The sequence below is a fragment of the Geomonas paludis genome, from assembly GCF_014193585.1.
Lineage (GTDB): Bacteria > Desulfobacterota > Desulfuromonadia > Geobacterales > Geobacteraceae > Geomonas > Geomonas paludis.
The window spans coordinates 115,343-172,174 of sequence record NZ_BLXY01000005.1 but is presented as its reverse complement, the minus strand read 5'-3'; the positions used below and the strand labels follow the sequence as shown (position 1 = coordinate 172,174).

General features: G+C 60.1%; 53 protein-coding genes and 1 riboswitch (1 of these 54 running past the window's edge). Of the genes, 38 read left to right on the top strand and 15 right to left on the bottom strand.

The features are described from left to right. Positions 1 to 113: 113 nt before the first annotated feature. The 8 genes from H7687_RS13965 to H7687_RS13930 form a co-directional block, all read right to left on the bottom strand. Positions 114 to 1,616, bottom strand: a complete 1,503-nt coding sequence (locus tag H7687_RS13965) for a hypothetical protein (RefSeq protein WP_183348404.1) — start codon at positions 1,614 to 1,616, stop codon at positions 114 to 116. A gap of 264 nt (positions 1,617 to 1,880) precedes the next feature. Beyond that, positions 1,881 to 2,792: a type II secretion system F family protein gene (locus H7687_RS13960; protein WP_183348402.1), complete on the bottom strand. Its 912-nt coding sequence runs from the start codon at positions 2,790 to 2,792 to the stop codon at positions 1,881 to 1,883. Between the two features lie 8 nt (positions 2,793 to 2,800). After that, positions 2,801 to 3,763: a type II secretion system F family protein gene (locus tag H7687_RS13955; protein WP_183348400.1), complete on the bottom strand. Its 963-nt coding sequence runs from the start codon at positions 3,761 to 3,763 to the stop codon at positions 2,801 to 2,803. Between the two features lie 9 nt (positions 3,764 to 3,772). Continuing rightward, positions 3,773 to 5,077: a TadA family conjugal transfer-associated ATPase gene (locus H7687_RS13950; protein ID WP_183348392.1), complete on the bottom strand. Its 1,305-nt coding sequence runs from the start codon at positions 5,075 to 5,077 to the stop codon at positions 3,773 to 3,775. Positions 5,078 to 5,133: 56 nt separating this feature from the next. Further along, positions 5,134 to 6,258 carry a CpaE/TadZ family protein gene (locus H7687_RS13945; protein WP_183348391.1) on the bottom strand — a complete coding sequence of 375 codons (1,125 nt, stop codon included), beginning with the start codon at positions 6,256 to 6,258 and terminating at the stop codon, positions 5,134 to 5,136. 66 nt (positions 6,259 to 6,324) lie between these two features. Next, entirely contained in the window at positions 6,325 to 7,674 is a 1,350-nt protein-coding gene (locus H7687_RS13940) for a type II and III secretion system protein family protein (protein ID WP_183348389.1), read from the bottom strand. Positions 7,675 to 7,714: 40 nt separating this feature from the next. After that, positions 7,715 to 8,581 (bottom strand): Flp pilus assembly protein CpaB, encoded by an 867-nt coding sequence (gene cpaB / locus H7687_RS13935; RefSeq protein ID WP_183348387.1) that lies wholly within the window; start codon positions 8,579 to 8,581, stop codon positions 7,715 to 7,717. A 284-nt stretch (positions 8,582 to 8,865) separates the two neighbouring features. Continuing rightward, positions 8,866 to 9,057 (bottom strand): Flp family type IVb pilin, encoded by a 192-nt coding sequence (locus H7687_RS13930; protein ID WP_198424637.1) that lies wholly within the window; start codon positions 9,055 to 9,057, stop codon positions 8,866 to 8,868. Between the two features lie 516 nt (positions 9,058 to 9,573). Between H7687_RS13930 and H7687_RS13925 the strand changes: the two genes are divergently transcribed. The 20 genes from H7687_RS13925 (at position 9,574) to H7687_RS13830 (ending at position 30,300) form a co-directional block, all read left to right on the top strand. Next, on the top strand, positions 9,574 to 10,065 hold the full coding sequence (locus H7687_RS13925; protein WP_183348385.1) for a TadE/TadG family type IV pilus assembly protein: 492 nt from the start codon (positions 9,574 to 9,576) through the stop codon (positions 10,063 to 10,065). Beyond that, complete coding sequence (locus tag H7687_RS13920) at positions 10,062 to 10,586, top strand: TadE/TadG family type IV pilus assembly protein (protein WP_183348383.1); 525 nt, start codon at positions 10,062 to 10,064, stop codon at positions 10,584 to 10,586. Before H7687_RS13925 ends, H7687_RS13920 begins: the two co-directional genes overlap by 4 nt. A gap of 22 nt (positions 10,587 to 10,608) precedes the next feature. Next, entirely contained in the window at positions 10,609 to 11,928 is a 1,320-nt protein-coding gene (locus H7687_RS13915) for a vWA domain-containing protein (protein ID WP_183348381.1), read from the top strand. 107 nt (positions 11,929 to 12,035) lie between these two features. Further along, positions 12,036 to 12,749 carry a Crp/Fnr family transcriptional regulator gene (locus H7687_RS13910; protein WP_246404884.1) on the top strand — a complete coding sequence of 238 codons (714 nt, stop codon included), beginning with the start codon at positions 12,036 to 12,038 and terminating at the stop codon, positions 12,747 to 12,749. Between the two features lie 139 nt (positions 12,750 to 12,888). Next, entirely contained in the window at positions 12,889 to 14,022 is a 1,134-nt protein-coding gene (locus H7687_RS13905) for a sugar transferase (protein ID WP_183348379.1), read from the top strand. Positions 14,023 to 14,048: 26 nt separating this feature from the next. Then, positions 14,049 to 15,074 carry a Gfo/Idh/MocA family protein gene (locus H7687_RS13900; RefSeq protein WP_183348377.1) on the top strand — a complete coding sequence of 342 codons (1,026 nt, stop codon included), beginning with the start codon at positions 14,049 to 14,051 and terminating at the stop codon, positions 15,072 to 15,074. A 47-nt stretch (positions 15,075 to 15,121) separates the two neighbouring features. Continuing rightward, positions 15,122 to 15,649: an acyltransferase gene (locus H7687_RS13895; RefSeq protein ID WP_183348376.1), complete on the top strand. Its 528-nt coding sequence runs from the start codon at positions 15,122 to 15,124 to the stop codon at positions 15,647 to 15,649. After that, positions 15,612 to 16,730 (top strand): DegT/DnrJ/EryC1/StrS family aminotransferase, encoded by a 1,119-nt coding sequence (locus tag H7687_RS13890; protein WP_183348374.1) that lies wholly within the window; start codon positions 15,612 to 15,614, stop codon positions 16,728 to 16,730. Before H7687_RS13895 ends, H7687_RS13890 begins: the two co-directional genes overlap by 38 nt. Positions 16,731 to 16,830: 100 nt before the next feature. Continuing rightward, on the top strand, positions 16,831 to 17,760 hold the full coding sequence (locus tag H7687_RS13885) for a lipid II:glycine glycyltransferase FemX (RefSeq protein WP_246404882.1): 930 nt from the start codon (positions 16,831 to 16,833) through the stop codon (positions 17,758 to 17,760). A gap of 22 nt (positions 17,761 to 17,782) precedes the next feature. Further along, positions 17,783 to 18,469 carry a polysaccharide biosynthesis/export family protein gene (locus H7687_RS13880; protein ID WP_246404880.1) on the top strand — a complete coding sequence of 229 codons (687 nt, stop codon included), beginning with the start codon at positions 17,783 to 17,785 and terminating at the stop codon, positions 18,467 to 18,469. Between the two features lie 41 nt (positions 18,470 to 18,510). Then, positions 18,511 to 19,968, top strand: coding sequence for a GumC family protein (locus tag H7687_RS13875; RefSeq protein ID WP_183348370.1), 1,458 nt, complete (start codon positions 18,511 to 18,513; stop codon positions 19,966 to 19,968). Between the two features lie 9 nt (positions 19,969 to 19,977). Beyond that, positions 19,978 to 21,135, top strand: a complete 1,158-nt coding sequence (locus tag H7687_RS13870; RefSeq protein WP_183348368.1) for an AAA family ATPase — start codon at positions 19,978 to 19,980, stop codon at positions 21,133 to 21,135. Positions 21,136 to 21,168: 33 nt separating this feature from the next. Then, positions 21,169 to 21,897, top strand: a complete 729-nt coding sequence (locus H7687_RS13865; protein WP_183348367.1) for a P-loop NTPase family protein — start codon at positions 21,169 to 21,171, stop codon at positions 21,895 to 21,897. A 33-nt stretch (positions 21,898 to 21,930) separates the two neighbouring features. Beyond that, positions 21,931 to 22,980, top strand: a complete 1,050-nt coding sequence (locus H7687_RS13860; protein WP_183348365.1) for a DUF354 domain-containing protein — start codon at positions 21,931 to 21,933, stop codon at positions 22,978 to 22,980. A gap of 125 nt (positions 22,981 to 23,105) precedes the next feature. Beyond that, positions 23,106 to 24,458 (top strand): oligosaccharide flippase family protein, encoded by a 1,353-nt coding sequence (locus H7687_RS13855; protein WP_183348362.1) that lies wholly within the window; start codon positions 23,106 to 23,108, stop codon positions 24,456 to 24,458. A 9-nt stretch (positions 24,459 to 24,467) separates the two neighbouring features. Further along, positions 24,468 to 25,748 (top strand): hypothetical protein, encoded by a 1,281-nt coding sequence (locus H7687_RS13850; RefSeq protein ID WP_183348361.1) that lies wholly within the window; start codon positions 24,468 to 24,470, stop codon positions 25,746 to 25,748. Between the two features lie 33 nt (positions 25,749 to 25,781). Further along, on the top strand, positions 25,782 to 26,921 hold the full coding sequence (locus H7687_RS13845; RefSeq protein WP_183348359.1) for a CapA family protein: 1,140 nt from the start codon (positions 25,782 to 25,784) through the stop codon (positions 26,919 to 26,921). 3 nt (positions 26,922 to 26,924) lie between these two features. Continuing rightward, on the top strand, positions 26,925 to 28,067 hold the full coding sequence (locus H7687_RS13840) for an ATP-grasp domain-containing protein (protein ID WP_183348357.1): 1,143 nt from the start codon (positions 26,925 to 26,927) through the stop codon (positions 28,065 to 28,067). Beyond that, a complete protein-coding gene (locus H7687_RS13835; RefSeq protein ID WP_183348355.1) occupies positions 28,064 to 29,155 on the top strand; it encodes a glycosyltransferase family 4 protein in 1,092 nt (363 codons plus the stop codon). Before H7687_RS13840 ends, H7687_RS13835 begins: the two co-directional genes overlap by 4 nt. Beyond that, positions 29,152 to 30,300 carry a hypothetical protein gene (locus H7687_RS13830; RefSeq protein WP_183348353.1) on the top strand — a complete coding sequence of 383 codons (1,149 nt, stop codon included), beginning with the start codon at positions 29,152 to 29,154 and terminating at the stop codon, positions 30,298 to 30,300. The genes H7687_RS13835 and H7687_RS13830 overlap by 4 nt, the downstream gene beginning before the upstream one ends. 86 nt (positions 30,301 to 30,386) lie before the next feature. Here H7687_RS13830 and H7687_RS13825 read toward each other — a convergent pair whose 3' ends face one another. Both H7687_RS13825 and H7687_RS13820 read right to left on the bottom strand, forming a co-directional pair. Further along, positions 30,387 to 31,994, bottom strand: coding sequence for a right-handed parallel beta-helix repeat-containing protein (locus tag H7687_RS13825; RefSeq protein WP_183348351.1), 1,608 nt, complete (start codon positions 31,992 to 31,994; stop codon positions 30,387 to 30,389). Positions 31,995 to 32,014: 20 nt separating this feature from the next. Beyond that, on the bottom strand, positions 32,015 to 33,796 hold the full coding sequence (locus tag H7687_RS13820; protein ID WP_183348349.1) for a malectin: 1,782 nt from the start codon (positions 33,794 to 33,796) through the stop codon (positions 32,015 to 32,017). 210 nt (positions 33,797 to 34,006) lie between these two features. After that, positions 34,007 to 34,082: riboswitch (cyclic di-GMP riboswitch) on the bottom strand. Between the two features lie 220 nt (positions 34,083 to 34,302). Between H7687_RS13820 and asnB the strand changes: the two genes are divergently transcribed. The 5 genes from asnB to H7687_RS13795 all read left to right on the top strand — a co-directional run bounded on the left by asnB (position 34,303) and on the right by H7687_RS13795 (position 39,750). Next, entirely contained in the window at positions 34,303 to 36,360 is a 2,058-nt protein-coding gene (asnB, locus tag H7687_RS13815) for an asparagine synthase (glutamine-hydrolyzing) (RefSeq protein WP_183348346.1), read from the top strand. After that, on the top strand, positions 36,338 to 37,882 hold the full coding sequence (locus H7687_RS13810; protein ID WP_183348344.1) for a class I adenylate-forming enzyme family protein: 1,545 nt from the start codon (positions 36,338 to 36,340) through the stop codon (positions 37,880 to 37,882). The genes asnB and H7687_RS13810 overlap by 23 nt, the downstream gene beginning before the upstream one ends. Positions 37,883 to 37,968: 86 nt before the next feature. After that, the gene (nadE, locus tag H7687_RS13805; RefSeq protein ID WP_183348342.1) at positions 37,969 to 38,958 is read left to right on the top strand and encodes an NAD(+) synthase; all 990 of its coding nucleotides are present in this window, start codon (positions 37,969 to 37,971) and stop codon (positions 38,956 to 38,958) included. Positions 38,959 to 38,982: 24 nt separating this feature from the next. Then, the gene (locus tag H7687_RS13800; protein WP_183348340.1) at positions 38,983 to 39,252 is read left to right on the top strand and encodes an acyl carrier protein; all 270 of its coding nucleotides are present in this window, start codon (positions 38,983 to 38,985) and stop codon (positions 39,250 to 39,252) included. Between the two features lie 9 nt (positions 39,253 to 39,261). Further along, entirely contained in the window at positions 39,262 to 39,750 is a 489-nt protein-coding gene (locus H7687_RS13795) for an acyltransferase (protein ID WP_183348338.1), read from the top strand. Here H7687_RS13795 and H7687_RS13790 read toward each other — a convergent pair. From H7687_RS13790 to H7687_RS13780, 3 genes are read right to left on the bottom strand one after another with little or no spacing between them, the layout of a single operon-like run. Then, positions 39,747 to 40,547: a cytochrome c3 family protein gene (locus H7687_RS13790; protein ID WP_183348336.1), complete on the bottom strand. Its 801-nt coding sequence runs from the start codon at positions 40,545 to 40,547 to the stop codon at positions 39,747 to 39,749. The genes H7687_RS13795 and H7687_RS13790 overlap by 4 nt on opposite strands. After that, positions 40,544 to 41,641, bottom strand: a complete 1,098-nt coding sequence (locus tag H7687_RS13785; protein ID WP_183348333.1) for a cytochrome b — start codon at positions 41,639 to 41,641, stop codon at positions 40,544 to 40,546. Before H7687_RS13785 ends, H7687_RS13790 begins: the two co-directional genes overlap by 4 nt. 22 nt (positions 41,642 to 41,663) lie before the next feature. Continuing rightward, positions 41,664 to 42,083, bottom strand: a complete 420-nt coding sequence (locus H7687_RS13780; RefSeq protein ID WP_183348331.1) for a QcrA and Rieske domain-containing protein — start codon at positions 42,081 to 42,083, stop codon at positions 41,664 to 41,666. Between the two features lie 262 nt (positions 42,084 to 42,345). Here H7687_RS13780 and H7687_RS13775 point away from each other — a divergent pair, with 262 nt between their 5' ends. Beyond that, positions 42,346 to 42,678, top strand: a complete 333-nt coding sequence (locus H7687_RS13775; protein WP_183348329.1) for an arsenosugar biosynthesis-associated peroxidase-like protein — start codon at positions 42,346 to 42,348, stop codon at positions 42,676 to 42,678. 8 nt (positions 42,679 to 42,686) lie between these two features. Continuing rightward, on the top strand, positions 42,687 to 43,643 hold the full coding sequence (arsS, locus tag H7687_RS13770; RefSeq protein WP_183348327.1) for an arsenosugar biosynthesis radical SAM (seleno)protein ArsS: 957 nt from the start codon (positions 42,687 to 42,689) through the stop codon (positions 43,641 to 43,643). Positions 43,644 to 43,660: 17 nt separating this feature from the next. On the opposite strand, the gene H7687_RS13765 is transcribed toward arsS, so the two are convergent. Both H7687_RS13765 and H7687_RS13760 read right to left on the bottom strand, forming a co-directional pair. Continuing rightward, positions 43,661 to 44,161 carry a hypothetical protein gene (locus H7687_RS13765; RefSeq protein ID WP_183348325.1) on the bottom strand — a complete coding sequence of 167 codons (501 nt, stop codon included), beginning with the start codon at positions 44,159 to 44,161 and terminating at the stop codon, positions 43,661 to 43,663. Further along, the gene (locus H7687_RS13760; RefSeq protein WP_198424636.1) at positions 44,158 to 45,054 is read right to left on the bottom strand and encodes an SDR family oxidoreductase; all 897 of its coding nucleotides are present in this window, start codon (positions 45,052 to 45,054) and stop codon (positions 44,158 to 44,160) included. Before H7687_RS13760 ends, H7687_RS13765 begins: the two co-directional genes overlap by 4 nt. A 172-nt stretch (positions 45,055 to 45,226) precedes the next feature. Between H7687_RS13760 and H7687_RS13755 the strand changes: the two genes are divergently transcribed. The 11 genes from H7687_RS13755 to H7687_RS13705 form a co-directional block, all read left to right on the top strand. Then, complete coding sequence (locus tag H7687_RS13755; RefSeq protein WP_183348323.1) at positions 45,227 to 45,424, top strand: ferredoxin; 198 nt, start codon at positions 45,227 to 45,229, stop codon at positions 45,422 to 45,424. Continuing rightward, entirely contained in the window at positions 45,425 to 46,534 is a 1,110-nt protein-coding gene (locus H7687_RS13750) for a two-component system sensor histidine kinase NtrB (RefSeq protein WP_281376712.1), read from the top strand. Positions 46,535 to 46,728: 194 nt separating this feature from the next. Further along, positions 46,729 to 47,139, top strand: a complete 411-nt coding sequence (locus tag H7687_RS13745; protein WP_183348321.1) for a heavy-metal-associated domain-containing protein — start codon at positions 46,729 to 46,731, stop codon at positions 47,137 to 47,139. 69 nt (positions 47,140 to 47,208) lie between these two features. Beyond that, a complete protein-coding gene (locus H7687_RS13740; RefSeq protein WP_183348320.1) occupies positions 47,209 to 47,682 on the top strand; it encodes a DUF2318 domain-containing protein in 474 nt (157 codons plus the stop codon). 207 nt (positions 47,683 to 47,889) lie between these two features. After that, on the top strand, positions 47,890 to 48,519 hold the full coding sequence (locus H7687_RS13735; protein ID WP_183348319.1) for a hypothetical protein: 630 nt from the start codon (positions 47,890 to 47,892) through the stop codon (positions 48,517 to 48,519). A gap of 274 nt (positions 48,520 to 48,793) precedes the next feature. Beyond that, a complete protein-coding gene (locus tag H7687_RS13730; RefSeq protein ID WP_183348318.1) occupies positions 48,794 to 50,122 on the top strand; it encodes a cytochrome c3 family protein in 1,329 nt (442 codons plus the stop codon). A 253-nt stretch (positions 50,123 to 50,375) separates the two neighbouring features. Further along, complete coding sequence (locus H7687_RS13725; RefSeq protein WP_183348317.1) at positions 50,376 to 51,398, top strand: NHL repeat-containing protein; 1,023 nt, start codon at positions 50,376 to 50,378, stop codon at positions 51,396 to 51,398. 166 nt (positions 51,399 to 51,564) lie between these two features. Continuing rightward, positions 51,565 to 52,080 (top strand): cytochrome c3 family protein, encoded by a 516-nt coding sequence (locus H7687_RS13720; protein ID WP_246404878.1) that lies wholly within the window; start codon positions 51,565 to 51,567, stop codon positions 52,078 to 52,080. Positions 52,081 to 52,087: 7 nt separating this feature from the next. After that, entirely contained in the window at positions 52,088 to 54,058 is a 1,971-nt protein-coding gene (locus tag H7687_RS13715) for a hypothetical protein (RefSeq protein WP_183348313.1), read from the top strand. Continuing rightward, entirely contained in the window at positions 54,058 to 55,137 is a 1,080-nt protein-coding gene (locus H7687_RS13710) for an SMP-30/gluconolactonase/LRE family protein (RefSeq protein ID WP_183348311.1), read from the top strand. The genes H7687_RS13715 and H7687_RS13710 overlap by 1 nt, the downstream gene beginning before the upstream one ends. Beyond that, a protein-coding gene (locus H7687_RS13705) for a cytochrome c3 family protein (RefSeq protein WP_183348309.1) crosses the window boundary here: on the top strand, positions 55,138 to 56,832 show its 5' portion. 138 nt of this gene lie beyond the right edge of the window; the window shows 1,695 of its 1,833 coding nt (coding positions 1-1,695); its start codon is at positions 55,138 to 55,140; its stop codon lies beyond the right edge, outside the window.

The window sequence follows — 56,832 nt, the reverse complement described above, 5'->3', positions numbered from 1 at the left end:
TATTGACTTGAAACGAGGGGGGACGGGGGGCGGGGCGTGCTGCTGTTGGTACCGGGGACGCGGAGGATGGGATGGAACGGATGAACGGATGGACGGATGGACGGATGAAGCGGTTAACGGGGAACCTGCTTTTTCAGGAAGACCTTGGCCACCTTGTCCCGGTAGACCAGCTGCCATTCACTTCTTTGCTCCAGGAACCTGGCGAAGCGTGAGTCGGCTTCGAAGATGACCCACCTGATGCCGTAGCGTTGCAGCACCTGGTCCCATCCCGGCCGGAATTCGATCACCTCGTTGTATTCCCGCAGCCGTTGCGCGCCGTACATGTCCAGCCGGCCGTCGATGAAGACCCGGCAATCGGGATAGCCGCGGTAGATGAGGTAGTCCCCGAACTCGTCGCTGTTGAACACCTTCCCCTTGATCCCCTGGCGCAGCACGAACTGGTAGGCGTCCACCGGCATCAGGTGCCGGTCGAAGGCGTGGCGCACGAGGCCTGCGGCAGCGGCTGCCGTTACCACCGCTACGGCCACGGCTCCCCATACCGGGGGACGGGCGCGCTGCTCCAGGAGGGCGAGACGGGCCGAAACCTCCCGCAGCCGGCAGCCCCACCTTCCGCTCCCCTGCAGCAGGTCGTCGAGCCGGGCCGCCAGTGCGGGCGCCGTGACCAGGCCGAACAGGGGGATGTAGCGCACCGAGGTGAGGGCCATGTAGCCAAAGCCGAGCACCAGCAGCAGTTCGGTCGGCTCGGCCTTTCTGGGGGAGCGGGCGAAGAGGGTGATCAGGACCAGCAACAGCCAGGTGAAGGGGGGCCAGCCGTGGACGGCGGGGGGAAGAAACTCCGCCACGTGGTCCATGAGGTAGCGGTCCGAGACCAGCCTGAGCGGGAACAGCAAGAGGCGCCAGCCGTACGGGTTGACCACGGTTGCGGCCAGGCAGGCCAGGAGCACGCCCAGAAGCTGCCGGATTCTGCCCCGCACCATGGCGGACTCCCCGGCTGCGGCGCCGATCATCCCGGCGGCCGTGCCGGCCAGGTAGGCGCCCAGCAGCAGGAACCCCGCCGCGAACCCGCCGTGCAGGTTGGCCCACAAAAGCATCAGCGGCGGCAAAAGCCACAGCCGCCCCCCGCCCTTGCTGCGCCAACTCTCGAGCAGGTAGTGAAAAAGGACCAGGAACAGGAAACTGAAGAGGTGCGGGCGCGCCAGCCAGTGCATCTTGGAGCAGATCAGGGTGGTCAGGGTGACCGCCGCCGCCGGGAGGACGCCGTTGCCGTAGCTGAGCAGGGCCTTGAACAGCAGCCGGAAGGTGAGCGCCAACAGCAGCGCGTACAGCGCGACCACCCCGCTCATCCCCGCTGCCTGGTGCACCAGGGCCATGATCACCTCCGCGAGCCATTCGTGCGCCGTCCAGGGCAGGGGCGGGGCGTGCTGCGAGAACAAGTCGTACAGTGGCACGGTGCCGGTCCTGAGGATCACCTCGCCGGCGCGGATGTGGTAGCCGGTGTCGCCGTCTTGCAGCAGCTGCGAAGGGGTGGTGAAGAACAGCGCGCAGAGCAGCGCCGCCTGGAGCAGATCGGCGATGGAGGGGACCAGGTATGGGGTCAGGTGGCGCTTGAGGCTCATGCGGGTCTGGTGGCCGGCGCACCGGGCCGAAGCGGGGTCCGGACCGCGGCCGCGGCAGGCTGAACCGGGGGGACGCGAGTGGGTGGAGACCCTTGCCGGCGCCGGACGGGCCGGCAAGGGGAGGGGGGGCTACTTCTTGGCCTGTCGCACATAGCTCAGGGCCAGTTGTACGGAGATTACCAGCAGGATGAACGTGTTGAAGTCGACTTTCATGGGATCACCTCCTTGGACGTGGATTGCCTCCGTGGTGCTGCCCGAAGCGGATTACTTGAATACCCTTGCGATCTGGACCACCGCCGGGCCCAGGACCACCACCAGCAGGGCGGGGAAGATAGCGAACACCAGCGGGAAGATGAGCTTAACCGTGGTCTTGGCGGCGGCCTCCTCGGCGGCCTGCCTCCTTTTGGTCCTGAGGTCGTCGGAGAAGGAACGCAGGGCCTGGCTCAGGCTGGTGCCGAAGCGCTCGGTCTGGGCGAGCATGGTGGTGAAGGAGCGCATGTCGTCCACCATGGTGCGCTCCGCCATGTCCTTGAGCGCATCGACACGCGGCTTGCCGGCCCTGATTTCCATGGTCACCTGGCGGATCTCCAGGGCCAGCGGGTTCCGGTCCAACTGGGGGACCTCCGAGGCGCGCAGGAGGGCCGCGTCCATGCTGAGCCCCGCCTCGACGCAGAGGGTCACCAGGTCCAGCACGTCGGGCAGGGTGTGGAAGATCACCAGTTGGCGGCTCTTGACCTTGTTGGCGAGCCAGTAACTCGGCAGCAGGTAGCCGACGATGGCGCAGGCGAGCAGGACGGCCAGGTTGACGCTGTCGAAATAGGCATGTTTGGGTGCGACGACGAACAGCAGGTAGGGAAGCGGCAGCGCGACGGCAAGGAGGAGCTTGCTGCCGAGGAAGACATGCACGCTGTCGCGGTGGAACCCCCCCGCCACCAGCGCTTTTGTGTAGCGTGACTGCTCCTGTTTCGGGAGCTTCATCCTCTCGCCGATGCGCCGCAGCTTGTAGGCCCAGGTCCCCGACTCGACTTCCGGCATCAGGTGCACGGCCTTGTCGGTGGGGAAAAAGGCGGCCAGACGCTGCGCCACCGGGTTCCTCCTCGACAGCAGCACCCGGGACAGGGCCACCGACAGCAACAGCACGGAGCAAAATACCGTGAAAGCGATCAGGTAGAGCATGGCGCACCTCAGATCTGGATTCTGATGATCTTCCTGATGATGATCAGGCCGGCAAGCTGCAGCAGTACTGCGCAAGCGAGGATGTACAGCCCGAGGGGCTCCCTGAGCAGTTCCGTCTCGTATTCGGGGCTGAGCAGGGTGAAGGCGCCGAAAGCGACCACCGGCAGCGCACCCAGCACGTAACCGGACAAGCGCCCCTGGGCCGTGTAGACCCGTACCTGGCGGCGGATTTTAAGCCTTTCCTTGATGGTGAGCGCGAGCTTGTCCAAGAGCTCGGAGAGGTTGCCGCCGATGTCGGAGTTGATGGCGATGACCGTGGTGAAGAACCTGAGGTCCATGCTCTCTATCCTCTGGTTCATGGTGGCGACGGCGTCCACCAGTCGCAGACCGAGTTGCTGCTGCTCGTAGGCGATCCTGAACAGCGTCCCGGTCGGCTCCGGTACCTCCTCCCCCACCAGTTGGATGGCCGTGGTCAACGACTGCCCGGCCCTGAGGGAGCGGGCGATCATGCTCAGGGCGTCCGGGAACAGCTCGGTGAACCTGGTGATCCTGCGCGCAGTCTTGACCCTGATCACCGCCTCGGCCGACAGCAGCGGCAGGAGGGCGGCGGGGAGGGCCGCAATCAAGGAGCGGGTCTGTAGCGCGGTAAAGGCGGCAAGCAGGAGCGCCGCGGTCAGGACGACCCCGAGCAGCAGCGCCGGCGGGGTCTCGATGCCGGCCTGCTCCAGCCTTTTCCCCATCTCGCGTGTCTGCGGCAGACGGGTCATGAGCTCGCCCGCCTGGCGCGCCTTCCTGTTCAGCGCCTCGCGCAGTTCGGGTTGGGCCTCGCCGCTCCCCCCGCGCGCCATCTGCTGCAGCCTCCTTCTCAGTTCGGTCCTGGCCGAGGCGCTGCGGTGCAGGATATACAGGCAGATGGCGCTGCTGGCGCACAGGACGGTGAGAAACACCAATGCCACGATAGGAACAAGCATGCTCGGCTCCTAATTCCGGAACATCATCTCCGGGAGCTCGTGCCCGAAGAGTCTGAAACGCTCGGCGAAGAGCGGCCTCACCCCGGTGGCGCGGAACGACCCGATCACCCGCCCTTCGGGGTCGATTCCCCTTTGCTGGAAGACCATGATGTCGTGCATGACGATGGTGCCTCCCTCCATGCCGGTGATCTCGGAGAGCTTGACCACCTTGCGGGTGCCGTCGGAGAACCTCACCAGCTGCAGCACGATGTTGAGCGCCGAGGCCAGCTGCTCCTTGACCGCCCGCTCCGGAAGGTCCACCCCCGCCATGAGCACCATGGTCTCCAGGCGGGACAGGGCGTCGCGGGTGGTGTTGGCGTGGACCGTGGAGAGGGAGCCGTCGTGGCCGGTGTTCATGGCCTGCAAAAGGTCCAGCGCCTCGGCGCCGCGCACCTCGCCGATGATGATGCGGTCCGGCCTCATCCTGAGCGCGTTGCGCAGCAGGTCGCGCGAGGTCACCTCGCCCCTCCCCTCCAGGTTGGGGAGCCTGGTTTCCAGGCGCACCACGTGGTCCTGATTCAGGTGCAGCTCCGCCGAGTCCTCGATGGTCACCAGGCGCTCGTCGGAGGGGATGAAGGCGGAGAGGACGTTCAAAAGGGTGGTCTTGCCGGTGCCGGTCCCGCCGGAGATCAGGATGTTCAGCCTGGTTTGCACCGCCCCCTCCAAAAGCTCCGCCATCCGCTCGTCGAGGGTCTCCAGTTGGATCAGGTCTCTCATGCTGAGCGGGTCGCGGCCGAAGCGCCGGATGGAGAGCACCGGGCCGTCCAGGGCCAGCGGCGGGATGATGGCGTTGACGCGGGAACCGTCGGGAAGCCTGGCGTCGACGTAGGGGGCGGACTCGTCGATGCGGCGCCCGACCTTGGAGACGATCCGTTCGATGATCCGCATCAGGTGCGCGTTGTCGCGGAAGCGGACCTCGGTCTTGACCAGTTTCCCCTGGCGCTCGACGTAGACGTTGTTGCAGTTGTTGACCAGGATGTCCGAGACCTGGTCATCGGAGAGGAGCGGTTCGAGGGGGCCCAGGCCGAAGGTCTCGTGCTGTATTTCCACCACCAGCCGGTCCCGCTCTTTCTGGTTCAGGGGGATCCCCTCCCCCACGATCAGGCTTTCGATCACGCTCCTGATTTCCGAGACCACCTCGCTGTTTCTCATCAGGTCCATCTTGGCCAGGTCGATGGTGTCGATCAGGCGCCGGTGGATGCGCGTCTTCATGTCCCGCAACTGGTCGTCGTCGGCCGTCGGGACCGCTGGTTTCAATCCGTCCTCAAGCAACATGGCTCCCCCCTCGCGGGCACCCCGCGCGACGCTGCGGCCGGGGCGCGGCGCTCCGGTTACCGTTTGACCCGCTCCGCAAGCCCCAGGATGGCCTTGGTCACCGGGGATTTCGGGAGCAGATGCACCACCGGCATCCCCTTGTTGACCGACGACACCACGTCGGCGTAGTTGTTGGGGATGGCCTGGTACACCGGAACCCCCAGCACCTTTTCCGCGTCCTTGAGCTGGATGTCGGACTTGGGCAGGTACCTGTTGATGACCAGTTTCACCCGGTCCCGGTCATGCCCCCGGTTGGCCAGGGCCAGCAGGTAGCGCTTGGTGTTCTTGAGACCGGGGAGGCTGAGCGTGGTGTTGAAAAGGATGAGGTCCGCGCTGTCCAGGATGGTCAGGTTGCAACCGGCCAGCAGCCCGGCGCAGTCCACCACCACGTAGGTGAACATCTTCTTGAGCAGCTCGAGCATGCGCTGGATCTGGTCCGGCGTGATGGAGACCGCCTCGTCCACTTCCAGCGGTTCGGTCAGGATGTAGGGGCCGGAGGCGTGGCGCGTCATCACGCTCATCAGGAAGTCCGCATCGAGCCGGTCGATGTTGGTGGTCACGCTGCTCAGGGTGTAGGCGGGGTTCAGGTTGAGGAAGGTGTTCACGTCCCCCGCCTCGAGGTTCAGGTCCACCAGGGCCACCTTGGCCCCTTCGGCCGCCAGCGCGGCGGCGAGGTTGACGGCGACCGTGGTGGTGCCCATGCCGCCGACCGGGTTGTACACCGCCAGGATCTTCCCGGACGGCGCCGGTTCTTCGGCTGTTGCGGCGAAGATCAGCCGGCTCACCTTCTGCAGGGAAAGGTTGAGCTCCTCCGGCCCGATGGGGCGCAGCAGGTATTCCACGGCACCTGCGCGCATGAGGGCCAGGAATCCCTCGACGTTCTTCTCCGAGGAGCAGGCGATCACCGACGCCCTTGGGAACTGGGCGGTGATGGTCCGGATGTCCTTGATCCCCTGTTCGACGCGGGCGACCCCGAGGAACACCACGTTGGGAGCCCCTTTCTGCAGCGACGAGGGGTGGCTGACATGTTCGATGGACCCGGCCAGGGTGATGGAGTCCGCGTAAGGCTTCAGGGAGGAGAGCAGAGCATCCCTGGAGAGCTTGTCCTCGTCTATGATGGCGATGGAAAACTGGGAAGTCATCTCACGAGCCCCTTTACCGGAGGTTTGCCCGGTGTCACGCTGGACGGCAAACGGCTCCGTCCGCTCTCATCTGGGAAGCTTGGGAATCCAGTCGAACTGTCTCTCCTCGCGGGGGTCTTTCCGATCGGTCGGCAGCGGGGTGGTGGCTCCCGGCGCGGCGGGTTTCACGATCTTCGGGGTGATGAAGAAGACCAGGTCCCTCTCCCGGATCTCCTTGTCCGTGGCCCGGAACAGCGCACCGAGGATCGGGATGTCCCCCAGGATCGGGATCTTGGACATGTTCTTGATCTGCTCTTCCTGCAGCAGGCCGGCCAGGACCAGGCTTTCCCCTTCGCGCAGCTCGACGCTGGTGCTGACGTTGCGGCTGTCTATGATGGGGTAGCCGTTCACCGGAAGGGTGCCCGCGACGCTGCTCACCTCGGCGGGGTCGATCTTGAGGCTGATCATGCCGCTGGGGCGTACCTCGGGGTTGAACTTGAGCTTCACGCCCACCGTCTTGTAGACGATGGTGGTGGTGGCCGCCGCGCCGAGGCTGGTGATCACGCTGTAGGGGATCTCGCTCCCCGCCAGGAAATTCCCTTCCGAGCCGCTTTTCACCAGGAGGTTCGGTTCCGCGAGGATCTTGGCGAGCCCCTTGTTGCTCAGCGCCTGGAGCACCACACCGATGCCGGCCGGGAAGTAGGAGACCCCGGCGGTGAAGCTGTCCAGGGGGTTGAAGCTGCCGAGTCCGGGTATACTGCCGGCGATACCCGTGGCGTGGGTGGAGCTGCTCCTGACACCGTCGGAACTCGTGACCGTCGAACTGCCGTTGGGGGCGCCGATGAGGTTGTAGAAACCTTCGCCGCTACTGCCGGTTACCAGGGCGCTCACGCCCAGTTTCTTGAGCGAGGTCCGGTCCACCTGCGCCACCTTGACCTGCAGCAAGACCTGGAGCGGCTGGTCCACCGTGATGTGGTTCAGCACCTTGGGGGCGTAGGCCTTGGCGATTTCCTCCGCCCTTTTCCCCGTGCTCTCGCAGCCGACCGTCCCCGAGAGGACAAGGGTGTCGTCGGCGTAGTCGACGCTGATGTTGTCGTCGGGGGCGAAGTCGCGCAGTTGCGACTCCACGGTCTCCCGGTCCCCTACCACGCGCACGTCGAAGAAGATGGGCTGGTCGCTGTTCTCCTCCCACACGATCACGTTGGTGGTCCCGATCTTCCTGCCGTTGATCAAGAGCTGGTTGCGCCTGGGCGGGTCGGGGAGGTCGACGATGTTCTTGTCCGTGACGGTCACGTAGCGGGCCGGATGTTTAAGGCTCAACACCACGCCCTTGTTGACGACCACCGTGGTCGGCACGCCTGCCCAGGCGCAATTGGCCCCGAGCATGACCAGCAGCGCAACCAGCATGAAGCCTCTCTTGGAGGGGAGGAGATTCATAGGCCACCTCGTCCTTACTTGATGTATTTAACGGCCATGGTCATTCCGGGTATTGCCTCGACGTTTTCTCGGTTCCCCTGACGATCTCCAGGGTGTGCGAGGGGGGCGCCTTGACCACGGCAACCGGTCTGGGGGCGGGGGGAGGTGTCGCCACGCGGCGCTCCACGGTCTTTACCCGGACCGGCTCGAAGCCCCCCAGCACCTTACCGATGGTCGCCCCCCGGGACTCGACATGAGAGGTGTCCGAGATGTTCCTCAGCAAAAGCTGCAGGGAACCTTTGCTTGCCGACAGCACCAGCTTTTCCGCGTCCTCGGGGACCAGGTCGAGGGTCACTGTCGGTACCACGACCGGCTTGCCTTCCTTCTGGTCGGTGATCTGCCCGGTGGCCAGCACCGGCACGTTCTCCAGCACGATCTTGCTGATGCTCTCCTTCTCGTTGCCGGGAAGAGGGGTGGTCACGATGACGTCGACGCGGTCGCTTGGGGTGAGAAAACCTGCCACCCCCGCCACTTCGTTGACTGCGACCGTCACGGCACGGTGCCCCTGGGGCACGACATAGGTCATGAAACCGCTTCCCGTCGCCCCGGTCTTCGGCTTGAGCTTGGGCTCGGTGATGGCATCCCCCTTGGTGATGGGACGAATGGCCACCCTGCTGACCACGGTCTCGGCATCATTGGCGCTGCCGGGCGGGATGCTGTCCTTGGGCCAGGAGGTGATCTTCACTTGCGATGGCTTGATCGCTGAGCCGATAGGGATGTCCGCTGCGGCAACTACGATTCTCTGCGGCTGGACGGCCTTGACGCTGTCCATCTCCCTCTGCAGGTAACCGTAGGTGAGCCAGCCGGCAGCCACGGCGAATAGCAGTGAGAAGACCGAGACTACTGCGACTGCGTTGGGGCGGGTCATAGTCCGTTCCTCCTCTTTTGCTCGACCGGAACCGGACGGCAGGCCGTAGCAAAGGCCTCGTGCCCGGTGATAAGGGACCAGCCAAAGCGTGAATATCTGAATCCCCGGGGGGGTCCGCCCAGGGATTGCTGTTCGGTGAGGACGTGGCGATTGCTGCGGTAGCAGGTGCTGGGGTAGGCGATTTTTCCACCCGCGGAGGCACCTGCTCCCCTCCTGAATGCGCCAAAGCCACCTGAGGGGAGCGCTGCATCCTCCCCACAGGTGGCAAGATAGCGGTTACTTCGTCAAGGCTTCGTCAGTTCCGTGTTCACGTTCTGGAAAATGTTCCTTGTGGTTGTTCCCAGAGTTCTCACTGCGAGGATTACGACGATCGCGATAAGCACCAGTATCAGCGCGTACTCGACCAACCCTTGCCCCCTGTTGCTTTTCAGGGCGTCCTTCATTTTCCTTCCTGTTTTCTTCAATTTTTCGAACATGATGACACCTCCTTTGTTGGGCTGAGTTGTACGACCTTTGTGAATCGGCAACCACGAGTCTCCTTCTGGATTTGCTGTAACAGCTACTGTTAAAGGCTGAAAAGTTTGATGTTATAGCTGGTGTAACTGTCATATTTGTATCGGTTATGGTAGGTAAAATTTGGAAAATCTTACATGTCGTGATGTAAATATGAAATTTTAGTTCAGTAATTTTTTGCTTTACTTTATAAAAGTGTTAAAAATTAAAAATATTTAAAAATAGTACGACGCCGGAAAAAAACTGCAAGCGATTTTTTTCGGAAAGGGAGTCGGCGAGGTGGTTGCCCGGATGGGGAGGAGCGGGGTCCTCCTGTAAAAGGAGCGTCATACGCAACGGGTTCTGGAAAGGCGCAGCCGGCATCTGAAGCCGGTGCCTTGAAATTGGTGTCTTCTAATTTATACTGGGGTGCGTTTTGGACCGCCCCCCCGCAATTGCCAGGGGCAAAGGGGCCGCCAGGGGTGTTAGAGGGTGGGGACATGGCTATGCGGAACAGGAAGGGTCAGGCGCTGGTGGAGTTCGCGCTACTGCTCGCAGTGGTGGCCTTTCTAGGTTTCGCGGTCTGCGACCTGGCCTGGATGTTCTTTGTCAACCTGACCATGCAGCATGCAGTCCGGGAGGGGACCCGATATGCGATAACTGGCCAGACCCAGCCGGGTATGGGGCGGAGGGAGTCGTTGATCGAAAGGATTCGGGAGCAGTCTGTGGGGCTCTACGACCGCAACCTTCACGTCCCCAAGGAGCCGCGCATTAGCGTAGTGGACCCGACCCAGGTGAACTTTGCCAACTATACCGGAACACCGACGCAGAATGAGCCGGGGGAGAAGAACCAGATCATCGTGGTCAGCCTGACCTACACCTGTCCGCTTTTGACGCCCGTCCTGAAGCCGATCCTTACCGGCGGAGCCTACACCTTCACGGTGAGGTCGGCGATGGCAAACGAAAACTTTCCCGAGAAGGGTGGACCATGAAACTTGCGGGCCGCTCGCATAACGGCAGGGGGCAGGCTCTGGTGGAATTCTCCCTGCTCCTGCTCGTGTTCGCTCTGCTTATGCTCGCGCTCTACGACTTCGCGTGCGCCATCAGGGCCAGCAACACCATCTCCAACATGAGCCGCGAGGGGGCCAACCTTGCGTCGCGCCCGGCGCCGGGGCTGCAGAACAATCCCCAGGCCGTCATGGACGTACTGGCAGCGACCGCACAACCGCTGGACATGACGGAGAGGGGGATGATGTTCATCACGGTTGTGCAGGGGAAACGGATCCAGGCCCAGGACCGCTGGGCGAAGGGCACCCCGCAAAGCGACATAAATAGCAGGATCGGGACCCCCACGTCGGCCGAACCTAATCCTGTCGCCAACGACCTGGCTTCCCTCGACCTGAAACCGGAACAGACGGCGTACGTGGTCGAGGTTTTCTACAACTACCGGAGCCTGTTTTCCAACAGCGCCATAGCCGTCGGGAAGCAGTTTTACTCGAGGACCGTCTTCTAACAGCGCGACGGGGAGGGAAGGTATGAGATGCCGTCCACGTGGAGACAACGGTCAGGTCGTAGTCGGCTTCGCCGCTGCGGCGGTCTTCTTGCTGGCCATGATCGGGCTCGCCATCGACCTGGGCATGGCCTACCTGGTGAAGACCAAGCTGAGCGCCGCGGTCGATGCCGCGGCATTGGCGGCGGGAAGGGCAATCGCTCAGGGGGAGGGGGCCGCGAGTGCTGAGGCGGCCAAGTTCTTCGCCGTCAACTATCCCAACGGGCTTCTGGGGGCAGCGGTTGCCCCTCCTTCCACCTCCTTTAACTACGACCACAACGCGAAGTCGTGGGAGGTCACTGTGAGCACGACCGCCACGGCCCCGGCCTACTTCGCCAAGGTCCTGGGCAGGAACAGCTTCACCGTCGGGGCTACGGGGACAACGACTATCGCCTCCCTCGACCTGATCCTGGTCCTGGACAGTACCAGTTCCCTGAATCCCCCTACCAGTCCCCCCGGAACAGCGGCCCTGCTCAAGTCGGCCGCCAAATACTTCATCAATAAATTCGATGAAAGAAACGACAGGATCGGCTTGATCCATTTCGCCATGGGTGCGGAGGAGGACGCCTCCATAACGGCCAGCAGAGGGTTCAACAAAGGCAAGGTGAGCGACGCCATAGACGCCATAACTGTAGGCGGTTACACCAACGTCGAGGAAGCGCTGCGGCTGGCAAAACGCCAACTGGACACCGTACCGCCCGGTCAGCAGTCCCGGTTGAGGATCATCGTCCTCTTTTCCGATGGAGCGCCCAACGGTGTAGCCGGTGACTTTGTGACGGATGCCGGGACCACTGTGCGCGGCTCCGTGTCATCCGAGTCGACGGACATTGGGCAGCTCTTCGCTATTGATCGCCGCAACCACCTGATCGGGACCTACGGCATGACGTACCTGCCGGGTTGGGATTACACCGGCAGCGTGAGCGCCTATAACCCCGACGGAACGCGCAATTTCGTCCCATCCGACGCCTCGCAGATCCCCTACACCCTATGCAACATAAACCGGGCGGCGCGCAACATGGCGGAAAACATCGCCAACGCCGCTCGTGCCGAGTCAGGCGCCCTCGGGACGCCCATAGTCATCTACACCATAGGCCTTGGCACCCGGTTGACCACCCACGAGGTCGACTGTGGCTACGGCAGCAGTGAACTCGGGGTGAACATAATGAAACGGTTTGCCAACGTGAAAGGGGTGGATACCTACAAGCCGGATCAGCCCGCCGGCATCTTTGCATATGCGGCGAAGGCAACGGAACTGGATGCCGCTTTCGACAGCATTTACCGGGACATATTGCGGCTGTCGAAGTGACGTGGCCGTCAGCGGGATTCGGACAGGCCTTCTTTCTCGTGCCAAGAACTTGTTGCGCCCCTGGAACAGGACGGGCTTATCGAGACGAACGGCTGCGGAGGTGTGCTTTGGTCAAGACCGGAAAAGAGACAGATGCTTCAGGTCACATCCGCGTGTTGCGTAACATACCGCTGTTCTCGCATCTCGACGACGCGGAGTTCAACGAGGTGCTGCGCCGGATTGTAGAGAAGAAATTTCAGAAGAACCAGATCGTTTTGCTTGAGGAGGAGACGGCAAGGTACATGTACATAGTTTTCAGCGGCAAGGTTCGTGTTGTTCACCTTGGCGCTGAGGGGACGGAAAGGATACTGGCGGTGCACAAACGCGGTGACATCTTCGGTGAAATGGCTCTTCTCGATGCCAAGACCGCTCCCGCGACCGTGATTGCCATGGAAGATACCGAAATAGGCCTGCTCTCGAAGGAGACCTTTGACACCTTTTTTTTACAAAACCAGAAGGTTCTCGCACAGTTGGTGGCGATTTTGTGCCAGCGGTTGCGGGAGGCCCAATTGGTGCTCAAGGCAATTACCTTGCCCGATGCAGAGCAACGGTTGCGATCGATCCTCAACCATTTGAGCCTACTGCACGGGGTGAATGATGCTCGTGGTACTGTCATCGCGCTCAGGCTGACCCACAAGGAGCTGGCGGGGTACACCTCTGTATCCCGGGAGACGGTGACTAGGTTGTTGCACCGGCTGGTTCAAGAGGGTGATCTGGAGATGCTGCAAAACAGGACCATTCTGCTGAAGCCTAGGTTCAAACATAAGATGCAGTTCCTGTAGGTCGGCGTTGACCGTGTAGAGCGCAGCCTGCGCCTTGACATGGCCGCCCCCCTCACTATACTTTCGTGGTTGGAAAAATTTAATAATTTGGTCGGCCCTTGTAAAGGCCCGGCCGAGAGTACTGGAGCGGAGTGGGACCATGGGTGATGTGCGTTGGAACAACAAATCGTGGTGGCGCTGCATCACCCAGAGGAAGCAGGACATCGCTGACAGCTTCGCTCATGGGTTCTGCGCTGAGGCGAAATTTCAGCAAAAACTGGTGCAGGAACGGAGACGTGCTGACAGGGCCGGAAAACCGCTTCTGGTCATGGTTATTGCGGCAGGCAGTGTGGCAAAGGATGAAGGCCAGCTTTTTCTCCCTTCCCTGGCGAACATGCTGCGCGGCTGCTTGAGGGAGACGGATATCGCCGGAGCCTTGGGCGAGGAAGGGATAGGGGTCATTTTAACCGAAGTCGCCGCTGAAAAAATCCCTGATGCCAAGCGTGTTGTCGCGACGAAAGTGAGGGAGATGCTGGAGGCAAAGTATGGTGAGGCATTGGCAGGGCGTGTGGCCATTGCGTTTAGGATATACCCGGAAACCGGTGGTGATGACGACGCCTTTGACATGATCTTCTATCCCGATATCACCTCTGACAGCATCGGCAAGTCCACAGGGATGGTGGTCAAACGAGTCATTGACCTTGCCGGTGCCGTGATGTCACTACTGCTGCTGGCCCCCATATTCGTGATTGTTCCTTTGGCTATAAAGTTCACTTCCAAGGGGCCCATCTTCTTCATTCAGGAACGATATGGTTTGAACGGCGTCAAGTTCAGACTGTTCAAGTTCAGAAGCATGTTCGTCAATAACGATGATCTGATACATAGGCAATTCGTGAAGCAGCTGATCGATGGATCCATAGACGAAGGTGAAGATACGGTCTACAAGATCACCAGCGACCCTCGTGTTACCGCAGTAGGGAAGCTGCTCAGGGCCTACAGCCTCGATGAGTTGCCGCAGCTGTTTAATGTGCTCAAAGGGGAGATGTCCCTGGTCGGGCCAAGGCCGCCGATCCATTACGAGGTTGAAAATTACAGCGGCTGGCAGAGAAACAGGCTCATCGGCAAAAGGCCCGGTATCACGGGGGCTTGGCAGGTGAGTGGTAGAAGTTCGACGACCTTTGACGAGATGGTGAGGCTTGACCTGCACTACCTCCGGAGCTGGAGCGTCATGTTGGACGTGAAAATCATCCTCCTCACACCTTTCGTGGTACTGAGGTGCAGGGGGGCCTACTAAGGTTCAGCAAAACTAGGGTGGAGCCTATGATCAACGTCGGAATAGTAGGGTTCGGTTACTGGGGGCCCAACGTTGCCAGGAATTTCAGTATTACCCCCGGAGCTAAAGTAGTTGCCATTAGCGATGCGGATGACAAGTCTTTGCAGAGAGCAGCTGTCAGTTATCCCGGTGCAAGGATGGAAAAAGATTGTGAATCGATCCTGACAGCCAAAGATATCGATGTTGTAGCGATAGTTACGCCTGTTTCATCTCATTTTAGTATCGCAAAAAAAGCACTCGAGAATGGGAAACACATCTTCATAGAAAAACCTTTCACTGCTTCGGTAGCAGAAGCCGAAAAGTTAATTGAGATTGCAGAGACACATAAAGTGAAAATAATGGTTGACCATACGTTCCTTTTTACGGGTGCAGTAAAAAAGATAAAAGAATTGATAGATGACGGAATACTAGGTGACTTGTACTATTTTGACTCAATCAGGGTTAACTTGGGTCTATTCCAAAAAGATGTAAATGTGGTATGGGATCTCGCCCCACACGACTTGTCTATCATGGATCACATTCTCCACATGGATCCAGTTGCTGTTACAGCAACCGGAGTCGCACATTTTAGAAACCAACTCGAGGATGTAGCTTATATAACAATATACTTCCCTGGCAATGTGATAGCTCATCTTAACGTAAATTGGCTTTCTCCGGTCAAAATCAGGACGACTCTTATAGGCGGCCAGAAGAAGATGCTGGTTTGGAACGATCTGGTGAGCGACGAAAAGATACGGGTTTATGACAAAGGCGTCGAGGGATTGGACAGTCTGGAGATGGAGTCGAAGGAAAAGGCCTACGGTCTGCGCCTTAGCTACCGTAGCGGAGACATGTGGGCGCCAAGGGTGACCCAGGTCGAGGCCTTGCAGGGAGAGGCTTCCTACTTCATCGATTGCATCAATAACAACATCACCCCCAAAAACGACGGGTATGCCGGTTTGAGGGTGGTCCGGATGCTGGAAGCAATTAAAAAGTCGTTGAGCGGGGGCGGTGCACTGGTCCGCTTAGACTAACTGACGTGGCTGCAGAGACGAACTGCACCCGGAAAAGGAGAGAACGGATGGCTGAAGACTTCGTAGCAGTTTCACCGGATGTCAAATTAGGCCAGCAAGTGAAGCTTGGAAAGTTCATCAACCTCTACGGATGTACTATTGGAGACAACACTAAAATAGGCGCTTTCGTAGAAATTCAGAAGAATGCAAACGTTGGTAAAAACTGCAAGATATCCAGCCACACCTTTATCTGTGAAGGGGTGGATATTGAGGACAACGTCTTCATAGGCCACAACGTTACTTTCATCAATGACCTATATCCCAAAGCGACCAATGCCTCCGGAGAGTTGCAGGTAGAAGCCGACTGGACATGTATCAGGACGACCATCAAGAAGAACGCGTCCATTGGGTCTAGTGTCACCTTGCTGTGTGGGGTCACCGTTGGCGAAAATGCCATCGTAGGTGCCGGCAGCGTTGTCACAAAGGACGTTGCACCCCACAGCGTAGTAGCCGGTAATCCGGCGAGGGTATTACGGGTTATCCAAAAGGAGACAAGCGATGAAGGTGCCATTTCTCAATCTCAAAGCACAATATGATGTAATTGCAGAAGAGGTGCAACGCTCGATAGCGGAGGTGCTGTCCAAGTGCGCATTTTCTGGCGGGCCCTACGTTGAAGCATTCGAAGAGGAGTTCGCCGTCTTTTGTGGAAGCAAATTTGCCGCAGGCGTGGGCAGTGGTACGGACGCCCTCTGGCTGGCCCTCCTGGGGTTGGGAGTGCAACCTGGCGACGAGGTCATAACGGTCCCCAATAGCTTCATTGCGACCGCGGAGGCTATTTCCCTTTGTGGAGCTCGGCCTGTTTTTGTGGATGTCAAAGAAGACAGCTTTACCATGGACCCTGAGCTGTTACCGCAGGCCATCACCAAGCGGACGAAGGTTATCATACCCGTCCATCTCTATGGCCAAACCGCGGATATGGATCCGATCCTCTCTATAGCTGAACGACACGGGATTGCTGTTCTTGAGGATGCATGCCAGGCGCATGGGGCCGAGTATAAGGGGCGACGAGCAGGGGGGCTTGGCCATGCCGCATGCTTTAGTTTTTACCCTGGCAAGAATTTAGGGGCCTATGGTGAAGCTGGTTGCGTCGTCACCAAAGACGAAGAGTTGGCCAACAAAATAAAGATGCTACGGGACCATGGCCAGTCTCGGAAGTATTATCATGACGTCATCGGGATCAATGGGCGTATGGATGGCATACAAGGCGCCGTTCTGAGTGTGAAACTAAAGTACCTGGACTCTTGGAACAAACAACGTCGCGCCAACGCGATGCTTTACAGAGAGAAACTAGCCGGTGTGGCTGGACTCAAGGTTCCAAAAGAGATGGAATATGCCCGTCACGTCTATCATGTTTTCGCTGTTCGTTCACAACGCCGGGAAATGATGAGAAGCTCTCTCCAACAGAGCGGAATCGACTGCGGCGTACACTACCCAGTACCAATACATCTGCAGGAGGCTTATGCCAGCCGGGAAGAGCAGGCAGGAAAGTTTCCTGTGGCTGAGTTGTGCGCCCGGGAACTGCTTTCGCTCCCGATGTTCCCGGAGTTGACCGGAAAAGAGGTCGATTACATCTGCCAGGAAGTAGAGCGTCACTCAAATGTGCGGGACAAAGCGTAGCTGCTTGGTAGAAATGATAGATCCATGTCACCACCCTGGTTATGCCGAGTGGATTGGCAGATCTCGGGAAAGCACGATCTTCCATTCTGTGCAATGGGCGATGCTTCTGAAGGAATCCTACCGCTATCGCCCTAGATACTTTACCTTGAACCAAGGCGGGCAGATCAGAGGATGTCTGCCGATCATCGAAGTGGATAGCGTCATCACTGGGAAGCGGGGAGTATCCGTCAGTTTTTCAGACCACTGCCACTCAGTGGTTGCTGACGAAAAGGACTTCAATTTGCTGTTTCAGAGCGTGTTGGACTACGGCCGGTCAAGACGATGGCGGTATGTAGAATTCCGGGGCGAGGCCATGCTCAGTCATGAGGTTGCCTACCAGAGGTTCGTACAGCACACTCTGCCGCTCGAAAAAGATGAAGCTACCTTGCACTGTAGGTTGCGAAAAAGTGCAGCACGAAGCATTCAAAAAGCGCTTAAGGAGGGTGTGCGGGTCGAGGTTAGCGATGGTGTGAATGAGGTTCTATCTTTCTACCGATTGCACTGCATTACTAGGAGACGTCAAGGGCAGCCACCCCAAGCAAAGAAGTATTTCATACACCTACACAAACATCTAATTTCCAAAGGATTTGGATTTACAGCCCTAGCACGGCATGGAGAAAACACTGTAGCAGGCCTTATTTGCCTTCATTTTGGAAATAAGGCAATTTATAAGTACGGAGCTTCTGACGAGCAGTTTCAGAGTCTTCGAGCTAACAATCTGTTGTTTTGGGAAATGATAAAGAAGTGCGCAAATGATGGTTTTACTAGCCTGAGTTTCGGTCGTACAGACCGAGATAACGATGGGTTGTTGATTTTTAAAGACGGGTGGGGAGGGGAGAGGTCTGAGCTAAACTACTACCGTTATGACTTTAGCACGGACACTTTCCTCCCTCTGGGCGTCAGGTTTCATGGCTACGAGAAGCTTTTCAAGAAACTGCCTATCACGTTGTTAAGGATTGTGGGGACTCTGGGGTATAGGCATATGGGATGATTGGGAGAGGACGAGGCTCTTTATGAAATTATTAAAGGGTACAATGGTGCTGGTTATGTTTGTTATCTGGGGGTGCACATCGACTGCCGCCAATAGAAGGCAGCCTTTGCCGCCTGCCCCCGCTGGTGCAGAAGTTGAAAGCATCTACAGGATCCAGCCTGGTGATCTGTTAGACGTCAAATTTTTCTACAACCCTGAACTTAATGAGCAAGTAGTGGTACGGTCGGATGGGAAAATATCACTCCAACTTATCACTGAAGTAACAGCAGGCGGACTCACTCCCACAGAACTGACGCAGAGACTCAGCACGGCGTATGCCAAGGAGATATTAGAACCTAAGATTACAGTCATAGTTCGAACGCCCGTGGCTGATAAAGTGTATGTGGATGGAGAGGTTAATAGAGCAGGCATGGTGACTATCAGCGGAACTATCACGGCGGTACAGTCAATTGCACAGGCCGGTGGCATGAAAGAAAGCGCGAATCCTAAGACGGTAGTGGTTATACGACGAGGCTCTGATAATGAGATAAGCACGATACACTTGAATGTAGAAGAAATCAGAAAAAAGGGCGAGGGTGACGTGGTGCTGCAACCTAACGACATCGTTTACGTTCCGAGGTCTTCCATCTCTGATATCAACACCTGGATAGACTTGTACATAAGAAAAAACGTACCGTTGCCAATCGGCTTAGGTTACAGCATCAGGTAGATTTCGCCAAACGGTGGAAGGGGATAAGAGGATGGATAGCCATGGAAACGGATAACGGTCAGGTACTAGTCAATACGAAGGTAGCGGTTCACTATGTAAGCATCATCTTCAAAAATAAGAGGATAATGGCGACCTCTTTTGTGGTTGTTGTCCTGCTTGCAGTGTTTGTGGCACTACTGAGTCAACCACTTTACGAGGCCAAGTCTACCGTTCTCATAAAGATGGGCCGGGAGTATCTTGCAAGGCCAGAAATTGGAGAAAGAATCTCCGCCCCGACAATGGCAATCAACCAAGACGGTTTGATCAGTTCTGAGCTCCAAATTCTTTCAAGCAAAGAGCTTAGAGATAAAGTGGTTAAAGAAATCACAGCTTACAAGCTTTTCCCTGATTTGGTGGCAATGACGGACGTAAATGTTGAAGACCTTGCGGAAACTCGACTTGAAAAGACTCTGAAATTAAACAAGGTAAAAAATTCAAATGTTATCGAGATCGGCTATGAGCACCCGGACCCTGAAATTGCTGCAAGGGTCGTTAACTCATTCGTAGATTACTTCAGAGATAAACATCTGCAGGTTTTCCGTGAGCCTCAATCAACCTTCTTGCAGCAACAGCTTGAGATGTACACGGAGAAACTAAGGGCCTCCGAACGGGAGTTAGAGGTTTTTAAACAGGAGAACGATGTCTACTCGTTAGGAGAACAAAGGACCCTTTTACTTCAACAGAAACAGGAACTCGACGCTGAATTGAAAGCAACTGATAATCAAGTACGAGAGCTGCAAAAAAAAGTGATTGTTCTTAAAGGGCAATTACAAACCGTTTACAAGAGCCGTGATTCATATGTTCCACCTGAAAGAAGTTTCGATATCCAGGACGCAAAAGCGAAGCTGTTGGGTCTGTTGCTTGAAGAGCAGCGTCTGGCAAAGAAATATACCCCATCTAACAAACTGATCATAAATTCCAAAAACGAAATTGAAATTGTTAAAAGATATATCAATGATCTTGAGACAGATGCTAATAATAAGGCTAAAACTGGTAACCAAGTTTACCTTGATTTATATAAGGATTTCTTGACGTCAAGTGCAAGCCTTCAAGCTTTAGTGGCGAAAGTTACGAGTGTTAGAGCCCAACTGCAAGAGATCAAGAACAGCTTAGCAAGCATCAATAGAGGAGAGCAACAACTTGAAAATCTTAAGAGAGAAAAATTGATGAACGAGAAAAACTACCAGAACTATTTGGATCGTGTAGAGGAGTCCCGGATGCTGGAAGAGATGAACCGGCAGAAGCTCGCCAACATCAGCGTCATCCAAACAGCAGCTGTTCCAGTCGTTCCGTCTACAACCAGCAGAGTAAAAATAGTGGCGTTCGGCTTTGTGTCGGGGGTCTTTGTAGCCATCGGCGCAGCGTTCCTGAAGGAGAAGTCGGATCAGACGTTCTCAACGCCTGAGAAGGTTGAGGTAGTCTCGGGATTGCCAGTGTTGGTATCAATACCTTATAAATAGGGGCAAGGTATGTACTTGAAATATTTTCAATTCCATAGGGAACCCTTCAATATAACTCCCGACCCCGATTTTCTTTTCTTGAGCGCTGCTCATAAGGAAGCGCTTGCCTCAATCATCTATGGAGTAGAGCAAAGAAAGGGATTCATTCTTGTTGTTGGCGAAATCGGAGTCGGAAAGACCACCATCGTCCGTTCATATTTGAATCAGGTAGATACATCCAAACTAACCTCTGTGTACATATTGAACCCGATGCTTTCTTTTGGAAATTTGCTGAAGCAAATATGTCGGGAGATTGGCCTGTCCTCGCATTCGAGGAGCAGTTTTGAGATGCTTGACGAACTGCATCGCTACCTAGTCAACGAGTTCAGGGGAGGACGGAATGTCGTTATAATCATTGACGAAGCTCAAAACATGCCTGTTGACACGCTTGAGAACCTGAGGATGCTGTCGAATATAGAGACGTCGAAGGAAAAACTGATACAGATTGTCTTTAGTGCACAACCCGAGTTTGAAAAGACTCTGAATCTTCATGAACTTAAGCAGCTTAAGCAACGGGTTTCTGTTAAGGCGGTTATATCACCATTGGACCCTGCTTCTGGTGTTGCTTATATCCGTTCCCGGCTCACTAAAGCTGCGGTTGTGGATTCGGTGCCATTCACAGCGGCTGCGTTGAAAGATATTGTCCGTATAGCCCAAGGTATTCCAAGAATAATAAACATTTTATGCGACAACTGCCTGATCAATGCCTATGGGTGCGGCGAGAAAGTCGTCAGCGCGGCCATGGTGAGAAGCGTTGCAAGAGAATTTGGCATTAAGGGCTGCCAATCTTTCGGGTTGGCTATAGCTGCTGCCGTAGTAGCGCTGTTTGCTGTTTGCGGGCTTTCTTTCTACCAATTTCCACACTCTATCGAACCTTCTCGTTTTTCAACCGCTCCTGTGACTAAAGTTGTCGTTGCAGAGAAACCGGTTCGGCCGCCTGTACCGCAGGCTTATATCGAAAGAGTGGTTCAGAGGGGAGACACCTTGGCCAAGCTTGTAACACAGGTCTACGGGCGAGCAGATAAGGGGACGATGCTGCTGGTGAAGAAAGCGAACCCGTCAATCACTGATGAGAACGTTATAGTGGAAGGGGGGCGCCTGAGGTTTCCAAAAGTAGTGGGGCCTTAACTCGAATTGGTCTGGCACATCAAGGAGACTCACATGAGCAACATATTCGATGCTCTTGAGCAAGCACGACGTGAGCGGCACAAGGATGATCCACCGTCTCCTGACGTAGTTGGAGGGGGCCGCAACAACAATTCCAATATTGCCGACTCTGTCTCGGCTAGCACAATAGATGCTGAGATAGCAGAGATGTTCGTGCGTTTTGAGGAACAACTAAAGGGGCCTGGGTTGGTCATGCAGTTGATCTCTTCTCACCTAGGGGAGGGGGTTTCTTCCGTTGCACAGAGGTTCGCGTCGGTGTCCTCAACGTTGCTCGACAAAAAGGTGTTGCTTGTCAAACTTCTTGAATGTGTCGTTGCAACAGATAACAACCTTCCTGCACAGTTGAAGTGGCAGGAGGTTCTTTCGGATAATCAAGGTTCTGATTTTTCGGTTCAAAAAAGGGGGGGGGTCACAGAAGTATGTGTCCTCTTCGATCTTTGCTCCAAACAACTGAAGGAGGACCCAAATGTGCTAAGCAAGACTAAAAGTATGTATGACATAATCATATTTGACATGCCGTCTGTTGCTGCTCAGCCTCACGGCGTGGAACTTACTCGCTATGCAGATATAGTAGTCATAATTCTAGAAAGTGAAAAAACAAAATTATTTGCACTGCAATCATTGAAAGAAAAAATAACGCATAATTCAGATGCCTTTGTTGGAGTGGTTTTGAATAAGCGGTGCTTCCATATTCCTGATAGGCTTTATGCAAAACTGCATTAGGTTTAAGACAAACTCTAAGCGCAAGGGACGAGGATGAAAACTCATAAGAAGAAGATCTGGATTGACCTAGACAATTCGCCCCATGTCCCCTTTTTCAAGCCGATAATAGAAGAACTCGAAAAAAGGGGTTACAGCTTTACTATTACTGCTAGGGACTGCTTCCAAGTCTGTGGTCTCGCAGATCTGCTGCGACTGCCCTACAACAGGATTGGTAGACACTATGGGAAGAACAGGGTCATGAAGGTTATCGGCTTGGCAATCAGAGCCCTCCAGCTCGCCCCAACAGTGCTCAGCGAGAAACCCGCGTTGGCCCTGTCCCACGGTTCGCGTTCGCAGTTGATCATCGCCCGTTTGCTTGGCGTCCCCTCCACGTTGATTTTCGACTATGAGCATGCGCAGTGGCTTCCTTTTGCGTATCCTGACACCGTAATTGTGCCAGAGGTGATACCCGATGATGCTATTAAACAAAGGTTCAGTCGTATTGGTAGGTATCCCGGGATAAAAGAGGACGTGTACGTCCCGCGGTTCAAGCCGTTGAACGGGATCTTGTCCGAATTGGGGATTACCACTGAGGAGGTCGTAGTAACTATTCGGCCGCCAGCAACAGAGGCACATTATCATCGGCCCCAAAGCGACGAGCTTTTTTCTGCAGTGATGCAGCGCCTCACGGCGTTGTCCGACACCCGCCTTATCGTGCTGCCGCGAAACGGAGATCAGGAGGCGACAGTGCGAGCCGCATGGAGCAGCTTAATTGACACGGGTAAGATTATCATTCCTCCAAAAGTGATCGATGGCCTAAATCTAATCTGGCACTCCGACCTTGTGATAAGCGGTGGCGGAACAATGAACAGGGAAGCCGCGGCACTGGGAGTTCCAGTTTATAGCATTTTCCGCGGTCAGATGGGTACCGTTGATGAATATCTTGCAAATTGCGGACGTCTGGTGCTGCTACAAAGCATCGAGGACATCGAAAACAAGTTGCATATCTGCAAATGGAACCGCCCCGCACACCCTGGCAGCGATAGCCCCGAGGCCCTCGGAACCATCATTGATGAACTGGTCAGCATCATGGAACACCGCTAACACTCCGGCCTGCTGTCTTTGTCGCCCCGTCTCACGCAAGCTTTGCAGTACTTCGTCCATCGGGGTCATGCTCAGTTGTATCTATTCTTCTACCTCAAAGGCAGCAACTCAGATAGAGGTCGGACATGTGGCAACTACCAGAACGCCTCTCCCAGATTTCCGACAAGTATCTGCCGGCACAGTCGCTGAAAAAGAGGCTGGCCGTCGGCATGTCTTGGGTAACCGCAGGATCTCTTTTCAGGCAAATCAGCAACTTCCTGGCTGTCATCTTTGTGGCACGGGTCATCGGGATGTCGGATTTCGGCAGACTGGCCGTCATTCAAAGCACTGTGTTGATGATTTCGAGTTTTGGGCAGGCCGGGATAGGTCTTTCTACTGCTAAGTATATCGCCAGCAACAGAGTGTCCAATCCGCAACGAACAGGACGTATTATCGGCTTCACACTTTCTTTTGTGGGCGTCGTTTCTGCAGTCATAGGCTTGCTTGTCGTCAGTTGCTCACACCTTCTTGCCGAGAAGTTGCTTCCTGGGCACAACCTTGCACGTGATTTCAGTCTGAGCTCAGTCTGGATGATGTTCGAGATTATAAGTCTGATCCAGTTTCGCATGCTTGCTGGGCTCGAGTGTTTTCGAAGTTGCGCTACGATAACCTCCTGCCAGGGAGCCCTCTTGCCGATTGTTTGGGTAACCTCCCATTACAACGGAGTCACCGGGGCCGTGCTTGGCTATTCTGCTGTAAGCATTATGGGCTGTCTGATCGGTCAGGTCATGCTCCAGAAGGAATGCCGGCGGCTGGGGATCCCGATAACGTACCGCAAGGTGTGGGGTGAGCGGTCGATCCTTAGAATGTCGACCATGGTCTGGCTTAGCGAGATCGCTATGAACGCCACCAACTGGGCTGTGGGCATCCTCCTTGCCCGGCGCCCCGATGGGCTGGCGGAATATGCCATCTTCAATGCCGCCAGCAGATATCAGAACGTACTGGCTTTTCTACCAACACGTATCTTTCATGTATCTCTGCCTGTTTTGGCCAACCTCCAGGCGGAAGGCAACCGGCACGGCTTCACCAAGGCATTGGTCGGCTTGGGCGCGATAAGCGTGCTGGTCACTGCTGCGGGTGCGTCGGTTCTCATGTTGTTTCCCGACATCCTGATGTCCTGGTACGGCAAAGGGTTTGGAACCGGAGGCGATGTGCTGGGGGTCATCGCGGTGCTGTGTGTCGCGACTTCGGTCTGGACGGTAGCAAGTGCAGGGCTATGGGCGGCCGAACAGTCCAGGCAGATGCTTGGCCTTGATCTGTTACGAGGAAGCATCCTCGTACTTTTATGCCTGACAGGGATCGCCACCACTGCACGGGGACTGGCCGTGGCTCACCTGATCAGTTATTCCACCTGCGCAATCCTGCTTGTCTGGGTGTTGTACCGTTATCTGCGGCAACCCAGGTCGGCGGACCAGGCGACTGTCAAGGCTGACCTTTGAGAGGATACCATGCTTGCCAGAGCCGTTGAGCAAGGGCGTCAAAAGAGATCCGGTTCGGCCGGCACCCTCGTCCCGTTGTTAAGCGCCGCCGGGTTGCTGGGGGCGTGGGGTGCTTGGGTCGTGACCGCCCAATCCATCGGAACGACTGCTGGCGAGGGGGTGGTCGGTCCTGGGGAAAAATCTGCACTATATTACCTTGCCCACGGACTCGGACTTCTCTGCGCCCTTGCCGCTGGAACTATTGCTGCCGTTAACGGGCAGTACCGCAGGCTCGATCCCACTACGAGGTACGCCTTCTGGATCTTGCAACTCACAGCCTTGCTCTGGGCGCTGGCATCCTACGGTCTTGCCGACTACACCAGTTTCAAGGCCTTTGGTGCCACAGGACCCTTTGTCTGGTTCTCCACCGTCTTGGTATTTGCCGGTATGGATAGGAGAGTCTGGCCCATTGTCGATAAGGTGGTCTTTGGAGCCTCAATGATCAGTGCCTGCCTGGCAACAGTATCAATAGCCACCACTCACCGTGACATAACTCAGCGCTGGCTTTCTACGCCGGTCTACTACATGGTGCTGTTGATGTGGTACGGTGGCTGGACGCTGTTCAGCTTTACACGACATCAAAAGTTAAACCACTTCTGGCGCTTCATCCCTTACGTCGTATTCATCTGCCTGGCAGTCTTCACCAAGACCAGGTCCTGGTTTCTGATGTCCTTCTTCCTCCTGATGTCCTTCTTTTGGCTGAACAAACCGGCCGCAGGCAAAGCGAGGAGCTTCTTAGCCCACCGTCTGAAGTCCCTGCTCGTTTTGCTCGTCGCCCTCTCCATACTGGGATTTTTCCTCCAGGATCTGCTGCTCGGTGCCTTCACGGATTTTCAGGACCGGGCTCTCCAGGACACCCGGTCCGGGCAGTACGTCGACTTCTTCGCGGACGTGCCGCTCTCGGATCTGGTGCTCGGTAGGGGGCCTAACGGGACCTGGGACTGGAACGGCAAAGATTACCAATACTTTGACAATGCGGTGTTGTGGATGGCCTTTATCGGTGGGGTGCCGACGGCTCTGTCCTACCTCGCACTGATAATTTTGCCGGGGCTGAGGTGTCTTGGATCAGAAGCGCTCGAGATCAATGCCGCGGCGGTCCTGTTGCTCCTGTGGGGGCTTGCCTGTATCGGGTTCAGCACCTATTCCAACCCTTCACTTACTCCTTATTCCTACCTGTTGTGCCTTCTGTCCGGCCGTTGTCTGGGCTTTCTGGCAGAGCGACGCGACAATCCCCATGCCAACACCTCCTAAGAGGCAGCCAGCCGGGGTACGGAGGGCATCGACATGGTCGAGATCGTAATCGGCGGTGATGTCTGCCCCATCAATCGCAATGCTCGTATGTTTCATGGCGGCGATGCCTCCGGCCTTTTCAGCGACCTCCTCACCGAATTCCGGCGCGCCGATCTTGTCGTCGTCAATCTTGAGTGTCCCTTGATCGAGGGGGGGCGGGCGGTGGCCAAGGTCGGCCCGGCGTTACGGGCGGAGCCGGCAGGTATAGTCTCCCTGAGTAGAGCGCATATAGATCTTGTCAATCTCGCCAACAACCACATCCTCGACTACGGTGCCACCGGGTTGCTGAGCACCAGATCAACCTGTGCCAGCGCTGGGATTGCGGTTGTCGGAGCCGGTGCAGATGATAGCGAGGCCAGGCGGCCGATCATTCGCGGGTTCCGAGGTGTCAAAGTCGGGCTGCTGGCCTATGCCGAAAGTGAGGCTGTCGCCGGCGTGGCAAAGGGCGGGGTCAGCGTGTTGAATCTTGCACAGTACGTAAGGTCGTTGCGCCTTTGCCGCGGTTTTTTCGACTACCTGATCGTGTTGCTTCATGCCGGGGTCCAGCATTACCCTTACCCGAGCCCTATGCTGCAGGACACCTGTCACTTCATGGTGGAGGAGGGGGCCGATGTTGTGGTCTGCCAGCACTCCCACTGCCCGGGAGCGGTGGAGAAGTACCAAAACGGGCACATCGTCTACGGTCAGGGCAACCTGCTTTTCGACCGCTACCCGCAACGCACTGACAGTTTCTACCATGGATTTTTGGTGCGGGTGCTGCTTGAACCAGGCCTTCCCGCAAGGGTGGAACTGGTGCCGTACCACCAGTCCGACCATCTGCCCGGGGCGAGGAGGATGGGGGCGTCTCAGGCAGAACGGTTTCTGACCGCGGTACGGGAGAAAAGCGCCCTGGTTGCGGATGCGGAGTTTGTGCGCAAGCAATGGCACCAGTTGTGCCAGAGAAAAAAGTACGACTTGTACAGCACACTGAATGGCCACGGCAGGCTCGCCAGGTTTCTCAACCGCAGGTTGCGTTTCAGCGACTGGTGCTTTGACAAGCACAGGTTGTTGAACCTGCATCATCTGATCTCCTGCGAGTCCCATAGAGAGGCGCTGGAGACTATTCTGGCAATCGACCTCGAGGTCAAGAGGTGAAAGATGAATCGGCTCTGCCTCCGTGCTCTGACTTTCTTGAAACAAAACCGGATGCTCGGGCCCTTGCGCCGTTACATCCAGAAGCATCTGAACCTGGTGGAGTTAAGGACCAGCAACAGAATTCTACTGGTGCAGGAGGAAGAATGCCCCAGCTGTGATTACGAGCCGGCGTACCCGTACACCCTGGGCATCCTCAAGGAGTTCTGGCACGGCCACAGGCACTACGTAAAAGCGTGCCACGATCTGAGGGTGCGCTACCAGGTGCTCGATATTACGGGGCCGGACTGGCAGGAGGAAATGCAGCAGTCAGGTTGCGACGTCTACCTCGTGCTGCCTTCCGTTACCTTCAGCAACTGGAAGCAGATGTACGACGAGCGGGTGCGGGTCATTGCCGAGGACCTGGGCATGCCGATCTTTCCGTCCTATTCCGCCTTGTGGATGTGGGAAAGCAAAAGGCGCACCTTTTACTGGCTCAAGGCCAATGGCATCAGCCACCCCAGGACCTGGGTTTTCTACGACCGCAGCCAGGCATTGCAGTTTGCCGCCCGTACCGACCTACCCGTGGTCTTCAAGAGCAACATGGGCTCGGGAGCCTCCGGGGTCATCATCTTCGAGCGGCGCAGCCAACTCCGCAGGCACATTTCCCGCTGCTTCTGCAAGGGGTACACAAATGAGAGGCGCGGGCCCAACGATCGTGAGGTCGGCAGCGTGCTGTTTCAGGAATATCTCCCGAACCTCAGGGAGTGGCGCGTGGTCCGCATCGGCCCGTCCTATTTCGCTTTCGAAAAGGTCCGCTCGGGCCGTTTTCACAGTGGCTCGCACCTGCGCACCTATGGCATGCCGCCGGCAGGGCTGCTGGATTTTGCCCGCGCCGTGTTCGATGCCGGTGGTTTCACCAGTCTGAGCCTGGATGTCTTCATCACTGAAGACGGCAGATTTCTGGTCAACGAACTGCATACCTACTTCGGAATTTTAAACAACCACGAGATGTGCATGGTCGACGGGATTGCCGGGCGGATGCTTCATGAACCGCCGGACGGCTGGAGGTTCGAGCCCGGCGACTTCTGCGGCAACTATCTATACAACCAGCGTGTTCTGTGCGTCCTGGACTCGCTGCAACAAAAGGATCGGGCAGGTGTGTTATGACCACAACAAGCCGCAAGCCTCAAGTTCTCGTCATGTGTCCGCCGCCGGAGCAAAACGGCGGTGTCGCCAACTACTACTCCCTCGTCAGCAAGCACTTCCGCTCCGAGGCGCTGCAACTGTCTTTCTTCTACACCGGTAGCCGGTCCGCCGCCAGCGGCGGGGGGCGGCCCTTGCAGCCGCTGGTCGACCTCGCCGCCCTGCGGCGAACGTTGCCGCAGCATGACCTCGTGGTGCTGAACCCGTCTCTTGATCCCAAGTCCCTGATCCGCGACGGCGTCTACCATCTGGCGGCGAGGCTCACGGGAAGAAGAACCATCGTCTTCTTCCGGGGGTGGTCGCCCACGTGGGAAGGGGTCATCGACCGGTACGCACGGGGGGTGTTCAGGCGGGTGTTCGCCGCAGACCGGCTGGTGGTCCTCTGCAGCCGTTTCGGGGAGAGGTTGACCCGATGGGGCTTTCCATCTCAGGCCATCGTGCAGGAGACCACAACCTACGAGCATCACGAATGCGTGCCTGCCAACGATCCACGCCGCATCGTCTACCTCTCCAGGTTTGCCCGGGGCAAGGGGTGCCTCACCGCGATCCAGGCGGTGGAAATGCTGCTCCCCCGTTTTCCCGACTTGCAACTTTACATGGTGGGGGACGGCGAGTTGCGCCAGGAACTGGTTGCGTATGTGCAACGTCGGGGACTGATGGCACAGGTGTCATTCACAGGCTGGCTGGCGGGTGAGGAGAAATACCGGTTGCTGGCCCGGTGCGGCATCATGCTCTTTCCCACGGACTACGGGGAGGGAATGCCTAACGCCCTGGTGGAGGGGATGGGGATGGGTATCCCCATTGTGAGCCGGCCCGTGGCGGGTATCGCCGACATCATAGTCGATGGCGAGAACGGCTTCCTGGTCCCTTCACTTGATCCGGCGGATTTTGCCGATCGGGTCGCACGTCTGCTTGAAGACGGGGAGCTTTGGCAGGAGATGTCGCAGCGCAACAGGCGGGTCGGGCGCGAGCGGTTCTCCATAACCAGCGTGGTCGCGAGGCTGGAAGCGCTCTACCTCGACCTGCTGCGCCAGGAAAGGGGGGAGGTATGAAACGCGAGGATGCTGCCGCCATAACTTTCGGTCATGCCTTTGACAGGCTCTACGACTATTGTCGTGCCTGTGGCTACCAGGGGTGGGACAACTTCGACGGGCTCAACTCGGCACTGTTTCGCAACTCCCCGCTCTACCGGTCGCCGTTGCTGCGGCTGGCGTGGACTCAGTTCTTCAAGAGAAGTCCCGTCAACTTTCGGGGGGTGACGGGGGTTCCCAAAGGCTACAACCCCAAGGGGGTGGCCCTTTTCGTGACCGGCCTGGTCGCCAAGGGTAAGCTCGACGAGGCCGGACAACTGGTGCGGCTGCTGCTGGGGATGCATTGCTCCGGTTATTCCGGGATCTCCTGGGGGTACAACTTTGACTGGCAGTCGCGCAATTTTCTTACCCCGGTGGGGACGCCCAACGCGGTGACCACCGTGTTCGTGTCCAACGCCATGCTCGATTTTCATGCTGCCACCGGCGCGGAGAGCGCGCTCGATGCTGCTTTGGGAGGGTGCCGGTTTCTGCTCGACCACTTGGTTCTCTTCGAGGACGGCACCACCATGTGCTTTGGGTACATGCCCGGCAACACCACGCGGGTGCACAACGTTAACATGCTCTCCGCCGCGCTGCTGGCGCGGGTCGCGCGCCTGACCGGGAATCGTGGTTATCTGGAGAAGTCACGCAAGGCGATGCGCTACTCGGTGAAGGCCATGCGCCCCGACTACTCCTGGGCCTACGGAGAAAGTCCCTTTCAGCAGTTCATCGACAGTTTTCACACCGGCTTCAATCTGGTCTCGCTGAAAAGGTGGATGCAGTTTGCCGAAGAACAGACCTGGGAAAAGGAACTGCGCAAGGGCTATCAATACTACCTCGACCACTTCTGGCTGCACGACGGTTGCCCGAAGTATTACCATGACTCCCTTTATCCCATTGACATCCACTGCTCCGCCCAGGGCATCCTCACCTGCCTGGAACTTGCCGGGTACTGCGAAGAGAGCCTACCTCTGGCCGAGCAGATCGCGCGCTGGGCCGTGGAGCACATGCAGGACGAGACGGGTTACTTCTACTACCAGAAGTACCGTGCCTTCACCAACAAGATCCCCTACATCCGCTGGTCGCAGGCCTGGATGTTCTGCGCCCTGTCTCAACTGACCGCCTAGGTCGGGGTGCACGCGACGAAATAAGGGGGCAGCGGTGTCGACCGCTGCCCCCTTTGCTGTGGCGGTTTCGGCTGGAGCCGTTGCCGCTAGTTGGTGAACTGCAGGTTGAGCGGCTGGGCCACGACCTGCTGGTACTCGATGGCGCCGATATCCGGCTTGCTCCCTTTGTAGGGCATGCTGACCGGGTCGCCCGTCTTGAAGGTCACGCTCTGGTTCAGGGTGATCTGGTTGGTGGAGCGGTTGATCGCCGTGATGGTGGCGGTGTAGCCCCCCACCATGATGGTGTCGCCTGCGGTGAGCCCCATGCCGTCGGAGAAGTAGCCGTCATCGGCGACGGTGATCACGGAACCGGTGCCGCTGGCGCTGGTCACCTTGGTCAGGAAGTCGCCGGCATCGATGCAGGGAGAGCCGATCTGCGGTTTGTAGGTCGAGTCGAGCATCGGTGCGGTCTGAAGATTACCCTTGAAGTGGGTGGGGTCGGCCGCCTGGATGTCGGCCACCGTCCCGTACTTCCCCTGCACGTTCATGATGGAGCTGGTGCCGGTCTTGAAGAACAGGTTGTTGGAGAAGAAGTTGTCGTAGATGACGCTGTTCTTCTGGATCCAGAGCTGGTAGCTGTCCAGGTTGTTGTAGACCGCGTTGTTCTTGAAGTAGTTGTTGTAGGCGGTCGCCCCGCTGTCGCCGTTGGTCGCGATGACGATGGGGTACTTGGTTATGTTGGTGATCGTGTTGTTGTAGACCCTGTTGCCGATGGCGACGTTGGGAGGGTCGGTGTTGTAGGCGTAGACCTCCATGCCCAGACCGCTGGAGGTGCTGGTCGTGTTGTCCCGCAGGATGTTGTAGCGGATGATGTTGTTCTGCGACACCGCCTTGAAGGTGCGGGGGAGGTTGGCGTCGTAGCTCGTGCTCTTGCCGCCGTAGATGATGTTTTTCTCCACGACGTTGTTGCTCGACCCGGATTGCAAGCCCATCGTGGCGCCCTGCGGGTTGTTGATGGTGTTGCCCTGGATCAGGTTGTAGTTGCAGCTGTAGGTCGGGTAGGTGGTGTCGAACCCTTCCAGGGAGAGCGCGTAGTGGGTGGCCGCACCGATCTTGTTGTTCCTGATGATGTTGTAGTTGGCGTTCCTTCTCAGGTTCACCGCGTCGGACTGCCTGCTGATGCTCAGGTGCGCGATGTTGCAGTCGCTGATCTCGTTATGGTGCGAGTTGAGCAGCATGTACAGTGCCGCCCAGGTGGAGTTGCTGGTGTCGGCGATGATGTCGCAGTTCCTGAGAGCGATGTGGTGCGAGGTCAGGATGGTGGCAGGGCTGTCAGAGCTGCCGTTGCGAAACGCTATGTCCTGGGCAGTCACGTACGACTTGCTCGAGGCGTAGAAGCCGCGGATGACCGGCTTGTTGCCGGTGCCGTAGGCACCGTAGCTGACCGGAGACGCGCTGGTGCCGGAAGAGGGTTTCAGCAGGGTGTCCCAACTCCCCCCCCGTTTGAAGAGGATCTGGTCCCCGGGGTAGAAGGACATGCTGTTCACCTTGGTGACCGTCTTCCAGGGAGCGGTGCTGCTGCCGGAATTGCTGTCTGAGCCCGCAGAGGAGTCGACATAGTAGGTTGCCGCGGAGGCCACGGTGGCGCTCAGACAAAGAATCACTGCTGCCGCTACTGCTATCTTCTTACCGAATAACGTTACTTTTGACGTCATATACCTTCCTTTGTGTTTTTCTACCTGGTTTTCACAACGATGCCGTTGATCTTCGGGCTGCTGATCTTGGTCACAAACCCTATGTTCAGCACGCCGTCAGCCACGCTGACAGGTATCGTCACATCGTAAGCAGTATTATTGCCAGCCTTGGCATAGATGTCAAAGCTGGATAGAACAGTGGTCCCTTCCATTTTGACGTCGAAAACCCTCTGGCCCGTCCCCACGTTGTCCGCGAATTTGAGCATCACGGAGTAGTTGCCGTTGGCAACCGGGATGTTGTAGGACATGACGCTCCCGGCCGTGGTGCTGCCGTAGCGGTAGCTTTGATAGAGCACGTCGTCGGAGGTGCCGGCGATGGTCGCGGTGATGGTCTTGGCAGTCCCGCCGGAATAGTAGCTGTCGGCCTTGTAGGCGGTCCCATCGGCGCCGGTGAAGGCCGCGCCCCCGGCATTGGTGGCGAAGACAACTTTGCCGGCCGTGGTGCTGGTTGCTGCAGTTGCCGTTGCGCTGAAGGCAGCGAGGATTGAGTGGTTAGCGGTCACGTTGGAGAAGGTATAGGTAGAGGCAGCTCTGATCCATTGCCCGTCAACCTGCAGGGACTTGATGCTGTACCCGGCGCTGGGGGTTATGGTGAAGGTCTGGCTTGAACCCTTTGCCACCGATACGCTCCCGGCCGGCGAGATGCTGCCCCCGGTGCCGACGCTAGCCGTGATGGTGTATGTGGTTGTGTTTGCAACGAAGCTCGCCGCGATGGTGTGGTTGGCGGTGACGCTGCTGAAGCTGTAGCTGGCGATGGCTCCCTTGGAGACACCGTCCACCTTGACGTCGGCGATCTTGTAGCCGCTGGCCGCCGCGATGGTGTAGCTCTTGCTGCCGCCGCTCGTGACCGTGGCGGTCCCCGAGGGGGTGATGCTGCCGCCGGTGCCGGCCGTTGCCGTTATGGTGTAGCTGTTGAGCGCGAAGCTCGCGGCGATGGTGTGGTTGGCGCTGACCAGGTTGAAGGTGTAGCTGCCCACTGAGCCCACCGATGCGCCGTCGACGGTGACCGCGGCGATCTTGTAGCCGGTGGCGGGGGTGATGGTGTAGCTCTGGCTCCCGTTGGCGGCGACGGTGGCGGTCCCGGACGGGGTGATGCTGCCGCCGGTGCCGGCGCTGGCGGTGATGCTGTAGCTGTTGAGGGTGAAGCTGGCCGAGATGGTGTGGTTGGCGGTCACGTTGCTGAAGGTGTAGGAGGTGACGGCACCTTTAGCGACGCCGTCCACAGTGACCCCAGCCACCTTGTAGCCGCTGGCGGGGGTGATGCTGAAGGACTGGCTCGCACCGGAGGTGACGGTCACGCTGGTGATGGTGGAGCTGCCGCTGGTCGCCGTGCTCACCTTGGTGTTGCTCAAGGCGGTGACGGTGCCGCCGGCACCGGCCGTCGCGGTGATGGTGTACGTGGTGGGAAGTGCCGGGAAGCTCCTGCTGATCTCGTTGGAGTAGGCGCTCTCGGCCCCCGCCGCGTTGTAAGCGGTGACGGCGAAGTAGTAGGTGCTCCCGTCGCTCAGGCTGCTGCTCGAGTAGCTCGTGGTGCTGCCGACGTCGATGTGCTGCGAGTAGCTGCCGCTGCTGCCGCCGATGTGGACCTTGTAACCGGTAACCCCGGTGCTGTCGGTCGGTGCGCTCCAGGCAATGCTGGCCTGAGCTGCCGCCGCCGGTGTCGCCGTCAGCGTCGTTGTTGCCATTGCGGTAAAAGCCATGATGGCGATGAAGGCCATCCTGGTAAGGGCGGCAAGGCTTTTTCGTGTACTGCTCTTGGACATTAGGCTGCTTCCTCCTGTTTTTTGTGCCGGTTCGGCAGGCGGTATTCCCGGGGGTGCTTGCTGCCCCCCCCCGGGGGTCCTGGCTGGCGCCCTGCTTTGCTTCTGGCCGCCGTGGTTGGGGTGCTCATCTAGCCTCCTTTCCCTTTGGTCTTTAGCTGCAGAGGAATCCGGACGCAAAAAAAGCCGGTGCCTATGGTATCCAGTGGATATTTCGGCAACCCGGCTGTCTGCGTGAGACCCTTAGGCTTTCCGTCACTTCCTCGCGGAAGTTTTAGTATTATCGATATCTGCCTGCAGCTGTTTGTTTGAACGAGACAGTAGCAGTTCGCCGGCCGAACGCTTGTGACGCTTGTCACACTAATGAAAGATCAAGCCCTTCCTTCTTTAACCTTCCGCCGCCTCCCGCCAAAAAAGGCGCTGCGCGTTGCTTCCAAAAGTTACATTGGTATAGTTTAATGGTTTTGCGTCGGCCGGAGAGCGGGAGACGGCGCACCGGGAGGAGTAAAGTGTGCGGTATTGCAGGGATTATTAACATAACGGAGCAGCCCCCCCCCAGCCTGGAGCAGATGGTGGCCATGATCTCGCCGCTGCGTTACCGGGGGCCGGACCAGTCCGGCGTCTACCTCGACCACCGGGTCGCCCTGGGGCATCTGCGCTTGAGCATTATCGGCATCGACGGCGGCATCCAGCCCATCTGCAACGAGACCGGGGAACTGTGGATCGTGTACAACGGCGAGGCCTACAACTACCTCGAGTTGAAACAGGAGTTGCTTGCCCGCGGGCACCGGTTCAGCACCCAGACCGACACCGAGGTGCTGCTGCACCTGTATGAGGAGTACGGCCCTGCCTGCCTGGACAGGATCAACGGCCAGTTTGCCTTCGCGATCTGGGACAGCACCAAGGGGGAGCTCTTCCTGGCCAGGGACCGCGTCGGCGTGCGGCCGCTGTACTACACCTGGAGTGGCGGCCAACTGCTGTTCGCTTCCGAGATCAAGGCCATCCTCGCCGTGACCGGTCGGAGGGAACTCGACCCGGAGGCGGTCGGGCAGCTGTTCGTTTTCTGGAGCACCCTCCCCGGCAGGACCTTCTTTGCGGGGATCGAGGCGCTGCCGCCGGGGCACTACCTGCAGGTCAAAGGTCAACCCTGCCGTCCCAGGGCCTATTGGCGCATCCCGCCCCCCCAACCGGAAGAGCACTGCAAGCTCGAGCTCCCCGAGGCTACCGAGCGTTTTGCCGAGCTTTTGGAAGACGCGGTACGACTGCGGCTGCGCGCCGACGTCCCCGTCGGGGCCTACCTGAGCGGGGGGCTCGACTCCTCCATCATCGCCACGCTGATCGCGCGCCACTGCAAAAGCCGCCTGAAAACTTTCTCGCTGGGGTTTGCCGATGCGGCCTTCGACGAAAGCCTGGCGCAGGAGGAAATGGTGCGCCACCTGGGGACCGACCACCGGCGCGTGCTGGTGGAAGACCAGCAGATCAGGCGCCTGCTGCCGGAAACGGTGTGGCACTGTGAGCAGGCGACCCTGCGCAGTTCGCCGGTCCCCATGTTCCTGCTGTCGCAACTGGTACATTCGGAGGGGTACAAGGTGGTCCTCTCGGGAGAGGGGGCGGACGAGATGCTGGGCGGGTACCACATCTTCAAAGAGGCCAAGGTCAGGGACTACTGGGGGAGGCGCCCCGATTCCGCACGGCGGCCGCGGCTTTTGGAGCGGCTCTATCCCTACATCTTCAACAATCCCTCGCGCGGGCGCTCGTTCCTGCAGGAGTTCTTCGCCGCCAAGCCGGAGCAGCTGCAGGATCCCTTCTTCTCCCATGCCGTGCGCTGGGGGGGAGGGATCCGCAACCTCGCCTTCCTGTCTCCTGAGTATCGCAGCTGTCTGTCCGGCTACGATCACCGCGAGGAAGTGGCCCGCTGGCTACCGGAGGGCTTCGCCGACCGGGATCTCTTTTCTCGCGCGCAGGTGCTGGAAATCGAGCTCTTTCTGGCCGGTTTTCTCCTCTCTTCGCAGGGGGACCGGGTCGCCATGGCTCACTCGGTGGAGATGCGTCACCCATTTCTGGACTACCGGGTCATCGATTTCGCCTTCCGGCTCCCGGCTAAGTGGAAGATGAGGGGACTGCAGGAGAAGTATTTACTGCGCAGGGCGTGCCGCCATCTGCTGCCGCAGCGGATCGCCGACCGGCCGAAACACCCGTACCGGGCGCCGGTGAGCGCACTGTTCACGGCGACCGCGCCTGCGGACTATGTCGACGAACTGCTGTCCGGGCCGAGCCTCAAGTCGAGCGGGTACTTCGACCCAGGCAAGGTGGCGCGCCTCTACCAACGGGTACTGGAGGCCCCGCCGGGGACGGTCGGGGAGTTCGCCAACATGGCGCTCATGGGGGTGCTCTCCACCGAGATCCTGCACCGGCAGTTCCTGGTCTCCGCCTCCTACAGGGGGGTGCGCAGGGTGAGCCCGGACCTGGTGCGCTACGGTGCTGAGCGAAGGGCAGAGGGGCGGGATTGGACAGCGGAGTCACCCCCCACTGACGGGAGAGACCATGGAACTGCAGATGGTGCATAGTTTCCTGGAATCGAGCGCGGCGGCGCGCCCGGACAAGGTCGCACTGGTCCACGACGGGGAGCGGGTCAGCTACCGGCAGTTGAACCGGTCGGCGAGCCGGCTGGCCGGGTTCCTGCTGCAGCGGGGAGTGCTGCCCGGAGACAGGATCGTGATCTTGTTGAGCAACGGCGTGAAGTACGCGGCGAGCTACTACGGCGTGCTGAAGGCCGGAGCGGTGGCCGTGCCGCTGAATGTGGAGACCGGGCAGGAAACGCTGGGCCGACTGCTGGATGAACTGCAACCGGCGGGCATCATCGTGGAGCAGGGGGGCGGCCACCTGTTGCAGCAGTTCCACCTGGTCCCCCCATCGGTCCGCTTCCTGGTCGCCATCGACACCTCCGTCCCCGGTGACGAGCCGCGCCTGGTATGGGGGTGGGACGAGGCGCTCATGGCGGAGGAGCTTCCCGAAGGCGCAGGCAAGGTTTCCCCTGAGGCCCTGGCCAGCATCATTTACACCTCGGGGTCCACCGGACAGCCCAAGGGGGTGATGTTGTCCCACCGCAACATCGTAAGCAACACCCGCTCCATCACGCAGTACCTGCGCCTTACCGAGAACGACATCCAGATGGTGGTGCTCCCGTTTTTTTACGTCATGGGTAAATCGCTGCTCAACACCCACATTGCGGTGGGGGGGACGGTGGTGATCAACAACAACTTCGCCTACACCGCGTCGGTGATCAGGCAGATGGCCGAAGAGGGCGTGACGGGGTTCTCAGGGGTGCCCTCGACCTACGCCTACCTTTTGCACCGCTCGCCGCTGGCCTCGTTCCGGGACCGGCTCCCCAGCCTGCGCTATTGCACCCAGGCCGGCGGCCACATGCCGCGCGAAATCAAGGAGCGGCTGCTGCAGGTACTCCCTCCGCACACCAAGCTTTTCATCATGTACGGCGCCACAGAGGCGGCGGCGCGGCTCACCTACGTCGAGCCGGAGCGGCTTCCGGAAAAGCTCGGCTCCATCGGCAGGGCCATCCCGGGTGTGACCGTGCGGGTGCTGGATGCGCAGGGGGAGGAGCTTCCCGACGGTGCATGCGGCGAACTGGTGGCGTCAGGGCCCAATATCATGGTCGGCTACTGGAACGACCCCGAGGCGACCGCCCGCGTGCTGGACGGCAACGGCTACCATACCGGCGACCTCGGCTACCGCGACGCCGACGGCTATCTCTACGTGACCGGCAGGAAGGACCACCTGCTCAAGGTGGGGGGGCACCGGATCGATCCGCAGGAGATCGAGGAGGTGCTCATGTCCAGCGGGACGCTGCTGGAGGTGGTAGTGCTCGGCCTGGATGACCCGCTGTTGGGCAAGAAGCTGGTGGCACTGGCGGTTCCCCTGGGAGGGAACCCCAGCGACCGGACTCTGCTTTCTTTTTGCCATGCCCGGTTGCCCAGGCACAAGATCCCGGGGGAGATCAGGCTGGTCGCGGCGCTCCCCAAGTACCCAAGCGGCAAGATCGACCGTGCCTCCTGCCTGGCCCTGTGCGGTTGAGGCAGGGTTTAGAGGCACACCACCCCGATACAACTTCAACTCATGCTGCACGACCCGTGGCGCAGGGGCGTGAAAGAAGGTGCCTTATGACAACGACCAAAGGATTTTCCCCCGAGGTGCTCCGGCTCGACCCGCAATGCGAGGCCGACCGGATCTGCGCCAGGATCAGGGAGTTGATGCGCAACCAGGTGAAAAGGGGAGGGGTGGTCGTGGCCCTTTCCGGCGGGATCGACAGCAGCGTCACTGCCGCACTGTCGGTGCGGGCGCTGGGCCGGGAGCGGGTGATCGCCCTGGAAATGCCGGAACGGCATTCGGCGCGGGAGACGCTGGCCTTGAGCGGCAAGGTCGCCGGGGCGCTCGGCATCGCGACCATCGTCGAGGACATCTCCGGCATTCTGCAGTCCGTGGGGTTCTACGAGAAGTACGACAACGCGGTGAGGATGGTGGTGCCGGAGTACGGTGACGGCTGGGCCTCCAAGATCGTCATCTCCGGGGTGGCGAGCCAGCCCCGCTTCACGTCCTTTTACCTGGTCACCCAGAACGCCCAGCAGGTACAGTCGACCGTGCGTCTCCCGCTGCAGCCCTACCTGGAGATCGTGGCCGCCACCAACTTCAAGCAGCGCATCAGGAAGATGCTGGAGTACTACCATGCCGACCGGCTCAACTACGCCGTTGCCGGCACCCCCAATCGCCTGGAATACGATCAGGGCTTCTTCGTGAAGCTCGGCGACGGCGCCGCCGACATCAAGCCAATCGCCCACCTGTACAAGTCCCAGGTGTACCAGCTTGCGGAATTCCTGGGTATCCCCGAGGAGATCCGCAGCCGGAAACCGACCACCGACACCTACTCGCTGGCCCAGGGACAGGACGAGTTCTACTTCTCGCTCCCCTACCAGATGATGGACCTCTGTCTCTACGCCCGAAACAACAACGTCACGGCGGAAAGCACTGCCGCCGTCCTGGGGCTCGAGCCGCAACAGGTGCGGATGGTGTTCCGGGACATCGATACCAAGCGAAAGACCACGCGCTATCTGCACCTTCCGCCGCTTTTGGTGGAAGAGGTGGAGTGGGAATGACCGTACCGGCAAAGGAGGCGACAGATGAACGTAAAGGATGAGATCAGGAGTTTCGTGGTGGAAAACTTTCTCTTCGGCGACGCCGGTGAGCTTACCGACGACAGCTCCTTCATCAGGGAGGGGATCGTCGATTCAACGGGGATCCTGCAACTGGTGGCCTACCTCCAGGAACATTACCAGGTGGCCGTGACGGACGAGGAGCTGATCCCGGAGAACCTCGACTCGGTGCAGCGGGTGGCGGCCTTCGTGGAAGGAAAGCGCAGTGGGGTCCCCTGCGCCGACAGCGAAGGGTAGGTGGCGGTGATGCGACTCAGGATCCTGCAGAGGGTGCTGGGGAGGCTCGCCATGGTCGCCCCGGGGGGGTACACGTTGCGCCCGTGGCTGCACCGGATGCGCGGGGTCCGGATCGGCAGGAACGTCTGGATCAGCCAGATGGTCTACATCGACGAGCAGCACCCGGAGAAGATCGAGATCGGGGACAACGTCACCATCGGGCTGCGGTGCATCATCTTCGCCCATTTCTACCTGGGCGACCGCGCTCCCCAGGAGGTGAAGGGAGGGGTGGTGGTCGAGAAGGATGCCTTCATCGGCCCCAACTGCACCATCCTGCACGGCGTTACCATCGGCGAAGGGGCCGTGGTGGTGGCGGGGAGCGTAGTCACCCGCAACGTCCCCCCCGCCGTCCTCTACGGCCCCCCGGCCGCGGAACCCCTGGCCCGGATCACCCACCCCCTCACGGAAAACGGCCAAGTCCAGTACCAGAAGTTCCTCTTCGGACTCAAGAAACTCTAGTCGTAGCTCTTCTTCATCAGGTGAAACAGGACCGCGAGCAGGAGCATGAACCCGACCGCGATCCCCCCCGCAAGGCGCCTTTTCTCGTGCGACCGCTCGATCTCCTTGAGGGCCGCATCCAGTTTCCCCAACTCCTGGTTGATGGCCGCCGACTCCCCCTTGACCCGGGCCACGTCCACGTCGTGGAACAGGGTGTGAAATCGGTTTCTCACCGCGAACAGCGACTTGCCCATCTTCTCGGTGTCCACTCCGCTCACCTGGAAGGCGGCAATCCTGCGCGAGATGTTGTCGATATATGCCTCGGTCTGCTGCATCGCGTCCCTGATGGCGCGCGCCCTGTCGAAGCTGTGGCAGCGGGTGCAGCTCTTTTCGTTGATGAGCGCCAGTGACGCCTTCACCACCTGGTGGTTGCCGTGGCAGGTCACGCAGGTGGGACCGCCGGCGCCAAGCGCCCTGCCGTGGGCGCTGGAGAGGTAATCCTTGTAGACCCCGGGGTGGCAGCGCCCGCAGAAGGCGGGGATATCCTTCTCCTTGGGAGCACCCAGAAAGCCTCGTTGCGGGGTCATGGCGTTGGCCGCGTCCTTGGGGTCGCCGCCATGGCAGCCGTTGCAGGAGATGCCGTTTTCGGCGTGGATGCTACTGCGCCACAATTTCACCGGCGCCCCGAGCCGGTCTGGCAGCGAACCGTGGCACTGGATGCAGACCGTCTCCGGTTGCTCCACCGGGGCGGCCTGGGCCGGCTGCAGGAAGGCGAGCAAGGCAAGGAGCAGGATGGCCAGGGTGTTTTTGCAGATCATGACAGGTGCCCCCATACGCTAAGAGCGATCCAGAGCAGGATGCCCGCTATCACCAGGGTCAGGAATATCGGCCGCTTCAGCGGATGCCGCTCCGGGGAACGGTCGATGAACGGGAGCAGCGCCAGGAAGGTCATCGCCGCCGCCTGAACGGAGAGCCCCAAAAGCTCGCTCGGGAAGATCTTCAGGGTCTGGTAGTTGGCCAGGAAGTACCACTCCGGCTTGATGTGCGCCGGCGTCTTGAAGGGGTCGGCCGGGACGAAGGCATCCGGGGTGAAGGGCATGCCCGGCCAGAAGAAGACCACCGCCAGGAAGATGGCGAAGTAGACCGAGATCGAGGTCAGGTCCTGCAGCACGTAGTTGGGGAAGAAGGGGATCCCGCCCGGATGCCCCTGGTAGTGGTACTGCTGCGCCTCGAAGGGGTTGGCGGTCCCCTCCCTGCCGAAGGGGGGCGCCGAGATCCCGGTACGTTTCAAAAGGAACAGGTGCGCGCCGATCAAGGCGGCAATCACCACCGGGAGCACCGCCGCGTGCAGGGCGAAGAAGCGCCCCAGCGTGGGCGGGCCGACCAGCTTGCCGCCGCGCAGGAACTCCACCAGGTAGGGACCCAGAACCGGAACGGCGCTGGCGCTGTTGGTGGCGACCGTGGTGGCCCAGAAGGAGAGCTGGCTCCAGGGGGCCAGGTAACCGGTGAGCGAGATCCCCTGCACCAGGGCGAGCAGGGTGAAGCCGGTGACCCAGTTCAACTCGCGCGGCGCCTTGTAGCTCCCCATGAGCAGGGTGGAGAGCATGTGCAGGATGAGCACCGCCACCATCATGTTGGATCCCACCGCGTGGCACAGGCGGATCAGCCATCCGAACGGGACCTCGTTCATGATGAAGGTGACGCTCTTGAAGGCCTTGTCGGCATCGGGAACGTAGTAGATCATGAGCAGCATCCCGGTGACCACCTGCAGGGCGAAGATGACCAGGAGCACGCTCCCCAGTGAATACCACTCGTTGATGTTGCGCGGCAGCAGGTAGCCGGTCAGCTCCTTCTCCACGATCTCGCCGACCCCGATGCGCAGGTCGAGCCAGCGGTACAGCCTCTTTAGCATGGGCGTTTGCCTCCCTGGACGGTTAACCGATGGTGATGTTGCCTTCGGTGACGGTGAGCGGGATCTTGGCGAGCGGACGCGGCGGGGGACCCCCCAGCACGGTACCGTCGGTGGAGAACTGGCCGCCGTGGCAGGGACACAGGAACTGCTGCTTCTCCTTGACCCACTGCACGATGCAGCCCAGGTGGGTGCAGACCGCGGAGAGGGCGACCAACTCGCCGCTCTTGGTCTTGATCAGGACCGCCGAGGAACCGGCGAACTCGAAAAACTTGGCGTCTCCTTCCTTGAGCTCTCCCGCCGGTATCACCAGCTTGGCACCCCCCCCCTGGCCAGACCTGGGCGCCAGGTAGCGGAACACCGGGTAACCCGCGGCGACCGCAGCGGCGGCCGTGGCCCCGGCCACACAGACCCCGAGAAACCTCCTCCTCCCTTCGTTCTCCATGCATCCTCCCTGCCGTTGTCTGTCGATTCGGCTCAAGTATAATGACAGCTTGCACCATTTCAAGCGGATTTTTCATGAAGCTGAGGTGGTGCCAGCATTCACGTGCGGGCCGCCCCCCCCGCCATCATCGCGGCACGGGCCACTGCGCTCGCCGCGTCCCCACCGAATCTAATGAGGACTCTGCCGTTTCCCTCTTTACCCCCGACGCCCTTTTCCGGTATGCTGGCGCACTGCCCCCAATGCCTCATCAAAGGAGAACAAGATGGAGACCTACTACGATCCCAGGGACCTGGGGAGCTTCGCCGAGATCGGCAAGGATGCGCCGGAACTGGCGGGGAAATTTTTCGACTACTACAAGGAGGTCTTTGCCGAGGGGGAACTCACCGAGCGGGAAAAGGCGCTGATCGCACTTGCCGTCGCCCACACCGTACAATGCCCCTACTGCATCGACGCCTACACCAGGGCCTGCCTGGAAAAAGGGTCGCACCTGGGCGAGATGACCGAAGCGCTGCACGTGGTGACTGCGATCCGCGGCGGGGCCTCCCTGGTGCACGGCGTGCAGATGCGCAAGATTGCCGAGAAGCTCTCGCTTTAGGAGACGGGATGGACCAGGCAAGACAAAGGCAGGGGGAGAGCTTCGGGGAGCGGCTGGCGCGGCACGGGCTCGCGCTGACCCGGGAACGGACCACGGCGCTGCAGGTGAACGTGGGGCTTGCCTGCGACCTCGCCTGCGGCCACTGCCACCTCGAGGCGGGGCCGGCGCGGGACGAGATGATGCAGCCGGAGGTAATGGCGGAGGTGATCGCCTGTGCCCGCCGCTTCAGGTTTGCCAGCATCGACCTGACCGGTGGCGCCCCCGAACTGGTACCGGAGCTCCCCTACCTGGTGCGGGGGCTGGCGCCGGAGACACCGAGGCTGATCGTGCGCACCAACCTGGTCTCGCTGGAAGGGGAGCGGGGGGAGGAACTGTTGCGGCTGTACCGCGAGTTGCAGGTGGTGCTGGTGGCCTCGCTTCCCGCCGGCAACCAGGCCCAGACCGAGGCCCAGCGCGGCGCCGGGGTGTGGGACAGGAGCATCCGGGCGCTGAAGCGGCTCAACGAGCTGGGCTACGGCCTGCCGGGCAGCCCGCTCGAGCTCGACCTGGTCAGCAACCCCTCCGGGGCCTTCCTGCCGCCACCGCAGCTCCAGGCCCAGGAGAAGTTCCGGCGCGACCTTGCCCGCAAACACGGCGTCAGTTTCCACAACCTCTACACCTTCGCCAACGTTCCCCTGGGGCGGTTCCGGAGCTTTTTGGAGCGCTCGGGGAACCTGGACGGCTACCTGGAAACGCTGTCGGCGGGGTTCAACCCCTGCGCCGTGGCCGGGCTCATGTGCCGCAGCCAGCTTTCCGTGGACTGGCGCGGTCGGCTCTTCGACTGCGATTTCCACCTGGCCCAGGGGCTCTTCCACGGCGGAGCAGAACGCTTCATCTCCGCCCTCTCCGAACTCCCCCCTTGCGGCACCCCCATTGCCGCCGCCGATCACTGCTACGCCTGCACGGTGGGCTCGGGGTTCACCTGAGGCGGCAGCATCGTGGCCTAGTTAGGCCGCTTTCCTGCCGGCTGCGCCGGCTCCGCTTCGGGGCGGAACACCCGTCCCCGGTAGCTCCCCTTTTGCTCCCAGAACTGGCGGAACTCCCGGTTGCGCAGCACGCGCATCTGGGCGATGGTGCGCCTGCCGAGCTCGGCAGGAAGCTTGCCGCGCGGCACCCGCAGCCAGGGGCCGCGCCAGGACTTGGCACGGTACCAGACCCCGCCGCTGGCCTTGAAGTAGGTCGGGGCGAGGTAGAAGAGGTCCTCGCCGCGACCGGCCGCCACCCCGAACCCGAGCTCCGCGGGAAACAGAAACAGCGGCGCCCGCTGCGCAGCAGGCGGTGGACGCCGCTGGCGCTCCCCCTCCTCCGGCGCGGCGGCGGGGGGAGCTTGCTCCTGCTGCCGGTAGTACTCGTCGTAGAACTGGTACGGGTAGTAGGTTCCGTCAGCGCGTGCGCTCCCCGCCACGGCGGTCAGCGCCAGCAGCACCATGCATGCGTTTTTCACGGCAGCCTCCCTTGCCGCGCCTGGTCCGCGAGCCCGGTCAGTGCCAGGCTCGCCCGCCACAGGCGTCCTGCTGCGGCTTCGTCGTAGGATGCGGGTGAGGATGCGGCTTCTTTTTCTTCGCAGTAGTAGCCGCCGCTTTTGCCGGCCACCTCGCCGGCACAGGCCAGGTAGAGCACGGTGCGCGCGGCGCGGCGCGCCCCGACCAGCCTGCCGCTTCGCAGCGAGCCCGCGATGTGGGACAGCCAGCTCCCCAGGCCGTTGTTGAGCGCGAAGCGGGTCAGCACGTTGCCCGGCGCCGCCGCGTTGGCCGTGACCCCGCTCCCTGCCAGGCGCCGGGCCAGTTCGTAGGTGAAGAGCAGGTTGGCCAGCTTGGACTGGGCATACGCTCTCCTGCCGTCGTACTCCCGTTCCAGGTTCAGGTCGTCGAAGTCCATCCCCGGGCAGGCCCGGTGCGCCGCCGAGGCCACGTTGACCACCCGGGCCCGCCCCGCCACGCGCAGCCGCTCCATGAGCAGCATGGTCAGCAGGAAGTAACCCAGGTGGTTCAGGGCGAAGGTCATCTCCACCCCTTCGGCGCTGGTGACGCGCCGGTCGAACCTCCCCCCGGCGTTGTTCACCAGCAGGTCCAGGCGCGGGTACACCGCGTTCAAGCGGCGGGCGACGGCGCGGACCTCCTCCTGGCTGGAGAGGTCCGCCTGCCAGAACTCGACGTGGTAGTTGCCGCTTGCCCGCACGATCGCTTCGGCGCTACGCGCGCAGCGCTCCCGGTCCCGTCCCACCCCGATCAGCGTCGCCCCCTCCCGGGCCAGCGCGAGGGCGGTGGCTCTGCCGATCCCGGAACTGGCACCGGTCACCAGGCAGATCTTGCCGGTCATGTCTCCCCACCCGCCCATGTCGTCCCCCTTGCGAACCTTTAAAACAATCTAACGATTCTCCGGTGGCCGGTGCGATTGTCAAGACTCCCTTGCCCCATTTTTCATTGGGAAGTTGGCGGTCATCTGCGCTATAGTGGCCAATGGTCCCGGCTCCGGCCGGGCGGACCTCGAGGAGGAGAAGGGGGAGCCGGTGGCAAGAAGACCATGGGTGGACAAGGAACAATGCATCAGCTGCGGCATCTGCATCGCCAACTGCCCGCAGGTGTTCCGCTTCGACAGTCACGGCAAGTCGGAGTGTTACGACCCCGCCGGCGCTGCGCAGGAAGTGATCCAGGCGCAGGCGGTCGAGCTCTGCCCGGTGTCGTGCATCGGCTGGGAGGAGCAATAGGTGGCACGCGTGGGGAGGCCCGCCGGCCTCATCAAAGGGGGCGCGCTGTTCGCCTGCGTGGTGGCGATCAGCCTGTTGCACTACCTGACGCCGCTTAGGCTGGGGATGCTGCACGACATCTTCCAGCGCCTGTACTACATCCCCATCATTCTGGCTGCCTACTGGTTCGGTTTTCGCGGCGGCATCGGCTGCGCCATCCTGGTGACCGTGGCCTACGCCCCGCACATCCTGTTCCAGTGGGGAGGGCACATCGCCATGGAGATGGAGAAGTACCTGGAGGTAATCCTCTACAACGTGGTGGGGGGGATCACCGGCTTTCTGTCGCAGCAGGAGCGCTGCCGGCGCGAGGAACTGGAGCAGACCGCCCAGGGGCTGGAGGATTCCTTCCGGCAGCTGAAGAGCCAGTCGGAACTGATCATCAGGATCGAGGAGCAGTTGCGGCGCGCCGAGCGCCTGTCCGCTCTGGGCGAGCTCTCCGCCATCCTGGCCCACGAGATCAGGAACCCGCTCGCCTCCATCCGCGGCACCGCCGAGATCCTGATGGAGCAGGGGGTCCCCGCCGAGCGGCGCGGCGAGTTCCTGGAGATCCTGGTCAAGGAGTCGGACCGGCTCAACCGGGTGGTGGAGGACTTCCTGCGCATGGCGCGTCCGGAACCGGCGGACAAAAGGGAATGTGACATCAACGAGGAGCTGGCCAACATGGTCACCCTGCTCTCGGCCCAGGCCAGCAGCTGCGGGGTGAGCCTGGACCTTTCCCGCGGCAGCCTGCCGCGGCTGGTGGCGGATCCGGAGAAGCTGCGCCAGGCCTTTTTGAACATCATGCTGAACGCCATCCAGGCCTCGCCGGAAGGGGGGACGGTCCGGGTGGCGACTTCCTGCAACCTGGAGGCGGGGGTGGTCGAGATCCGCTTCACCGACCAGGGGGGCGGGATTGCCGCCGACGCCGTCGCCCACATCTTCGAGCCCTTCTTCACCACCAAGGGAAGCGGCACCGGGTTGGGACTCCCGATCACCAAGAAGATCGTGGAGGGGCACGGCGGCAGCGTGACCGTGGCGAGTGAGCCGGGCAGGGGGGCGACCTTCAAGGTGCTGCTCCCGGTCAAGGGGTGAGGTTGTGGAAAATCCTACGCTCCCTGCAGGATATTCCACAGGGGGCGTGTCCGCCCCGTGGGCTCCAGCGCGGCCGGCACAGTGATACCTGGCAGTTAGCTCCCTTGGGCGCTGTGGCACGCTCCTTGTAAAACGAGCAGCGTCCGGCCAGCCGGGCGCATCCCGCGCCTGTCGCGCCCGATCGGGAGCAGCCCATGAAAAACAAGATCCTGAACATCTCCCTCGTCATCGTCGTAGTCGCCGTGCTGGCCGTTTTCGCTTTCTACGTGCGGGTCGGTGCGACGGCCGACCAGGTGGTGCTGCTGCGCACCTCGGGAATGACCTGCGGCAGCTGCGTCAAGAAGATCACCGACGCGCTGCAGTCCCAAAGGGGGGTGGCGGCGGCGGAAGTGGACCTGGAGTCGGGGCTGGTGGTTGCCGGATACGACTCGAAGCAGACCGCGCCGGACCAACTCGCCCAGGCTGTGCGCAAGAGCGGTTTCCAGTCCCAGGTGGCCCAGGTGATCACCCCGCAGCAGTTCCGCAGCGTGGTCGGCCGGGACGTCGGGGGGAAGGCCGTCCCCGGCGGGTGCTGCGGCCAGCGCGGCTGCGGCGGCGCCCAATAGAAGGTTTTCGCGCCCCCGCGGCGCGACTCAGCAAAGAGCCTGCCCGTCAGGCCCCAAAAGGAGCAACACATGGTTCAGTCGAGCAAAAAAGGATTCCGGACCCTCCTTCTCATCGCCATCGTCGTGGCCGCCATGGCCAGCGTCGCCTTCGCCTTCAGCCTGCCCGGGATGGGCAAGTTCGAGAAGGTGAAGGCCGTCGCCGGCAGCGTCACCATCCCCACAGCCAAGGTGAGCGACGGCAAGGCCCACTTTTACAAGTTCGCCGACGCGGGCAAGGAGATCAACTTCTTCGTGGTCAAGGGGAGCGACGGCCAGTTGCACGTCGCCTTCGACGCCTGCGACGTCTGCTACCGCGAGAAGAAGGGGTATGAGCAGCAGGGGGAGAAGATGAACTGCCTCAACTGCAACCAGAAGTTCGCCATCAACAAGATCGGGGCGGCCTCGGCCGGCGGCTGCAACCCCTCCTACCTTCCCGCCAGGGTTGACGGCGGCAAGGTGACCATCTCGGTCAACGATCTCAAGGCCGGGGCCCGCTTCTTCTAGCCAGGCGCCGTTGGGAGCGCAACCATCACCAGCCGCACAGACGCCGGTACGCGCCAGGACGCGCGACCGGCGTTTTTTTCGTGCCCCCTTACCCGCACCGGCAGGCGGCCGTCGCGCCAGCCGTCGCCCGGCGCCGGGTTTTGCTGGTTGACACCCGTCTTGCCGGCGGTGTATTACAGAAGGGCAGGCAGCATCAGGGGGTAACACGTGAGCAAGGACAAGGACGAGCGCAAGAGGTCACACCTCAGGCTCGTGGTAAATAACGCGGAAAACAGGAGTGCCAGGCCTTCGGCCCCGGAGCAGGAGTTCGTTCCCCTGGAGGAGCTGATCGCCAACCGGGACCTGTTCCGCCCCGCCTTCTACCGCGGCATGGGCAGGCTGCAGACCAAGGGGTACCAGCAGCTGGAGCGCTTCCTGGCCAACCGCGGCGCCCCTTACGGCATCGATCCCGTGCACGGCAAGGTGATGGTGCTCCCGGCCGGCAGCGTCTCGCCCGAGGCGCTCGAGTACGGTTCGCCGCAGGATGAGCTGCTGTTGAGCATCTCCGAGGACGCCGGCGGCTCGGGGCTTTGCTTTTCCCTGGAGATGATCCTTCCCTACTTCAGCGAGGACGATGCGGTCATGGAGGAGGCGCTCCTCTTTGCGCCGGTCCTGCAGTACGGCGCCCTGTTCCTGGAGGAGAACCCCCACGACGGGATGCTGGACCTGATCTACCGCCTGGCCGTGCCGCTGTTCCCGCCGGTGCTCACCGCCCGCCTGGCCGAGCGCATGTTCGCCATCTTTTCCTTCGAACTGAAGGAGACCTTCCTCGCCCTTTCCGACTACCCGGAGGGGTAGGGCTCCCGCCAGCCTCCCGCCCCCTCCCGGGGGCTCCCCTGCCTTGCTGCCGGCCTTTTCACGGCCGGTGCGGGCAGATGTTTAATATTGAAAAGTTTTTCTGATAGTGATATTTATCGAGGGCCTAACTCCCAGGCCAGGTAGCTCTTTAGTACCCGGCTAGCCGTGCGGTCAGGCTGTCCCGTGTTCTGGAGCAACTGACGCTTTTTGCGCTTACCCGCACAGTTAACCGTTCTCTTTACCCAACCAACCATCCGGACTTAGGAAGCCTTCCATGAAAGTGTTGTCTTTAGTGTCAACTGCACTGGCCGGTCTCGCCCTGTTCTGCACCAGCCCGGCTTTCGGTGCATCCTGTACGACAACGGAATGCCACGCTCCCCTCGCTGCGGTCAAATATCCCCACGCTCCCGTCAAGGACGGCGACTGTTCCCCCTGCCATGCCCAGAAGGGAAAGGAGCACCCGGTCAAGGGGGCCAAGACTTTCGATCTCACCGCCAAGGGCGCGGACCTTTGCAAGGATTGCCACGACGGCATCGGGAAGAAGAGGCTGGTGCACGCGCCGGTCAAGGAAGGGGAGTGCACCGGCTGTCACAAACCCCATGGGGCTTCGCAGCGCTTCCTGCTCGACGTGGGGGAGGACCGTTCCGCGCTCTGCCTGAACTGCCACGACGCCAAGCCGTTCAAGGAGAAGTTCATGCACGGCCCCGCCGCGGTCGGCTCCTGCGGCGCCTGCCACGACCCGCACGATGCCGCGGAGAAAGGGCTCATGAAGGGGAAGGTGCGCGACATCTGCCTTTCCTGCCACGCCGACTTCGCCAAGCTCCTGAAAGAGGCCACCGTGGTGCACCCGCCGGTGGGCAAGGATGCCTGTACCGCCTGTCATGACCCGCACGGTTCGCAAAACCGCATGTTCATCAAGAACAAGCTCCCCGATCTGTGCACCGGGTGCCACAAGAACATCGGCAAGGTGGTCGCCTCCGCCAAGGTGCTGCACAAGCCGATGCTCCAGGAGGGGGGGTGCTCCAACTGCCACTCCTCGCATTTCGGCAAGGCTAAGGGGATGCTCTCGGCGGACCAGATGACGGTCTGCCTTGGGTGCCACGGCACCGACACCCTCGGTACTCCGCCGCTTAAGAACATCAAGAAGCAGATCGAGGGGAAACCCTTCCTGCACGGTCCGTTGAAGAAGGGTGACTGCCGGGCCTGCCACGACCCGCACGGCTCCGACAACTTCCGCATGCTCAAGGGGAACTACCCGGACGACCTGTACCTTCCCTACAAGGACGGGGCGTACGACGCCTGCCTGAAATGTCACGAGCGGAACCTGCTCCGGTTCCCCGAGACCACGATCTACACCAAGTTCAGAAACGGCAACCGCAATCTGCACTACGTGCACGTGGTGGCGCGCAAGGGGCGCACCTGCCGCATCTGCCACGAGGCGCATGCAAGCGACGGCGACAAGCTGATCAACAAGGAAGGGTCGCAGTTCGGGGCGTGGAAGATCCCGCTGAACTTCTCGATGACCTCGACCGGTGGCAGTTGTGCCCCGGGGTGCCACAGGAAATTCAAGTACGACAGGGTGAAGGCCGAAGTCTACAACTAGTGGCGACGGTACTTTCTAATCAATAAGGAGCACGTAAATGAACGGACAATTTGGTGGCGCCGTGACCGGATGTACTGCCAGGCGGATCAAAAACCTCATGCTCATGATTGCGCTGGTGACCCTGCTTACCGGGTGTCTGGCCAAATCAAAAGCGCATGACCCGGTTTTCTTCCCGCCGCCACCTGAGGAACCCCACATTCAGTATCTCACCGGGGCCACCAGTTCCTTGGACTTTGGCGCAAAGCAGGGTTCGTTGTCCAAGCTCCTCGTCGGGGGAGCCGAGACGGTCACACGCCTTGCCAAGCCCTACGGCATTGCCGAGCACAAAGGGAAGATCTACGTCTGCGACACGACTGCCGGCCAGATCGTCGTGGTGGACTTCATCAACAAGACCATGAAGAACCTCATCGACGAGCGCGGTGTCGGCAAGCTGAGAAAGCCGGTCAGCGTCGCGGTGGACGACGAGGGTTACGTGTACGTTGCCGACACCGGCCGCAAGGACGTCGCGGTCTACAACCAGGCCGGCAAGTACGTCAAGTCGTTCGGCTCCACCTTCGAGCACGTGAGCATGATCGGGGTGGCCGTCCACGGCGACGACCTGTACATCCTGGACAACCGCCTGGGCAAGGTTTTCGTGGTCAACAGGAAAACGGCGGAAGTGCAGACCGTCATCGGCGACAACCCCGACCGCACCAAGAATCTCTCGCTTCCCAACGGGCTCACCGTGGACAGCAGGGGGATGGTGCGCGTGGTCAATGTCGGCAACGGGACGGTGAAGGAGTACGACCGCGACGGCAACATGCTCTCCGTCTTCGGCAGGCTGGGCGACTCCCCGGGCGAGTTCACCCGCCCCCGCGGCGTCGCCGTGAATGACGACCGGATGGTCTACGTCGTCGATGGCGGTTACCAGCTGGTCCAGGTCTTCGACGAAAAACACCGCATCCTCGGCTATTTCGGCGCGCCGGGCCTTCCCGTCGGCTCGTTGAATCTCCCCGCGGGCATCGTGGTGAGCAGGGAAAACCTCGACTTCTACCAGAAGTTCGCGGCTCCCGGCTTCAAGCTGCGCGAGGTCATTTTCGTTTCCAACCAGTACTCCTCGCCTTTCAACCATGCCCTGGCCGTTTTTGGTCTCGGTGAGATGGAGGGATGGGAGCAGCGCGCTGCGCAGCGGGCCAAGGAGGACGCGGAGGTGCTGGAGAAGCGCAAGAAACTGTTGCAGCAGCTGCGGCAGCAACCGGGCCAACAGCAGCAACAGCAGCAGCAACAGGAAAAGTAGTTCTTTTATTTCGCCAACTCCTGCCTTGCCATGAGGCAGGAGTTGCCCATTTTATTTACGCCCGGGTTTCCCCGCGGCTGTGTTATCTGGAGCAGGCATGTCAAAGGTTGCGCACAATCTGTTAAAGGTCATCCTCTGCTTAAGCCTTTTGTGCAGTTGCAACCCTGTGACAGTGCACAAGATCACCACGACGATCTTTGATGGCGTGCCGAGTCTCCCTCCCACGGAGCAGCTCTGCCAGGAATACCATGAAGCGAAGGTGACCGAGGAGGCCGCCAAGGCCAACGCCCCCGCCTTGGCCTTGGCGGCACAGAACAAGAAGGCGGCCATCAAAGGGCATCCCCCCTACATGGAGAAGCGGTGCAACGACTGTCACGACAAGTCCACCGATTCCGGTCTGATCAAGCCCAAGGACCAGATCTGCTTTGTCTGCCACCCCACCATCATCAAGAAGTATTACGTTCACGGCCCGGTTTCCGTCGGTGCCTGCCTCGATTGTCATGACCCCCACTCGTCCGGCCAGCCTGCACTGCTCAAAGTGGAAAAGAAGGATCTGTGCGCCGTCTGTCACAAAGAGAAGCGCATAGCCGAGTCGATGCACAAGAAGGTCACCGAGTCGGGCATGGCCTGTACCGACTGCCACGACCCACACGATGGCGACGCCAAGTACTTTCTGAGGTAGCTGAGGTATGCGAAGAAAAATGGCCCTGCTGGGGCTCATCGCTGCTACCTGCAACTGCCCTGAGGTCTTTGCGGAGGCGGTCAACGAAGAGGTAGTGTTCCATCGAAGCCTGTTCAGCGTGGGTGACGTCTACCAGTCGGCATCGGTCTCCTATGGCTACACCGCCCACTCGGCAGGCAAAGTTTCCACCTCGAGCCAAAATCTCGCGGAAAGGTACGGCATCTCCACCGACCTCGCCATACTCGATCCCGATGTTGTCCTGGTCGACCTGTCAGGAGGCGTTTCCTACCAGCAGCGCCTGGGCAACAGCAACGCTTCGCTGCTGGATTACAGCTACAACATCATGGGGCGCGGATTCAGGCAGAGTTACCATCCCATGCAACTCTCCTCCGTCCGCAGCAGTTCCACCATCTCCACCGGCTACCTGCCGAGCTACAGCGTCGACCGTACCTTCAACAAGTTCAGCGCGTCGCTGTTGCACCGAAGCTTCCCGGTGTACATGTACCTGACCAACTCCACGGTCACGACCCGCGGGCTGACCAACGACACCACCACCGATACCAACAGCGGCGGGCTCAGCGTGCACCACAACGGTGGCTGGTACCTGTCCGACGGTACCGTCAACTTTTCCACCAGCAGCGCCGCCGGCACCGAGAGCCGGGTCTACTCAGCGACGCAGAACAACACCATCGACCTGGACGCGGCCAAAAAGTATCGCCTCATTACCAAGGCTTCTCTTTCCGATATGCTGTTCCAGTCGACGGCCGAGACCGTACAGCAGCGCATCGGTTTCGTGTCCGGCTCGTTTTCGGGGCAGCTCGGCAAGGCGCTGGCAACGTCGCTCAGCAGCGATTACAACTACAGTTCCACGCAGGATTTTCAGGGTAAGAAGCAGACCATTCAAAGCACCAACTTCTCCGCCGGGCTGGCGCACAGCCTGTACCAGAGCCTTAACACGAGCGTCGGCGCCTCCTATGGCAAGACCTACGCCCTGGGCGGAGGGCAGGACGTGGTCAACGGGACCGCCACGCTTGCCTATCGCAAACAGCTGCCGGCGCAGGGCCAGTTGTCGCTGCGCGGCAGCGTCGCCAAGTCGGTCACGCACCAGGACTTTGCCGATACCCTGCTTCCCAAAGTGCTGGACGAGCCGCATACCGTGCGTCAGGGGGACACGGTTACCCTGACCCAGGACGGAAAGCTGGTCGGCGACGTCAAGATAACAAGCGTCGATGAGTTTGGCGCCACCATCGTGTGGGTCGCCGAGACCGACTATCATGTCGACTACACCACCGGCAGGATACAGATACTGCGCGCCATGGACCCCACCGCCACCGTCGCTATCCTGGTCAGCTACCAGGTGGGGGTGAACAAGAACGTCGACTACACCACCGACACGCAAAACTACCAGGCTCTGCTGGCGCTTCTCGGCGGGCGCTATTCCTTTGCCGCCAACTATGCCACCAGCAGCGAGCACAGGATTTCCGGTGACGCTGCCACAAGTGCCCTGAACAGCACCACGTCTGTCACGGTATCCGGCATAGCACGCTACGAAACCAACACATATTCCCTCGAGTACGGCAAGGTAACCACCACCAGCGAGGAAGTTTCCCATGTCGGGGCCGCGTGGACCTACGACTCCTATCTCGGGGGGCGCGACCACGTCCGTGTCTCCGCCAGGGATACCTACAGCATGCATGCCGCGACCAGCGCGCAAAGCGGGTATGATCAAAACATCTTCTCCGCGAGCGCCACGTACAGTCAGAGCCTGTTCCAGCAATTGCGCGCCGCCTTGATGTGCAACCTCAGCGACACTCGTACGGGCAACACCGTAACCGATGTCGTCGGAGTGCGGACATCCCTGGATGGCAGCTTCAACAGCCTGTCGTTCTCGCTCACGGCCGGGACCAGGTACTATTTCTCGTCCGGGCCCACCACCAGGGATACGGACGTCAATCTCCAGATAACGAGGAACTTCTGATGCGGGTGCTACGCGTGGTGCTGGTTTTGGGGGTCCTGTGCCTTGTTGCCGGGTGCTCGTCTTCCTCGCAGTTTTTGCAGACCCAGAAGACGGTGAGCCTGCAATGGCCGGAAAAGCCGTTGACGCCCCGGGTGGAATGGGTGAAGAGCGTGGTTTCTCCCGAGGACGCCGGCATAGCCAAGGGATTCTGGAAGCGCGCCCTGGAGTTGCTCACCGGGGCCAGCACCCAGCGTATCGTCAAGCCCTACGGCGTACTCTACGACGACGGCCGCCTCTTCATAGCCGATCCCGGCGCCGGGGTCGTGCATATGATGGATACCAAGCGCTCCGTGTACAGCATGATCCGCAGCCAGGGCGATGCGGTGCTGCGCTCGCCCATCGGCCTGGCGCGCGACGGCGGGAACGGTCTCTACATCACCGACTCGGTGTCCGACGCGGTTTACCGCTACGATCTTTCCAGCGATACCCTGTCGACCTTCGTGCGTGCCATCGACCGCCCCACCGGTATCGCCTACAACAAGACCAACAATCTGCTGTACATCACCGAGACCGGCGCCAACGATGTGGTGGGGGTCGATATGAAGGGGCTGCAGAAAGTCCGCTTCAGTAACGCGAACCCCGCGCGTCAACTGTTGAACCATCCCACCGACCTCGCCGTCGACCCCAAGGGACAGGTCTTCGTCACCGATCCGCTCAACTACAAGGTCAGGGCTTTTACGCCGGAGGGAGTCCAGGTATATGAAATAGGTGAGATGGGCGACGCCAACTCCGAACTGAGCAAGCCCAAGGGGGTCGCCGTCGACGGGCTGGGGAGGATTTTCCTGTGCGACGCCATGACCGACATCGTCAAGGTCTTCGACGCCCAGGGCAACTATCTCTTCGGCATAGGCGGGACCGGCACCGCCAACGGCCAGTTCTGGATGCCGTCCGGCATCGCCATCTCCGGAGAGTTCCTGTTCGTGACGGACACCTACAACCGCCGCGTCCAGGTGCTGCGGTTGCTTCCCATCGAGGAAGATGATGAAGATTACGATGATGAACACAGGCTGGGACAGCCGGACGAACTCGGAGGCAAATAGATGAAGTCCATGCTGGTCGGGAAAACCTTTCTCTTCACTCTATTGCTTCTGGTCCTGAGCACGCCGCTGCACGCCAAGCTGAGCGTGTTCGACTCGCCGCACAACCTCTCCATCTACGGCGGACGCGGCAGGGCCTCCGGACAGCCCGGTGTAACCGTTGCCGGCGAGCAGAGGGTCTGCGTCTTCTGTCACGTGCCTCATAACGCAACCGCGGGCACCCCCCTGTGGAGCCGTTCCCTTTCTCCCGAAGGGACCGAATATATTCCCTACCGCTCCTCCACGCTGGCCGCTGAGCCCAAGCCGGATCGCCCCACGGGGGCGTCCAAGCTCTGTCTGAGTTGTCATGACGGCACCATCGCGCTGAACCGGTACGCGGGCAGCAAGAACATCGGCAGCGCGCCGATTCCGACCGAGCAGGGGTTCAACAACCCCAATCTCAGTACCGATCTCTCCGATGACCATCCGATTTCTTTCGGCTACACGCAGGCCCTCGGTGTCAAGAGCCACCTGGTGTCGCCGCAGGCGCTGCCCGCCGAGATGAGACTCGAGGGGGGTGTCAACGTCGAGTGCACCACCTGTCATGACCCGCACGACAACCAGTACGGCAACTTCCTGGTGATGAACAACGGGGATCCCAACCGCCCCAACTTCGTGGCGGGATCCCCGTTGTGCACCGCCTGCCACCAGCCGGTCAACTGGGACAGCTCGAGTCATAACAGTACCCTGGTGGAAAGCCTTGCTGCAGGCTGTCTCAGTTGCCATGCCGCGCACAATGCCCCCTGGGCGGTCCGCCTGCTGCGCGGCACCAAACAGTCCGACACCTGCCTGGGCAGCTGCCACAACGGCAACGACACCTCCTCGCAGAACATGAAGGCCCTCGTGACCGCAAGTCCGTACCGCCACCCCGTGGATGACCTGGTGAGCGATCCGGTGCACGATGAAAACGAGGTGCTCCCGGCCGAAACCTATCACGTCCAGTGCGTGGACTGCCACAACCCGCACCAGGCCAACTCCGCCAACGCGCCTCTCGCCTCGCCGCCGCAGATCGACGGCAGGCTCAGGGGGGTAAGGATAGACACCGTCGGCAACGTCGCCACCGCCGAGTACCAGGTCTGCTTCCGCTGCCATGCCGGCGACAAGGCCTCCCGTTTTGCCGGCATCACCCAGACCATGCCCAACCGAGTCATCGCCGAGCCCAACCAGGAGAACCGGTTCGATCTGCAGAACCCGTCCTTTCATCCGGTGACCGCCGACCGCCGCAGCAACGGGGCGAGCCTGCTGGCCACCTATCAACCCACCATGACCCGGATCTACTGCAGCGACTGCCACGGCTCCAGCCAGAGCCGCAAGGCCGGCGGGGCGGGCCCGGACGGACCCCACGGCTCCCAGTACGAACATATCCTGCTGGCGCAGTACTACATGCCGCGTGTTACCGATCCCAGGATTGCCTACAACGCCAGCCAGTACTCCCTTTGTTTCCGTTGCCACTACGAGCCCTTCGTGATGGACTCCGGGAGCGCCTTCAGCAATGGCGGTGTCAATGAGCACAGCAGGCACGTGCGCGACCGGCAGATTCCCTGCTTTGCCTGTCATGACCCGCACGGCGTTTCCTGGAAGATGCTGGCGACGCCCACCAACAACGCGCACCTCATCAACTTCGACCGCAACTACGCCGCCGGGGGCGTGGTCTCCACT

Excerpts from the sequence above, each read along its gene's own strand:
- H7687_RS13965 (WP_183348404.1), bottom strand. The coding sequence starts at position 1,616 with ATGAGCCTCAAGCGCCACCTGACCCCATACCTGGTCCCCTCCATCGCC.
- H7687_RS13960 (WP_183348402.1), bottom strand. The coding sequence starts at position 2,792 with ATGCTCTACCTGATCGCTTTCACGGTATTTTGCTCCGTGCTGTTGCTG.
- H7687_RS13955 (WP_183348400.1), bottom strand. The coding sequence starts at position 3,763 with ATGCTTGTTCCTATCGTGGCATTGGTGTTTCTCACCGTCCTGTGCGCC.
- H7687_RS13950 (WP_183348392.1), bottom strand. The coding sequence starts at position 5,077 with ATGTTGCTTGAGGACGGATTGAAACCAGCGGTCCCGACGGCCGACGAC.
- H7687_RS13945 (WP_183348391.1), bottom strand. The coding sequence starts at position 6,258 with ATGACTTCCCAGTTTTCCATCGCCATCATAGACGAGGACAAGCTCTCC.
- H7687_RS13940 (WP_183348389.1), bottom strand. The coding sequence starts at position 7,674 with ATGAATCTCCTCCCCTCCAAGAGAGGCTTCATGCTGGTTGCGCTGCTG.
- cpaB (WP_183348387.1), bottom strand. The coding sequence starts at position 8,581 with ATGACCCGCCCCAACGCAGTCGCAGTAGTCTCGGTCTTCTCACTGCTA.
- H7687_RS13930 (WP_198424637.1), bottom strand. The coding sequence starts at position 9,057 with ATGTTCGAAAAATTGAAGAAAACAGGAAGGAAAATGAAGGACGCCCTG.
- H7687_RS13925 (WP_183348385.1), top strand. The coding sequence starts at position 9,574 with ATGGCTATGCGGAACAGGAAGGGTCAGGCGCTGGTGGAGTTCGCGCTA.
- H7687_RS13920 (WP_183348383.1), top strand. The coding sequence starts at position 10,062 with ATGAAACTTGCGGGCCGCTCGCATAACGGCAGGGGGCAGGCTCTGGTG.
- H7687_RS13915 (WP_183348381.1), top strand. The coding sequence starts at position 10,609 with ATGAGATGCCGTCCACGTGGAGACAACGGTCAGGTCGTAGTCGGCTTC.
- H7687_RS13905 (WP_183348379.1), top strand. The coding sequence starts at position 12,889 with ATGGGTGATGTGCGTTGGAACAACAAATCGTGGTGGCGCTGCATCACC.
- H7687_RS13900 (WP_183348377.1), top strand. The coding sequence starts at position 14,049 with ATGATCAACGTCGGAATAGTAGGGTTCGGTTACTGGGGGCCCAACGTT.
- H7687_RS13895 (WP_183348376.1), top strand. The coding sequence starts at position 15,122 with ATGGCTGAAGACTTCGTAGCAGTTTCACCGGATGTCAAATTAGGCCAG.
- H7687_RS13890 (WP_183348374.1), top strand. The coding sequence starts at position 15,612 with ATGAAGGTGCCATTTCTCAATCTCAAAGCACAATATGATGTAATTGCA.
- H7687_RS13885 (WP_246404882.1), top strand. The coding sequence starts at position 16,831 with ATGCTTCTGAAGGAATCCTACCGCTATCGCCCTAGATACTTTACCTTG.
- H7687_RS13880 (WP_246404880.1), top strand. The coding sequence starts at position 17,783 with ATGAAATTATTAAAGGGTACAATGGTGCTGGTTATGTTTGTTATCTGG.
- H7687_RS13875 (WP_183348370.1), top strand. The coding sequence starts at position 18,511 with ATGGAAACGGATAACGGTCAGGTACTAGTCAATACGAAGGTAGCGGTT.
- H7687_RS13870 (WP_183348368.1), top strand. The coding sequence starts at position 19,978 with ATGTACTTGAAATATTTTCAATTCCATAGGGAACCCTTCAATATAACT.
- H7687_RS13865 (WP_183348367.1), top strand. The coding sequence starts at position 21,169 with ATGAGCAACATATTCGATGCTCTTGAGCAAGCACGACGTGAGCGGCAC.
- H7687_RS13860 (WP_183348365.1), top strand. The coding sequence starts at position 21,931 with ATGAAAACTCATAAGAAGAAGATCTGGATTGACCTAGACAATTCGCCC.
- H7687_RS13855 (WP_183348362.1), top strand. The coding sequence starts at position 23,106 with ATGTGGCAACTACCAGAACGCCTCTCCCAGATTTCCGACAAGTATCTG.
- H7687_RS13850 (WP_183348361.1), top strand. The coding sequence starts at position 24,468 with ATGCTTGCCAGAGCCGTTGAGCAAGGGCGTCAAAAGAGATCCGGTTCG.
- H7687_RS13845 (WP_183348359.1), top strand. The coding sequence starts at position 25,782 with ATGGTCGAGATCGTAATCGGCGGTGATGTCTGCCCCATCAATCGCAAT.
- H7687_RS13840 (WP_183348357.1), top strand. The coding sequence starts at position 26,925 with ATGAATCGGCTCTGCCTCCGTGCTCTGACTTTCTTGAAACAAAACCGG.
- H7687_RS13835 (WP_183348355.1), top strand. The coding sequence starts at position 28,064 with ATGACCACAACAAGCCGCAAGCCTCAAGTTCTCGTCATGTGTCCGCCG.
- H7687_RS13830 (WP_183348353.1), top strand. The coding sequence starts at position 29,152 with ATGAAACGCGAGGATGCTGCCGCCATAACTTTCGGTCATGCCTTTGAC.
- H7687_RS13825 (WP_183348351.1), bottom strand. The coding sequence starts at position 31,994 with ATGACGTCAAAAGTAACGTTATTCGGTAAGAAGATAGCAGTAGCGGCA.
- H7687_RS13820 (WP_183348349.1), bottom strand. The coding sequence starts at position 33,796 with ATGTCCAAGAGCAGTACACGAAAAAGCCTTGCCGCCCTTACCAGGATG.
- H7687_RS13810 (WP_183348344.1), top strand. The coding sequence starts at position 36,338 with ATGGAACTGCAGATGGTGCATAGTTTCCTGGAATCGAGCGCGGCGGCG.
- nadE (WP_183348342.1), top strand. The coding sequence starts at position 37,969 with ATGACAACGACCAAAGGATTTTCCCCCGAGGTGCTCCGGCTCGACCCG.
- H7687_RS13800 (WP_183348340.1), top strand. The coding sequence starts at position 38,983 with ATGAACGTAAAGGATGAGATCAGGAGTTTCGTGGTGGAAAACTTTCTC.
- H7687_RS13795 (WP_183348338.1), top strand. The coding sequence starts at position 39,262 with ATGCGACTCAGGATCCTGCAGAGGGTGCTGGGGAGGCTCGCCATGGTC.
- H7687_RS13790 (WP_183348336.1), bottom strand. The coding sequence starts at position 40,547 with ATGATCTGCAAAAACACCCTGGCCATCCTGCTCCTTGCCTTGCTCGCC.
- H7687_RS13785 (WP_183348333.1), bottom strand. The coding sequence starts at position 41,641 with ATGCTAAAGAGGCTGTACCGCTGGCTCGACCTGCGCATCGGGGTCGGC.
- H7687_RS13780 (WP_183348331.1), bottom strand. The coding sequence starts at position 42,083 with ATGGAGAACGAAGGGAGGAGGAGGTTTCTCGGGGTCTGTGTGGCCGGG.
- H7687_RS13775 (WP_183348329.1), top strand. The coding sequence starts at position 42,346 with ATGGAGACCTACTACGATCCCAGGGACCTGGGGAGCTTCGCCGAGATC.
- arsS (WP_183348327.1), top strand. The coding sequence starts at position 42,687 with ATGGACCAGGCAAGACAAAGGCAGGGGGAGAGCTTCGGGGAGCGGCTG.
- H7687_RS13760 (WP_198424636.1), bottom strand. The coding sequence starts at position 45,054 with ATGGGCGGGTGGGGAGACATGACCGGCAAGATCTGCCTGGTGACCGGT.
- H7687_RS13745 (WP_183348321.1), top strand. The coding sequence starts at position 46,729 with ATGAAAAACAAGATCCTGAACATCTCCCTCGTCATCGTCGTAGTCGCC.
- H7687_RS13740 (WP_183348320.1), top strand. The coding sequence starts at position 47,209 with ATGGTTCAGTCGAGCAAAAAAGGATTCCGGACCCTCCTTCTCATCGCC.
- H7687_RS13730 (WP_183348318.1), top strand. The coding sequence starts at position 48,794 with ATGAAAGTGTTGTCTTTAGTGTCAACTGCACTGGCCGGTCTCGCCCTG.
- H7687_RS13715 (WP_183348313.1), top strand. The coding sequence starts at position 52,088 with ATGCGAAGAAAAATGGCCCTGCTGGGGCTCATCGCTGCTACCTGCAAC.
- H7687_RS13710 (WP_183348311.1), top strand. The coding sequence starts at position 54,058 with ATGCGGGTGCTACGCGTGGTGCTGGTTTTGGGGGTCCTGTGCCTTGTT.